At 32.2% G+C, this 57671-nt stretch carries 30 protein-coding genes (2 of these 30 only partly in view); 29 read left to right on the plus strand and 1 reads right to left on the minus strand.

The window, feature by feature from the left end:
• The 26 genes from FHR24_RS06430 to FHR24_RS06555 form a co-directional block, all read left to right on the plus strand.
• Positions 1–919: the 3' portion of a hypothetical protein gene (locus tag FHR24_RS06430; protein WP_167185576.1), read on the plus strand. 275 nt of this gene lie to the left of the window's left edge; the window shows 919 of its 1194 coding nt (coding positions 276–1194); its start codon lies beyond the left edge, outside the window; its stop codon occupies positions 917–919.
• Positions 920–934: 15 nt separating this feature from the next.
• Positions 935–2761, plus strand: coding sequence for an alpha-1,3-galactosidase-related protein (locus FHR24_RS06435; protein WP_167185579.1), 1827 nt, complete (start codon positions 935–937; stop codon positions 2759–2761).
• 153 nt (positions 2762–2914) lie between these two features.
• Positions 2915–5182, plus strand: a complete 2268-nt coding sequence (locus FHR24_RS06440) for an alpha-amylase family protein (RefSeq protein WP_167185581.1) — start codon at positions 2915–2917, stop codon at positions 5180–5182.
• Positions 5183–5333: 151 nt separating this feature from the next.
• Positions 5334–6224: a sialate O-acetylesterase gene (locus tag FHR24_RS06445; protein ID WP_167185584.1), complete on the plus strand. Its 891-nt coding sequence runs from the start codon at positions 5334–5336 to the stop codon at positions 6222–6224.
• A 24-nt stretch (positions 6225–6248) separates the two neighbouring features.
• Positions 6249–8147, plus strand: a complete 1899-nt coding sequence (locus FHR24_RS06450) for a right-handed parallel beta-helix repeat-containing protein (protein ID WP_243846505.1) — start codon at positions 6249–6251, stop codon at positions 8145–8147.
• Between the two features lie 21 nt (positions 8148–8168).
• Positions 8169–9671 (plus strand): sulfatase, encoded by a 1503-nt coding sequence (locus FHR24_RS06455; protein WP_167185586.1) that lies wholly within the window; start codon positions 8169–8171, stop codon positions 9669–9671.
• Between the two features lie 159 nt (positions 9672–9830).
• A complete protein-coding gene (locus FHR24_RS06460) occupies positions 9831–11438 on the plus strand; it encodes a putative Ig domain-containing protein (RefSeq protein WP_167185591.1) in 1608 nt (535 codons plus the stop codon).
• Between the two features lie 176 nt (positions 11439–11614).
• The gene (locus tag FHR24_RS06465; protein WP_167185593.1) at positions 11615–13012 is read left to right on the plus strand and encodes a sulfatase; all 1398 of its coding nucleotides are present in this window, start codon (positions 11615–11617) and stop codon (positions 13010–13012) included.
• A gap of 29 nt (positions 13013–13041) precedes the next feature.
• A complete protein-coding gene (locus tag FHR24_RS06470) occupies positions 13042–14346 on the plus strand; it encodes a glycoside hydrolase family protein (RefSeq protein WP_167185597.1) in 1305 nt (434 codons plus the stop codon).
• A gap of 78 nt (positions 14347–14424) precedes the next feature.
• On the plus strand, positions 14425–15768 hold the full coding sequence (locus FHR24_RS06475) for a sulfatase (protein WP_208412290.1): 1344 nt from the start codon (positions 14425–14427) through the stop codon (positions 15766–15768).
• Positions 15769–15775: 7 nt separating this feature from the next.
• Complete coding sequence (locus FHR24_RS06480) at positions 15776–18406, plus strand: glycoside hydrolase family 2 protein (protein WP_167185603.1); 2631 nt, start codon at positions 15776–15778, stop codon at positions 18404–18406.
• Positions 18407–18416: 10 nt separating this feature from the next.
• Complete coding sequence (locus FHR24_RS06485) at positions 18417–19811, plus strand: arylsulfatase (protein WP_167185606.1); 1395 nt, start codon at positions 18417–18419, stop codon at positions 19809–19811.
• Positions 19812–19818: 7 nt separating this feature from the next.
• On the plus strand, positions 19819–21594 hold the full coding sequence (locus tag FHR24_RS06490; protein WP_243846506.1) for a glycoside hydrolase family 2 protein: 1776 nt from the start codon (positions 19819–19821) through the stop codon (positions 21592–21594).
• 6 nt (positions 21595–21600) lie between these two features.
• On the plus strand, positions 21601–23052 hold the full coding sequence (locus FHR24_RS06495) for an alpha-galactosidase (protein WP_167186954.1): 1452 nt from the start codon (positions 21601–21603) through the stop codon (positions 23050–23052).
• Positions 23053–23108: 56 nt separating this feature from the next.
• On the plus strand, positions 23109–25859 hold the full coding sequence (locus tag FHR24_RS06500) for an outer membrane protein assembly factor BamB family protein (protein WP_167185609.1): 2751 nt from the start codon (positions 23109–23111) through the stop codon (positions 25857–25859).
• Positions 25860–26222: 363 nt separating this feature from the next.
• Positions 26223–27515, plus strand: a complete 1293-nt coding sequence (locus FHR24_RS06505) for a glycoside hydrolase family protein (protein ID WP_167185612.1) — start codon at positions 26223–26225, stop codon at positions 27513–27515.
• 260 nt (positions 27516–27775) lie between these two features.
• Positions 27776–30106, plus strand: coding sequence for an alpha-amylase family protein (locus tag FHR24_RS06510; protein ID WP_167185615.1), 2331 nt, complete (start codon positions 27776–27778; stop codon positions 30104–30106).
• 257 nt (positions 30107–30363) lie between these two features.
• Positions 30364–32916 carry a glycoside hydrolase family 5 protein gene (locus tag FHR24_RS06515; protein WP_167185618.1) on the plus strand — a complete coding sequence of 851 codons (2553 nt, stop codon included), beginning with the start codon at positions 30364–30366 and terminating at the stop codon, positions 32914–32916.
• A gap of 64 nt (positions 32917–32980) precedes the next feature.
• Positions 32981–34513, plus strand: a complete 1533-nt coding sequence (locus FHR24_RS06520; RefSeq protein WP_208412291.1) for a sulfatase family protein — start codon at positions 32981–32983, stop codon at positions 34511–34513.
• 14 nt (positions 34514–34527) lie between these two features.
• A complete protein-coding gene (gene galB, locus FHR24_RS06525; RefSeq protein ID WP_208412292.1) occupies positions 34528–36990 on the plus strand; it encodes a beta-galactosidase GalB in 2463 nt (820 codons plus the stop codon).
• Positions 36990–38498: a sulfatase family protein gene (locus FHR24_RS06530; RefSeq protein ID WP_167185621.1), complete on the plus strand. Its 1509-nt coding sequence runs from the start codon at positions 36990–36992 to the stop codon at positions 38496–38498. Before galB ends, FHR24_RS06530 begins: the two co-directional genes overlap by 1 nt.
• A 94-nt stretch (positions 38499–38592) precedes the next feature.
• The gene (locus FHR24_RS06535) at positions 38593–39423 is read left to right on the plus strand and encodes an SGNH/GDSL hydrolase family protein (RefSeq protein ID WP_167185624.1); all 831 of its coding nucleotides are present in this window, start codon (positions 38593–38595) and stop codon (positions 39421–39423) included.
• Between the two features lie 111 nt (positions 39424–39534).
• Complete coding sequence (locus FHR24_RS06540; protein WP_167185627.1) at positions 39535–42240, plus strand: hypothetical protein; 2706 nt, start codon at positions 39535–39537, stop codon at positions 42238–42240.
• A gap of 11 nt (positions 42241–42251) precedes the next feature.
• On the plus strand, positions 42252–43760 hold the full coding sequence (locus tag FHR24_RS06545) for a sulfatase (protein ID WP_167185631.1): 1509 nt from the start codon (positions 42252–42254) through the stop codon (positions 43758–43760).
• Positions 43761–43922: 162 nt separating this feature from the next.
• A complete protein-coding gene (locus FHR24_RS06550; RefSeq protein WP_167185634.1) occupies positions 43923–45353 on the plus strand; it encodes an arylsulfatase in 1431 nt (476 codons plus the stop codon).
• A 12-nt stretch (positions 45354–45365) separates the two neighbouring features.
• Complete coding sequence (locus FHR24_RS06555; RefSeq protein WP_167185637.1) at positions 45366–48413, plus strand: glycoside hydrolase family 2 TIM barrel-domain containing protein; 3048 nt, start codon at positions 45366–45368, stop codon at positions 48411–48413.
• A 55-nt stretch (positions 48414–48468) separates the two neighbouring features.
• Here FHR24_RS06555 and FHR24_RS06560 read toward each other — a convergent pair whose 3' ends face one another.
• Complete coding sequence (locus FHR24_RS06560; protein WP_167185641.1) at positions 48469–50079, minus strand: helix-turn-helix domain-containing protein; 1611 nt, start codon at positions 50077–50079, stop codon at positions 48469–48471.
• A gap of 282 nt (positions 50080–50361) precedes the next feature.
• Here FHR24_RS06560 and FHR24_RS06565 point away from each other — a divergent pair, with 282 nt between their 5' ends.
• The 3 genes from FHR24_RS06565 to FHR24_RS06575 all read left to right on the plus strand — a co-directional run.
• Positions 50362–52695 carry an agarase gene (locus FHR24_RS06565; protein ID WP_167185644.1) on the plus strand — a complete coding sequence of 778 codons (2334 nt, stop codon included), beginning with the start codon at positions 50362–50364 and terminating at the stop codon, positions 52693–52695.
• A gap of 39 nt (positions 52696–52734) precedes the next feature.
• Positions 52735–55041, plus strand: a complete 2307-nt coding sequence (locus FHR24_RS06570) for an agarase (protein ID WP_167185647.1) — start codon at positions 52735–52737, stop codon at positions 55039–55041.
• Positions 55042–55498: 457 nt separating this feature from the next.
• Positions 55499–57671 carry the 5' portion of an agarase gene (locus FHR24_RS06575; RefSeq protein ID WP_167185650.1) on the plus strand. It continues 137 nt past the right edge of the window, so 2173 of the gene's 2310 nt are visible here — the first part of the coding sequence; its start codon is at positions 55499–55501; the stop codon falls past the right edge of the window.

Below are 57671 nucleotides of genomic sequence, written 5' to 3' on the forward strand. Positions count from 1 at the left end.
AAATATTTGTGAAGTTATTGTAGTTCGAGTTTTTTTTGATGAATTAGGAAGGTATCAAAGAATAGATTTAGAGCCAGGAGATGAGTTGGAAAAAGCCAAAGGAAAACCATTTACTAAAGAAGATTATAGCAAACTAGAAGAAATTTTAAACAATAAAAACTCAGAATTAAAAGTAGTTTTTAAAGAAGACCTAGTAACTAGTGATGTTGTAGAAAGAGGGAATTCTGATATTGATGGAATTTCAGGAGCAACCTCCTCTATCAGTCCATCAGAAACAGTAGAAGGTGCCGTATGGACTTGTTACACTCTGTGGCATTGGGCAAATGGAGATGTGGTAAAAAATATCCGAAAAATTAGAGCACACCAGCTAAAAAACACAGATTTGGTTACTGATTTTTTACAAAGAACAGATTTTGGATATCAACAATTTGCCATAGATTATTTAACAGAAAGAAAAGTGTACGATTCTGTAACTGTTTCCGCGGTAAAACAAGAAGGAATACAAGGGGATTATCCTTTATTTAAAGAAGTGCTTTCTTATGTAGAACAAAGTCCAGATACCACTTATTACAAAGTAATAAAAGATCTTTTTGAAAAAGGAAATTATAAAAAAAGAGTTGCTTGTTTAAACTCAGTGTCCTTTTTACAAAAACAACAAAACGCAAGTTTTTTTGATGAATTAAGTACTCAAATAAATACATTCTCTTATCAAGAAGTAGAAATGTTTTTAACCATCCTTCAACTTAACAGCTATAAGTCTACAGTCTTAAAAACAGAACTGATAAAATTGTTAAACAATTCTAATTTTCTAATTGCCCGAAGAGCCTACTGGTTTATAGGTAATAATCATTTAGAGTTATCGGAAAATCAACAAAAAAAAGTTTCAGGTTTTCAAAAAAAATACGAAAACAGATTATAATAAAATAAAGAAATAATGAAGTCAGAAAATAAAATATTAAAAGTGTTTTTATGCTTGTTAATTGTCTTATCAACACGTGTAAATGCAAAAGAAATCATCAACATAAAACCAACAAATGGTGATGTGACTACTCTTGTTAGAAATGCCATAGAGAACACTAAAGACAAAGATATAAAGTTGGTGTTTGAAAAAGGAACTTATCAGTTTTTGCCTGATTATGCCAAAGAGCAATTCTCTTTTGTTACCAATCACGGAAATGGGTTAAAGAAAATAATTTTCTTATTTCAAGATTTAAATTCTGTAGAAATAGAAGGAAACGGATCGGAGTTTATTTTTCATGGACACACAGCACCGTTTCAGTTTTTAAATTGTAACCATATATCTGTTAAAAATATTACGATAGATTGGGATGTGCCTTTTAGTTTTCAGGGAGATGTAACGGCTACAAATTCAGAAGAAAAGTGGATAGAAATAAAACCTTATACCAAAGGGTATTCTTGGAAATTACAAAGAGGAAGAATTTATTTCCCTAACATAGATAATTTTCATTTTGCATCTTTAGGAAGTACATTAACGTTTGATAAAGACACAAAACAAGTAGCTTACGGAGCTTTAGATTTTAGTTTACGTCCTAGTAAGGTAGAAAAAAGACCCAACGGGATTTTACGTATTTACGATGAGCATATTAGAAAATATCCAGAAGTTGGAGTGGTTATCCATTCTAAAGGACCACATGAAGAAAACAGATATGCACCTGCATTCCAAACCAAAAACTCTAGCAATGCTGTTTTTGACAATGTAACTATTCACCACGCATTAGGAATGGGATTTTTGTTTGAGAGAACTGATGGTATTCAAATCTTGAATTCTGGAATTTACATCAAAGAAGGATCAGATAGAGCTATTTCTACCATTGCAGATGCAACTCATTTTGCCAATTGTAAAGGAGGTGTATTGATAGAAAATTGTCGTTTTGAAGGAATGTTAGATGACGGAACCAATGTACATGGAACGTATGTAGAGGTAAATAAAATCATCAATAAAAATACGGTAAGAGTGTTGTTAAAACATTTTGAACAAACAGGTTTTGAATTTGCAGGTAAAGGAGATGAGGTTTGGTTTATAAAAACTCCAAACCCAGATAGAGGAGAAGTTGCTGTGGTGTCTAATGTGAAATATGTAAATGAGTATTATTCTGATATTACTTTTTCAAAAGAAGTACCATCAGACTTAAAAACGGGAGATATTTTAGAAAATAAAACGTGGAACCCTGTGTTTACCATGAGAGGTTGTACGATTAGAGATCATAGAGCAAGAAATATCATCATTAAAACACCTTTAAAAATAATTATAGAAGACAATGATTTATCCTCTATGATGTCGTCTATTATGTTAAGAGGAGAAAGCTATTTTTGGTATGAATCTGGAAGTGTAGAAGATGTGGTAATTCGTAACAATCGTTTTAAGCATGTAGCTTATGGTGGAGCCTCAGAACACGCAGTATTAAAGGTTTCTCCTAGATTAGGAAAAACATTCAATCAATCTGCTTTGTATGATAGAAACATTGTGTTTGAAAACAATACCATTGAAACTTTTGATAATAGAATTATCTGGGCAGACAGGCTAGATGGATTGATTGTAAAAGGAAACACCATCAAACAAACAACTACAGAAAAACCTCAATTTCCAAATGCTCCGTTATTTGAGTTGATAAACTGTAACAATGTAGAAATTACTAAGAACAGGTACGAAGGAAATGTAACCAATTACTTTAAAGTAGATAAAACATCTGCCAAAACCTTAAAAGTAAAACGCAACAAAGGTTTTAAGTACAAAAAATAAGAGGATATTAACGTTTACAAAAGAAGCACAATCTATTCAGATTGTGCTTCTTAGTTTATATAAGGTGCCCAACTGTTTATAACTAACAAGTGTGTTTTTTATAACTTAAAGGAGCTCATAAATTTGTAGTCGATTAATATAAAGAATTAAAAAATGAAAAAAATATTTTTAGGATGTCTTTTGTTGTTGAGCTTTCAGTTTCAAGCGCAGACTTTAGAAAAGCAAGCAAAGGAAAAAATTAAGGATTTAGAAAAGTTAATAAAAAAAGCAGAGAAAAAAGATATTGATGTTTTAAAAGAAAAAACATCAGTACGAACTGCAGAAGTATTTTTAAAATATGCCAACTGGGACGAGAAAAATATAGAAGCCAATACAAAGGCTTTTAAGTTGGTTAGAAAGTATAAAGATAATGCTGTAAAAATGGCCAAAGAATTAGCAGATTTTGAACGTAAAGACGTGAACAAAATGCTAGACAAAGCTATAGAAGAAATTACGTTGGTTACTAAAGGGAAAATTGAAAGACAAACAAGCCCTAATGTAGATTGGAAAAAAGTTTCTGTAGATGGAGATCAGTTAACTTATAAAAATAAGCCCGTGTTTTTAACAGATTACACTTGGAAACCCAACGTTTCAGAACTGAATGAATACTATGGAAATCAGGATGGTTTTTTTATTACACCTTCTTATGTTGCTAAAGAAGACGGAACTATACATCCCTCTAAAATGAAAGAATTGGAAAACAAACCAGACGGTTCTTTAGGTTTTATTTTTTTAAACCATAAATCGATTCCTAAATGGGCACCTGCCAAGTATGGAGATAACTTTAAAATGAGAGAAGATACCTATACGGCTTATGATATTGATAATCCTGGGGCTAGAGAAATTCAAACAAAATTATTAGGAGCTGTTGTACCGCATATGGCAGGAAAAAAGTTTTCAGAATTAGGATATATGTTGTGTAACGAGCCTCACTTTTTTACGCAAAAAACAGGAAAAAAAGTTGCTTGGGCATCAGGAGGAGTTTCTCAGTTTACCATTGATAAATTTAAAGTTTGGTTAGAGCAAAAACATACAAATATAAAAGCATTAAATACTTTATGGGGAACCAATTTTAAGAATTTTGATGCCGTTACTATTGAGTTACCTATAGACACCAGTTTAAGAGGTACTCCAATGTGGTACGATTGGTCTTTCTTTAATATGTATAGAGTTACAGCATGGTATCAGTTTTTAAAAGAAGAAATTCAGAAACATGATAAAGAAGCCAAAGTACATTTAAAAATTATGCCCAATTTGTGGACAGACAACAAAAGAGTTCACGGAATTGATTTAGAGGCTTTAACAGATATGAGTGGTATTATTGGAAATGATTCTGGAGCCATTAACAACCATATGTGGGGTAAGAAAGAGGAATGGGAAGATCATTATGCTTTTGATTGGAGAGAGTTGTGTATGGGATTTGATTTTATGAAATCTGTAAGTCCAAACAAGGTGAATTATAATACAGAATTACACTATTTGTCTACAGTAAAATCTAGAGATTTATACCAAGATCCAGCATATGCAAGAGCTACCTTTTGGTTGGCACATATTTATGGAATGACAGCAAGTCAAATTTGGTATTGGCCAAGAGAGGCAGATGGTGCTATTTCTAGAAAAGCTCAAAACGACAAAGGATATGCAGGATCTAACAATCAGCAACCAAGAGTAACCAATGAGGTGTCTATGACAATGATTGATTTGAATGCAAATTCAGAAGAAATTATGGCTATGCAAAGACAAAGAAAATCGTTAAGAGTTTTTTATTCTAAAACATCTGCAATTAACAAAAACAAGCACATGGATGATGTGTTTGAATTGTACGAAGGATTGCATTTTAACGGAGTTTCTATAGGTTTTGCAACTAAAGATATTATCAAGAAAAAAGACAACAATTCTTGGGATGCTATTTTAGTCTCTAAAACAGAGTTTGTAAAAGAAGATGAGGTAAAGGCATTACAAACTTATCTAAATAACGGAGGAACTGTTTTTGTTGATAAAATTAGTTTGCAAAAAAACGAATATGGTCAACCTATTCAAACCCAATTAAAAGCCACTAAAGGAAAATTAGTTGTTTTAAATTCTACCAAAGAAATAGAACATAAAGCAATGGAGTTTTTAGAGCATAAAAATTTATTGCCAGAAGTAGTTGTAGAAGAAACAAATAGTTTTGGTACTAAAGGTTGTGTGTGGAGAGTAGTAAAAAACAAAAAAGGAAATCACGTGTTAAGTGTTGTAAATGTTGGTAAGTCTGAAGCAACTTTGAACGTTTCCGTAAAAGGAAAAAAACAGATCAAGTGTAAAGATATCATCAAAGGAATAGAGGTAAGTACCACACCAGTACTAAAACCTTATGAAGTTTATTTTGTAGAAATAGAGTAAAAAGATATAAGTGTACTATAATTAATTAAAAGCCTCTGTGTGAACAGAGGCTTTTTGTGTGTAAATATACGCTAAGCAACTTTTTTTAAATTTTAGCAGACAGATATTTGATGAAATTAAGCGTATTTCACACTCTATCAAAAAAAGGAAAATGCAGACTAAAACTAAATTTATAGGATTCTTTTTATTGTTGTTTATCTTGTTTGGATATGCTCAAAAAAACACTGTTAAAGTAATTCTATTAGCAGGACAGTCTAACATACAAGGACATGGAGATTATGATTTGTTAGAGGATTCTGTAAAACAAAGAATTCAGAAAATAGCCCATAGGGTTTATTTAAGTACCTCAGATAATTCTAAAATTGAACCCAAACCATTGTCTTATTATACGCAAAATGATCGTAGAGGAAAGTATAATTTTCAACATCATTTTGGTCCAGAGATTTTTGTTGGATTAACCATGGCAGAAGCTTACCCAAATCAACAATTTTTATTGATCAAAAAAGCAGTAGGGGGTACTTCTTTACACGGAGCTTGGAGTGCTAATTGGACTCAAGAAAAAGCAAATGTATCAGAAATTGGAGCAGAAAGAAAAGCCCTGCAACTATATAAAGCTCATTTAAAAAATATTGAAAGTAATTTGAATCGTTTAAAACAGGACGGAAAAAGTTATCAAATTATAGGTTTGGCTTGGATGCAAGGAGAGGCTGATACGAACTCCCAACTAAAAGCAAATAACTACCAACAAAATTTAGAAAACCTAATTGCTGCTTACCGAGCAGAATTAGGAAAATTAGATTTTCCTTTTGTAATAGGTCAAATAAATGTGTTACCAAGAAAGTACAAACAAGGTCCAACAATAGTCCGAAAAGCTATGGAAACCGTTGCGAATAAAGATACAAATGTAGCTCTTATAAAAACCTCTACAAATCCATCTTGGTTAGATTATCCAAAACATTCAGATAACATACATTACAATACAGAGGGGCAGAAACGTTTAGGTACTGATTTTGGAAAAAGATTGATAGAATTTATAAAATAATAAAGAATTATATAAAATAAGGAGATGAAGGGATTTAAGAAACAAATTTGGATGCTGTTGTTAGCCGTTGCATTTGTAGGATGTAATCAACACCAAGAAAAAAAGGAACAAAAAGGAGAAGTCGTAAAGTTTGATAACCGTATTGCTGCTGATGCATCTTATGCGGTAATGAATAGAATTTTAAAAGCTAAAGAAACTCCTATTTCTGAAATAAAATTTGAAAAAGGAACTTATCATTTTTATCCCAATAAGGCTTATGAAATGTATCGTAATATTTCCAATCATGATGATCAATTAACCGTGACTCCTTTTCCTATTGTGGGACTGGAAAACATTACTATTGATGGACAAGGTTCTACTTTTGTATTTCATGGAGTTATGATTCCTTTTATTATACATCAGAGTAAAAATGTGAGTGTTAAAAACCTTTCAATAGATTGGGGAATGTCTTTCCATAGTGAAGGTGTGGTTGTGGCAAACGATCAGAAAAATAACACGTATGATTTGCAATATTCTAAAGAGTATCCCTATGAAATTAGAAATGGTCAATTAACATTTTTAAAAGAATATTACAGTCATAATATGGGACAGTCTATTTTATTTGATCCAAAAACAAAAGCCGTTGCTTATGCCACCGAGAATTATTCTAATTGGTTTAGTGTTGTTAAAAAAGTACAAGTGCAACAAAATTTAAAGGAGGTAAAATATCCTTATAAAACAGACAAACAAGATCCAATTCATAGTTATGTTGGAAAAGAATTTAAAGGATATGTAAAAGAAGTGAAACCGGGTGTGGTTAGAGTGTTTAACCATACTAAAAAACTACCTAAAGTAGGCTTGATTTTAGTAAGTAAAGGAGACAAAACTGTAAATAGAACCTCTCCAGGATTTCATATTACAGAAACGTTTGGGTTTAACGGAAACAATGTAAATATCAATCATGCAGGAGGTATGGGGGTTATTGCAGAAAACAGTGCCGATTTAATTTTAGACAATTTTAATGTTGTTCCTTCTAAAGGAAGAATGGTGTCTTCTACGGCAGATGCTACACACTTTGTAGGGTGTAGAGGAAAAATTCAAATAACCAATAGTACATTTAACAATCAGTTAGACGATGCTGCTAATATTCATGGAGCTTATAAAGAAGTTTTTGATGTTATTGATAAGCATACTATAGGAATTCGTTCTGGTCATTTTCAACAAAAAGGATTTTTATTAGGATATAAAGGAGATAAAATAGCTTTGGTTAGAGAAGCAGAATCTTTAAGTCCTTATAAAACAATCACTTTAAAATCATACAAAAAAATAAACGGAAGGTATGCCATTGCTACTTTTGAAGAAGAACTTCCAGAAAGAATTATAGCAGGAGATTTGTTAGAAAATTTAGATGCATATCCAGAAGTTGTCATTAAAAATTGTACCATAAGTAGAAACCGTGCAAGAGGTTTGTTGTTAGGATCTAAAAAAAGTACGTTGGTAGAGAATAATTATTTCCATACAGAAATGTCTGCAATTGTGGGGCCTGCACATGTAGATCATTGGTACGAGGCAAGTGTGTGTGCCAACGTTACTATTAAAAACAATACATTTCAAGATTGTGCGTATGGTGGTCCTAATCAAAGTGTAATTGTTTTAACAGCAGAAAAAGATATTAAGGAATTAACTTTTAAAAATATTGTGATAGAAAACAATACTTTTAATCAGTTTGATAATTTAATTTTAGACATTGATAAAACAGAAAATTTAGTTTTTAAGGGAAATACAATTACCAATTCAGGAACTTTTCCTCAATTACATCCCAAAAATCCTGCTTTTAAAGTTCAAAAATCTAAAGACATTCAATTTGTAGATAACACTTATAAAGGAACTGCAAAGCAAATTTTAAAATCAGACAATAGCGTATCTAACTTAAAGTTTCAATAAGTACTAATAATAGAAATAAAGATGTTAAACTTAAAATCAATTTTCTTTTTTTTCATAAGTTTTTATAGTTGTATACAAGCACAACAAAAACCAAATATCATTTTTGTTTTGGTAGATGATTTAGGCTATGCAGATGTTGGTTTTAATGGCTCTAAATTTTACGAAACTCCCAATCTAGATAAGTTGGCTAAAAACAGTTTGGTCGTTAATAATGCCTATATGTATCCAACGTGTTCACCTTCTAGAACTGGAATTTTTACAGGACAACAATCTTTTAGAACAGGAGTGTATAATGTACCTGTATTGGAGCATGGAACGGCAGAAGAAAATATTTTTTCGAGATGGACGGTAACCAAAGATCATGAAATATATGCTGAGCCTTTGGCTAAAAACGGATATAAATCTATTCATTTAGGAAAATATCATATTGTAGGGCCTTATCCAAATAAAGAATTGTCACTTGCTTATCCTTTTCAAGAAAAATTATCGCAACCAAAGCCAGGAGACTACTCTTGGTTGGCAGAGCATAAAACTAAGGAGGTTTTACAGTTTTACCCACAAGGAAGAGGTTTTATAGAAAATGTTGGAGGAACCTATAAAGGAGATCCTGCTTTTGAAATGGGAGGCTATAAAAGTTACAAAGGAGGATATAGAGCTCCTTTTAGCAATCCGTTTGTAAGTAACAAACCTACTGACGAATGGTTATCGGATCGATTTGCAGATGAAGCGATTCGTTTTATAGGAGAACATAAAAATGAACCCTTTTTTGTGAATTTAGATTTTTATGCAGTACACCAACCTACTAAAAGTAGAAATGATGAATTGTATAAAAAATACAGCAGCAAACCAGGAGATTCTATTACAGGGCAAGGATTAGGAAAACAAAGAGAACAAATGGCAAGTTATGCCACTATGATTGAATCTGTGGATGATAATATTCAGAAAATAATTGACTATTTAGAAAAAGAAAATTTAAGAGAAAATACGTTAATTATAGTAACCTCTGATAATGGATTTAACGGAGGTCAAAGTCATAATAACTTGTTAAGAGGCTATAAAAGGCAAATTTATGAAGGTGGAATTCGTGTCCCTTTATTAATCAATTGGCCAAATAAAATAAAAGCGAGAAGAACCGATGTTGCTGTGAGTTTACTAGATTTTTTCCCTACGTTTTTAGAGGTAGCCAATATTCAATATTCAGCACAAATTTTAGATGGAAACTCTTTGGTTCCGTTATTTAAAAAAGATACAAAAACATTAGAAAAAAGACCTTTGTTTTGGCATTTGGCAAGTAACAATAAAAAACAAAAAGCCTGTTCTGTAATTAGAAAAAACAATTACAAATTAATTCAGTATTTAGCAACGGGTAAGCTAGAATTATACAACCTAAAAAAAGATCCAAAAGAGTCTGATAATTTAGTAGAAAAAGAAACTAAAACAACTCAAAAAATGTTGGCTGAGTTGTTAGAATGGAGAAAAAGTAACAAAGTACCACTACCACCTAATTCAATTTTAAGGAATTAATAACTACTAGTTGTTTACGTTTTTTTGATGATTACAGATGTTAGTAAATACATATGTTGCTTAGTAAATTACGGATAGGTACATCTATTAAACTTAGGTATACGAAATCTTACTACAATTTTAGTTTCTTCGTTTTAGATATCTAAAAATAATAAGACAATGTATTGTGAATTAAAAATTAATAAAACTTTTTTAATAGGATGTATGCTTGGGTTTGCTATATTATTTAGCTCTTGTACTACTCAAAAAACCTACAGTCCTAAAGTAGCATCAGGAAAATATATTTTAACCCCCAAAGAAAAAGAAGAACCACAAATTAATGGAGCTGCTGTTTTTGGAGTTACTCCCAATGCACCGTTTTTATACACCATACCAGCTACAGGAGTTAGACCTATGGAGTTTTCTGTAAAGAATTTACCTAATGGTTTGCAGGTAAATCAAGAGACTGGAGTTATTAGTGGTCAAATTTTAGATAAAAAAATAGGAGATCACAAAGTGGTTTTGATAGCCAAAAATAAGGTAGGTGTAGATCAAAAAGAATTCAATATTAAAGTAGGAAACACCATTTGTTTAACCCCACCTTTAGGATGGAATAGTTGGAATTGTTGGGGACCTTTGGTGACTCAAAAAAATGTAATTGAATCTGCAGAAGCTATGGTTGCTAAGGGGTTGAATAACTACGGATGGTCATACATAAATATAGACGATGCTTGGCAATCTAAAAGAGGAGGAAAGCACCATGCTATTTTAGCAGATGAAACCAAATTTCCTGACATGGAAGGTTTGAGTAATCAAGTTCATAACATGGGATTAAAATTAGGAATCTATTCTTCTCCATGGGTAACTACATATGCTGGTTATATTGGTGGAACTAGTGATTTTGAAGATGGTCATTGGGATCAATCTATGAATGATAAAAACAATCGTAAAAAAGGTGAAAAAAGAACTTTTACGAGAGTAGCTAACTATACTTTTGATGAAAATGATGCCAAACAATGGGCGGATTGGGGAATTGATTATCTAAAATATGATTGGAATCCTAATGAACCTGCTAGTACAATCCGTATGGCAAATGCTCTTAAAAATAGCGGAAGAGATATTATTTATTCATTATCTAACACTGCCCCTTTAGAAAATGCAGCTCTTTTTGGAGAGGTTGTAAATTGTTTTAGAACTTATGGAGATTTAAAAGATAGGTGGGATGGAAAAGGAAGTCATAAAAGTATTAGAGACGAATGGATTGCACATAGAGAGTGGATGGAAAAAGGTTTTTCGGGAGCACCAGGGCATTTTCCTGATCCAGATATGTTAGTGGTGGGAGATGTAAATACCAAAGGAGGTTTACATCCTTCTCGTTTAACTGCCGATGAACAATATGCTCATGTTTCTTTATGGTCTTTGTGGGCAGCACCTATGTTAATAGGTTGTCCTATAGAAACTATGGATGATTTTACGTTAAATTTATTGACTAATGCAGAAGTGTTGGCAATTAATCAAGATGAAATTGCCATTCCAGGAAAAACAATTTATCACGATGCTACTATGGAAATTGTAGTAAAAGAGTTGGTGGATGGTAGTAAAGCTTTAGGATTGTTCAACTTAAAAAAAGAGTCTCAAACAATTACAGTAACATGGGAGGATTTAGGAATTAAAGGAAGCAAAGAATTAAGAGATTTGTGGAGGCAAAAGGATATTGGAAAATATAAAGAAACGTTTTCGGCAACAGTACCATCTCACGGTGTTGTCTTGGTGAAAATTAAAAAATAACATTGTATAAAAAAATACAATCAATTAATAAAGGTCTATTACCGCATGTGGTAATAGACCTTATTTTGTTTGTGTTTTTCTATTGTACGGTCAAACACATTTTTTTAACTAGAAATAACATAACTACTGCTTATTCTCTTTTACTTTATCTTATTAAAATAATTTAATAAGTAATTATGATTAAATATAAAGTAAGCCTGTTTTTTTGTTTGCTAGCTCTAGCTAGCTTTGCACAAAATAAACCCAATGTTTTACTAATTATGGTAGATGATATGAATGATTGGGTAGGTGCTTTTGGAGGACATCCACAGGCTATTACTCCAAACATGGATGCTTTAGCCAAAAAAAGTACAGTGTTTAAACAAGCATATTGTTCAGCAGCATTATGTAATCCATCAAGAACAAGTATGTTAACAGGTTATCAACCTTTTAAAACTGGTGTATATGGAAATGTAGAGGTGTTTAGACAAATGCAAGGGTTTGAAAACACAGTAACATTACCTCAATATTTTGCACAAAATGGATACAAAACGGCTGCTTCTGGAAAAATATTTCACAGTCCAAGAGGAACAGCAAAAGTGCCAAAAGAAGGGAGTGATCCAGGTTCTTTTCAAACAGAAAACAAAGTAGGTTTAGGAACTCCCTACCCAGACGTTCGTTTTACACATGGTATAAATTTTAAAAGAGCAGGTGTAAAAGGAAGTAAAACAAGATCTTTTGATTGGGGACCTGTAGTTATTGCAGATGAAAAAACAAATGATTGGAAAACAGCAGAATATGCTTCTCAGTTTTTACAAAAAGAACACGACAAACCTTTCTTTTTAGCATGTGGAATTTTTAGACCTCACTTGCCATTGTATGCTCCTAAAAAGTACTTTGACATGTTTGATGAAGATAAAATTCAATTGCCTAAAGTTTTACAAAATGATTTAGAAGATACAGGTAAAATAGGTCAAAACTGGGCGAGTAATAAATTGCATGCAGAAATTTTAAGAAATAACAAATGGAAATCTGTAGTAAAAGGCTATTTGGCAAGTTTAGCTTTTGCCGATGCTTGTGTTGGTCATTTGTTAGATAATTTAGAAAAAAGCAAGTATAAAGATAATACCATTATTGTGCTAATGGGAGATCATGGTTGGCATTTGGGAGAAAAGGAGCACTACTCTAAACAAACACTTTGGGAAGAATCTGCCAAAACTCCTTTAATTGTTTTTGATCCTAGCAAAGGAAAACAAGGAGTAAGTATGCGTACTGTTTCTTTAATTGATGTATACCCTACGTTAATTGATTTGTGTGGTTTGCCTAAAAAAACAGATTTAGATGGAAATAGTTTCAGGCATTTAGTAACCAATCCAAATGGAGAATGGAATCATTCAGCCTTAACCACAAAAGGATTGGGGAATCATACCTTACGAAATGAAACGTATAGATACATAGTTTATACGGATGGATTTGAAGAGTTGTACGATCATAGAAACGACCCTATGGAGTGGACTAATATTGCTAAAAACTCTGAAAACAAAGGAATTATAAGAGAGTTTAGAAAAGAACTAAAAATAATAATGGAAAAATAAAGATTAATAAGATGGTTTATAAACAAATAATGACATTAATTTCAATGCTTGTTTTTTTTAATTGTTCTACTAATTTAGATAGAGAAATAGTAGATAATGAAGAAAACATAAAGGAAGAAGAAGTAGAGGAAGAAGGTTTGGTGATTAATGAAGATGATTTTTATATAGCACCCACAAGTTTTGTTGTTTCTAAAAATCTAAAAACAGATTATTCTGTAGATAATGATTTTGATACAAATGATAGTGAAAACTTACAGAATGCAATCGATTTTATTTCGGATAACGGAGGAGGGAAATTAACAATTCCTGCTGGTAATTATTCTTTTGCTGAAGTGTTTTTAAAATCTAATGTTCACCTTGAAATTGATGCAAACGCAATAATTAGACCAGCTGAAATTGAAAGTAAAAGAAACAGAAACTATGCAATATTTAAAGTAACAAATGATGCTAGTAGTACTCTTGTAGAAAATGTAAGTATTTGCGGTGTTAACGGAAATTTTGTAGTAGATCTTAGAGAAACAGCGACTGATTTTTTAAACATCAGAATCATTCAATCCTATAATGTATCTAATTTTAAATATTCAAATATAACTGTACAAGATAATTTTTCTAAATTTTCAACTTTAGAGTTTAATGGAGTTAAAATAGGAGATCGTGTGTATGGACCAAGAAAAGGAGTTATAAAAAATATTGATTTGTACAATTCAGATTATGGTTATGGTGTTGTACAGTTACAGTTGGCTAAAGAGTTATTGTTTAAAAACTTATATGGACAAGGAGGAGCAACGCTAAGAATAGAAACACATAATAAAGTACTAAGAGAACTAGGTACTTATGATCTTGTAGATGAAATTTATGGTAGAGACATCAGATCAGAAAATGGAAACAGCGCAGTAATGCTATCTCCTCACTTTATAGATCAAGGTAAAGTAGATATAAGAGGAATAACTTCTATAGGTAGTGGTTTTGCAGTAAGAATAAATAAAGGTTTTGCTTCACCAGAAGAGGCTGAAGAAGGATTGGGAGCGGGATCATTTAGTAGTAGCTCTATTATAAGAGATGTTTCAGCTAGTTTTTCAATAGACAAAGCACAAATTAAACCTAAACATTATAATTATATGCCTTGTAGTTTAAGAGAGCATATATCATCAGAACCTATTAGTGATTTTCCACATGGAGATAGTTACAACGGACCATCTATTGCAGCCGTTTTATATACACCAAACTATACTATAGATATTAGAGAAAAAGATATTTCTACAGTAGGATTTTCGGATGGTTTAGAAATAGTTACAGATGAAGATCTTAAAAATGACAACGAGTGTAGTTTGTAAAAAATAATAATAAAAAAAATGAATATAAATAATAAAAAAATACTTTTACTGTTAAGTATCTTTTTTACATTCTCAAATGTGAAAATTCAAGGACAAAATGCTAAAAAACAGCCAAATATTCTATTTATTCCAGTTGATGATTTGAACCATTGGGTGGAATATTTAAAGGTAAATCCACAGGTTAAAACACCAAACTTAGATAGATTGGTTAAGCAAGGGGTGTCCTTTACAAATGCATACAGCGCAGGGGCATCATGCAACCCTTCAAGAACCGCATTAATGTCTGGTAAAAGACCTAGTACTTCTGGTTGTTATAAAAATGCTGAGCATTGGCAAGATTATGTAAAAGAAGGAACCGCATTAAACCATGTTTTAAAAAAGAATGGGTACGATACCTATGCTACAGGTAAAATATACCATAACATAACAGGTGATTATAAATCAGGTTGGAATGAAGATATCCGACCAGAAGTTCCAAATCCATCTACTCCAGAAGTAAATTGGAACCCTAAAAAGAAAAAAGATCAAGGATATTACAAACCTGTAGAGATAAGCCTTAAGGATACAGATATACCTGATTGGTATATGGTAGATTATTGTGAAAAAATATTAAATAAAAAACATGATAAACCCTTTTTTTTAGCATGTGGTTTTGTAAAACCACATTTACCATGGATTGTACCACAGAAATATTATGACATGTTTCCTTTAGAGGATATACAGCTTCCACCTCATTTAAAAAATGATTTGGATGATGTGCCTACTATGGGAAGACGTATAGGTTTTGGAGAAAAGGAACACAAGAAAATAGTAGGAAATAATATGTGGGAAACTGCAGTACAATCTTATTTGGCAACAATTGCTTATATGGATATGAATTTAGGTAGGCTTTTAGATGTTGTTGAAAAAAGTGAGTATGCAGATGATTTACAAATCGTTCTTTTTGGAGATCATGGATGGCATTTAGGAGAAAAAGAACATTGGAGAAAGTTTACGTTATGGAATCAAGGAACACATACACCTCTTATTTGGGTAGCTCCAGGGATTTCAAAAAAGAATAAAACCTGTGATGCTCCTGTAGATTTGATGAGTTTATTTCCGACTATTTGCGAATTAACCAACATAGAAAAACCCTCTTATGTAGAAGGTGTTAGTGTAGTTCCTTTGTTAAAAAACCCTAAAAAGAAATGGGAGCACGTAGCAATAAGTACGCATGGTTTTAAAAATCATGCAATTAGAACAAAAGAGTGGAGATATATTAGATATAAGGACGGTAGTGAGGAGTTATATGATGAAATAAACGATCCTAATGAATATAAAAACCTAGCAAGTAACCCTAAAATGCAATCGATAATAAAAAAATTAAAACAACACTTGCCAAAAATTAATAAAGAAGGAATTAAAAGAGGTTCTAAAAAATAAACAAACAATGATTAAGTTATTCTTTAAATTATTATTTGTGATGTTGATCATTACAAAATTTAATAATGTTCATGCTCAACAGACTTTTTCTACAGCAGGTTTTTTTGAAGTAGAAAATAGCCAACGAAAAGTGTTTAATTTTAATGTAGGATGGAGATTTTATAAAGGAGATGTAGCCAATGCCGAAACCATAAATTTTGATGATACAAATTGGGAAGCAGCAAATTTACCTCATGGATTAGAAATTTTACCAGAAAACGCAAGTGGAGGCAGAAATTACCAAGGAAAAGCATGGTATAGAAAAGAATTTACGCTTACAGAAAATACAACGTTAAAAAAAAGAGTATTGTATTTTGAAGCTGTAATGGGAGTGGCAAAGGTTTGGGTAAACGGACAACAAGTTGCAGAACATTACGGTGGTTATTTGCCTTTTGCAGCAGATATTACTGCTGTTTTAAAACCAGGGAAGAATATAGTTGCTGTACTAGCAGACAATAGCGATAGTAAATTGTATCCTCCAGGTAAACAGCAAAATGGACTAGATTTTAGTTATTTGGGAGGAATTTATAGAGATACTTATTTGATAGAAACCAACTCCGTTCACGTTACGTTGCCAGAATTAAGTAAAACTGTTGCTGGCGGTGGTGTGTTTCTAGGAACTATAAATGTTGATGGAAACAATGCAACCATAGGAATTAGAACAGAAGTTGCTAACAATTCTAAAACCAAGAAATCTATTACCATTAAATCTACGTTAGAAGATGCTAATTACAGAGAGATAAAGTCAATAAGCCAATCCATAAAATTATCTGCAGGAAAAAGCAAACAATTGTCTAAAGAATTAAAAGTTAATAATGTTCATTTATGGCATCCAGACGATCCTTATTTACATTTTGTAAGAACAGATGTTTTGATAAATGGAGAAGTGGTAGATCAAATGCGAACACGTTTCGGAATCCGATTGTTTGAGATGAAAGGAGCTGAAGGGGTGTTTGTAAATAAAAAATACATTGGTAAAAAATTAGTAGGAGTCAACCGTCATCAAGATTATGCGTATGTTGGTAATGCGTTGCCCAATTCTAGTCATTACAGAGATGTAAAATTGTTACGAGAAGGAGGAAGTCATGTCATTCGTGTAGGTCATTATCCACAAGATGATGCCTTTTACGATGCTTGTGATGAATTAGGAATGTTAACCACAACAGCAAATCCGGGATGGCATTTTTTTAATTTTAAAGCTAAAATATTTGAAGAACGTTTGTATCAAGATTCTCATAATTTAGTGAGAAAAGATAGAAATAGAGCTTCAATTCTTTTGTGGGAAACCGCTTTAAATGAAACACCTTCTCAGCCAGACCATGCCATGCATAATATGCACAAAGCTGCACATGCAGAATATCCTTTCCCGGGAATGTTTACAGTTACCGATTATGAAGAAGCTAAAAAAGGAGGGTTGGATGTGTATTATCACGGAAATGATAAAAAGATAAATTCATTTAATAGAGAATTTGGTGATGGAAATGAAGTAGATGATTGGTACTCGCAAAACTCTATGGTTCGTGTAAAACGAGAATGGGGAGAACAAGCAATGTTAGAGCAATCATTAAGACAAGCAAAACAACTATCTCAACGATTTAAAACTGATAAAGTTAGAATTGGAGGTGCTATGTGGGCTGGGATAGATCATCAAAGAGGTTATCATCCAGATCCATTTTTAGGAGGACACTTAAATGTGTTGCGTTTACCTAGGTATACTTATTATTTGTACCAAAGTCAATTACCTGTAGATTATAAATTAAAGGAAATTAAAACAGGACCAATGATTTATATTACGAACGAATTAACACAACTATCTGGGAGTGACGTAATTATTTATAGCAATTGCGATGAAATAAACTTGACTTGGATGGGAAAAGATTATGGAACTCAAAAACCATCAACAGATGCTAGTTATAATGGATTACCACATCCACCATTTGTGTTTAAAAATGTTTTCTTTTTAGATAAAATTCGTCATAGAAAAGGAGATCAAAGAGGAGCGGTTAGAAAAATGATTACCGAAGGTTTTGTCAATGGAAAATCAGTGATAAAAGAAGAGAAGGTTTATGCTATGAGATCTGAAAAACTAGAATTAAGCATTGCTGATGAAGGTTTAGATTTAATAGCTGATGGATCTGATTTTATTCCTGTTAGAGCAACAATAGTTGATAGAAACGGTGTGAAAAAAGTATTGGCAGAAGAGTTTGTTTATTTTGAGGTTGAAGGACCTGCAGAAATTATTGGAGGAATTAATAACATGGGGAATCCTGCAAAATCTTCATTTGGAATTGCTACAGCTTTGGTAAAAGCAACAGATAAATCTGGAGTTATTAAAGTTCGTGCCTTTGTAAAAGGACTAAAGTCCTCTGAAATTAGTCTTGAATCAAAACCAATCAAACAAAAAATGTTATTTGATACAGCGTATGAGTCTACTTCAAAAAAAGTGGATAAAAACAAAGTAATTATAGAACAAGTTAAAGAAGAAAATCTTCCTACAGATATTAAAAAATTGCAAGAAGAAGTTAAAATGTTAAAGCTTCAGTTAGTAGGGAAAGATCAAGCTTTAATGGAATTAAGAAGTAATCCAGAAGAAAATTAATTATTAAAAAATGAAAAAAGTGAAAAGAATATCCGTAGTGATAAGTGCTTTAATGTTAACAATGTTGTTTGTAAACAAGTTAAATGCTCAAGAAAAACCAAATGTTATTTATATTCTAGCAGATGATTTAGGGTACGGAGACCTTAGTTGTTACGGACAAAAAATACTGTCGACTCCAAATATTGATAAGTTGGCTAAAAAAGGGATGAAGTTTACAGATCATTATTCTGGTAATGCAGTGTGTAGTCCTTCTAGAGCAGTATTGATGACCGGACAAAACCCTGCACATGTATACATTACAGGAAACTCTAAAGAAGAGCCACCTTTGGAAATGTCTATGACAATTTTACCCGAAATTTTTAAAAACGCAGGATATGCAACGGGAGCTTATGGTAAATGGGGATTAGGAGACACAAGCATGGGAGGAGCAAGAGATCCTTTAAACAATGGTTTTGATGAGTTTTATGGATGGAAAACACAAGTAACCGCTCATACCTATTATCCTACAAAAATGGTACACAACGGTAAAGAAGTTTCAATTAAAAAAGGAACCTATGTGCACGATGAGATTATGGATCATGCGTTTAATTTTATAGAAGAAAACGCAAAAAAGAAACAACCTTTCTTTTGTTACATTCCAACAGCTATACCACATGCAGCCATGCACGCTCCAAAAAAATTACACAACAAATGGAGAAAAAAATTGCCTCAGTTTGACAGTGTAATAGGAGAATACTATGCAGACCCAGAACCAACACCAGATGTAATAAATCCAATAGCGGGGTTTGGTGCTATGGTAGAACATTTAGACAATCAAGTAGGAGCAATAGTAAAAATGTTAAAAAAATACAAGATAGATAAAAACACCTTAATTATTTTTACGAGTGACAATGGTGCACATCATGAAGGAGGACACGATCCTGAATTTTGGAATTCTAACGGACCTTTAAAAGGAGGAAAAAGAGATGTCTACGAAGGTGGAATTAGGGCTCCAATGGTAGCTTATTGGCCATCGGTAATAAAAAAAGGAAGTACGACCAACTTACCAAGTGCTTTTTGGGATGTAATGGCTACCATGGCAGATATAACCAAACAACCTACACCAACCCAATGTGACGGGATTTCTTTTTTACCAACGTTAGAAGGTAAAGTAAAAGAACAGAAAAAAGCAGATTATTTGTATTGGAAATTCACCAATTGGGAAGCTACCAAACAAGCTGTCAGAATAGGGAATTACAAAGGTGTTTTAATTCATCAAAATAAGACAAATAAAACAAAAAAGGGAGACTTACCTTTTGAATTGTATGATTTGTCTAAAGATTTGGGTGAAGAAAAAAACATTGCTACTCAACATCCAGAAGTTGTTGATAAAATGAAGAAAATAATTGCAAAATTAAATAATTAATAAAGGTATGTCAATCATAAGAAATTTTTTAATCCTTTTTTTTACAATTAGCTCATTACATTCACAATCTTTTATGGTGAATGTACCTGCAAGACAGCAAACTAGTTTAAATGGAAAATGGAAGGTAATTATTGATCCTGTTGATGTAGGTATACAAAAATGGAAATCTTTATATAAAGATAAAAAACCTAAAGGAAAATCTAGTTTTGTAGAATATTCTTTTGATGGAGGTCCTGTTTTTGATGTGCCTGGAGATTTTAATTCGCAACTTCCTGAGTTAAAGTTTTATGAATCTACAGTATGGTACAAAAAAGAAATTCAGATAGTTAAGAAAAAGGATAAAAGGTTGTTCTTGTATTTTGATGCTGTGAATTATCATGCTGATGTGTATTTAAATTCAGAATTACTAGGAAGTCATGAAGGTGGGTTCACACCTTTTCAATTTGAAGTTACTGACTTAGTAAAAGAAGGTCTTAACTCCATTATTGTACGTGTAAATAATGAAAGACAGCCTGATGGAGTACCTGCAATGGGTTACGATTGGATTAATTATGGTGGAATTACAAGAGATGTAAGATTGATAGAAACCCCAAAGATTTACATTGATGATTATTTTATTCAGTTAGAAAAATCAAATAAAAAACATGTTTTAGGTTATGTAAAAATAAATGGAGTTAAAAAACCTGAAAAGGTTGAAGTTTTAATTCCAGAAGCAAAAATTAAACACACTGTAATGACCGATAACAAAGGTTATGCTGTTGTAAAATTTAATAACAAACTTAAATTATGGAGTCCTGATGATCCAAAACTTTACAAAGTAATCGTAAAAACTGCAACGGATAAAGTTGAGGAGAATATTGGATTTAGAACCATTGAAACCAAAGGAGAAGATATTTTATTAAACGGAAAATCAGTTTTTTTAAAAGGAATTAATTTTCACGAAGAAAATGCATCAAGAGGAAATCGTGCTTATTCAGAATCAGATGCATTGCAATTGCTAACCAAGGCAAAAGAATTGGGCTGTAATTTTATTAGAACCGCACACTATCCTCAAAATGAACATATTGTTAGATTGGCAGAAAAAATGGGATTTATGTTGTGGGAAGAAATGCCTGTGTTTCAAACAATTCAGTTTAAAAACAAATCAACTTCAAAGCTAATTCATAGCACTTTAAAGGAGATGATTAAAAGAGATAAAAACAGATGTGCTGTTGTTATTTGGAGTATTTCTAACGAAACACACCCAGGTAAACTACGAACAAATTTCTTATCTAACTTGGCAGATACTTGTAGGGGGATTGACAATACACGTTTTGTTTCTTCGGCTTTACATAAATATAAAAAAGGGAAATCAGTAATGACTCTAGATGATGATTTGATTGAAAAATTAGATGTTATTGGGTTGAATCAGTATTTAGGTTGGTATGGTGGATGGCCTGCAGATCCTAAAGATATTCAATGGGAGAGCAAGTATAACAAACCAATGATTATTTCGGAGTATGGAGCAGAGGCTATGTATGGTAGACATGGGGCTAAAGACGTTGCAAGTTCTTGGTCAGAAGAATATCAGGAACAACTGTATAAAGATCAGTTAACAATGCAAAAAAACATTTCCTTTTTAAGAGGTACTTGTGCATGGATTTTATTTGATTTTAGATCAAGTTTAAGATTACATCCTACAAATCAAAATTATTGGAATAGAAAGGGATTGTTATCAGAAAAAGGATATCGTAAAAAAGCATGGTATGTTTTAAATGATTTTTACAAATCAAAAAAAGAATAGATAATCATGAATAACAGAAGAGATTTTTTAAAGAAAGTAGGTTTAGGAAGTGTAGCTATGGCAGGTATGTCTGCAAATGCTATGGGTAAATTAACCGCTGTAGATGGAAGTTTGTTGTTTGATGATAAAGTAATTAAAGGAGAAGGGAAACAAATTACAATAAAAGTAAAAGCACCGTTGTTTTGTCCGTACCATAGTGTTTCTACAGGTCCTGGACAAAAAGGAGGGAATTCCTATTATTTTTTTAAGGAGGCTTTTGAACACAACCCTTTTACAATTCAAGCATCTGGAATGTCTGGTTCTCCAGTAATAAAAGATGTTGAAGGGAAATTTGTGGGTTTTATGACTACCTTAGGGTATCAAAACTCAACCTATTCTTTTGATGGAAAAGAAACCTTAACCATTCATGTTCCAGAAGGGCAAGAGGTTTTTATTGATGAATCTGGAATTGGAGATGAAGCTTGGAAAGCATACAACCGAATTATGATGAAAAGGTTGAATGTAGATCCTTACAAACAAACTCCAAAATTTTGGACAGATGTGGAGTATTGTACTTGGTCAGAACAAAAGATTAGAGCAACTAAAAGACACGAACATTTTCATTTATTAACACATGATTTTGTAGCGGATTATTTAGATAAGATTATTGAGTTTGGCTATCCAAAAGGAAAAATGACCTTAGATCATGGTTGGGGGCAATTTCCTGATGGAAGTATCAATTCTGGTTTTGGTTCTTGGGTTCCCAATCCTGAAAAATTCCCCGATTTTAGAAAAACGATGGACATGATTAACGAAAAAGGTTTTACCCCTGGTTTGTGGATTGGTTTTCCTAAAATTCATAAAAATAGTTTGATTGCTCAGAAGTATCCAGAATTGTTGGGGAATTTTAAACAAGGTTCTACATCAGATAGAAAAGATGACATTCAGTGGTTAAATGCCCAGGCAGATATTTTTGATTATGCGACAGAAGTGATTTCTAGATTCCATGCTATGGGAGTGATGAAATTTAAGATAGATATGTCTTACAACACAAAATCGGATATGTTACCTATTCATAAAGCGTTGTACAAAGCAGCTAAAATGATAGATGAAAACATAGAAATGGAATTTCATGTACCTGATATTTTCTTTGCAAAATATGCAGATGTAGTAAGAACCAACGACGTTTGGTTAAACGACAATTACAATTGGGAAGGACGTGTAAAAACACACTATGAAATTTGTTACAAATCGTCACCAGGTAGAGGAATCAACTTAGACCATATTGGAGGTAATGATACAGGAGCCATTACAGAAAAAAAGTTTTTAAAACATTTAGAAATGTACAAAACGAAAAAAGGATATCCTTTGGTTTCTGTATTGCCACATCACTTTGGAAAAAAATGTATCAAAGAAACAGGAGACTATTTATGGAAGTATGAAAAAGGAGCCAAAAATATTTTATCTGATTTTTATTAGAATTTAAAATCCAAAATAGCAAATAAATCAAACTTAGGTTTTATTCTTAATTATATATGAAAAAAATAGCATGTCTGTTACTTGTTCTTTTTGGGTTGCAAAATACAAATGCAAATTCAGGAATTAAAAGTATTGAAACCGATTATACCATCATGAAAGTTAGAGTGATGCAGTATAAAAATACAACAAAAATTATTGGGACTAGTTATGAAGGTACGGTAGTTTGTTATGATTATAGCGGAAAGTTACAATGGAAAAATAAGCTTTCTGGTTTTATGAATAATGATATATATTGTGCAGATATAGATAAGGATGGAAAAGACGAAGTACTTGCTCCAAATGCCGATGGAAATATATATTGTTTAGATGACGATGGAAAACTATTATGGAAATTTAGACAAAATTCAGCTCCTCTTTTATCTGCAACCGTAGTTTCTGATGGAACAACAAAATATGTAGTTTGTGGTGGTTACGATAAAAATGTTCATTACCTAACTACAACAGGAAAATTAATAAAATCAATTCCTTCTACTTCTTATAGTATAGAAAAGAAATTCAAAAATCACGCAATCAATTATCTTAGAACAGTTCAACAAAACGGACAAGAGGTTTTGGTGGTTTTAAGTGCGTTTAATACCAATTACGATCAAGGAGTTTTGTATTATTTTAAGCCTTTAGAAGATAAACCCTATCAATTTGCAAAAATGAAAGGAAAAGGAGGAGGAGGTTCTTGTCCTGGTACTTTTGCTATAAATGATATTATCCCTGGAAATACAGAAATATTATTAGGAGGAAATGGGTTGAATAAGTTACAGGTATCAGTTGCTTCAGTAGAAAAGTGTTCAGCCGAAAAAATGAATTTTAGATTTAATAATGAAAGAACTGATCTTGGAAAAGTAGGATATCGTTTAGCATCAGCAGAAGCAGTACCTTATAAAAATAGTTTTAAGTATTATGTGCTTTTTGGGAGTAGAATGTTTTTGGTAGCTCCAGAAAAAAATGGAGAGGCAACTGAAATTATTGAAAGTAATTATGCGTTTAATGATATGTGCAAAGATGCTAACAATCAAAAAATACTTTTGGCAAGTGCACAAAGTGGAGGTAGCTGCATTCATGTATTAGATTATACAAATAATGATTGGAAAAAGGATTTTGAAAAATTAAATCCTCCTGGTAAAATTGCCAAAATTTTAATGAATACAAGTGATTTTAGTAAAAAGCTAAGAAAGTTTAAAACTCCAAATTGGGAAAGTCAGAAAGTGACAGTTAAAGTAATGTCTTCAGGTTTAGAGAAAGAAGAAATAAATGCCTTGGCTAGAGAAAACAGTAAAAACCTTGTTATTATAGAAGATGTAAGAAAATTGTATCCTCATGTAGAAAATTGGGATCGTTCAGAAATGGAGAACAAAGTATCTAGAGAAACAAGAGATCATCGTAAAAAATACGATTTAACAAGCAACCAGGCTTTTAGCTCATTTAAAAAAGGATTAGATGCTTCGGGTACAGGAATTCAATATTGGCAAGGACACGGTAGAGATGTTTATTTTTATTCGCTACCAACTATAAAGAGAGTAGTAGATTATGCTGGCGATAAAACGGTAATTCCTGTATTTGCAGAATTAGAACAACACGATGCCGATATAGAATGGATGGTAGAAGATTTTATGTATCCATTAGCAAGTTATTTACAAGGAACCAATAGTTTTATTTCTATGAGAAATAAGCATCTATTCTGGCAATCTGTAGTATATACTCCTGCTTGGAAACGTTTGGTTTCTGGTGAGTTTCCAGATGCTTTTGTTTCTTCTATGGAAGAATCTAACAGTAAAACTATGGACATGAGTATTTCGGGTAGAATGGGCTTGTGGGCAGCAGGATCTATGAATCAGTGGGGAGCACGTTTTACGCGAGACAATCCTTGTTACGATAGGTTAAGACAATTGTCATATCAAAAAGTACCCAATCATGCTTTGCGAATGTTTGTACATCAAATAGCAAGTGGAGCATCAGTAGTACATAATACAAAAGTAAATGCAGCGTATCAAAAAGTATTGTGGGACATGATTGCAAAAGGAATTTTATACGTTCCTACAAGAAATGAAATTGTAAGTTTTAATCCTGTTCATGTAAGTATGTTAACTCCAGATTCTTTGTTTTTAGAAAGAAATCATGTAAAAGATGTAACGATTTACGATGCTGATTTTGAAAAAAATAATCCAATGGTAATTAGTCGTACTACAGGAGTTTTTGCAGGTGCCCCCGTAACAAAGTGGGATTTTTCCAACTATGCTTCAGGAGCCAAAGAGCGAAGGTTAGAGTTTTTGCCATCGTACACTAACGGAATGGTTTTAACAACCCCACCAACTGATAAAAATTCTAAAAGAGGAACTTTAGAAAGTCACTTACATCCTATTTATAAAAACAATACCAAAGAGTTTTTTACAGATGGAAGAAACTATTATAGTGATGTTGCTAAAACCAAAACATACAAAGCAGATGAATATTATACAACAGTTAAAAAAGCAATTGAAGAAGGTGCCCAAAAAATGCCTTTAACTGTTAAAGGACGTGTAGCCTGGGTAACGGCTCAAACAGCCCCCAAACATTTACGTTTGACTTTGGTTGATGGAGGTTATGTAAATCCGGATGATAGGGTTGCTACTGTTACATTTCATACAGCAAAAGTGAAAAAAATCATCAATTTATTAACCAATGAAGAAGTGAAATTTAATTCAGAAAAAGCAACAATAATTGTTCCTTGTGGATTGTTTGTGTTTTTAGATATTGAATTAAAGAAAGCTTTGTAACGTACAATTAGAGAAAATTTATTTTGACTAGTATTAATTATACTGTTTATAGGATGTGTTTGATTTTTTTTAGGAAATAGTATTAAGTTTAATGATTTTTTGAATTCAAAAGGTATAGAAACCGATTATACTATTATAAAATTCAAATAAAAATTAACGGAACTAATTAAGAAAAAAAGATGTTTTAGAGGTGTTAATTATTTGGAGATTTTAATAGTAATGGCTTGATTTTTTGTAGATGATTGTTGATAACAATATTTACCTTTTTTAAAACATATTATAAAATTAAAGTGAACACATCATTAAAAACTCATTATGGTTATTAAATTCAAACTCTGCTTATTTATTTTTTCAATTTTTGTATTGTCAGCTTGCTCAAAATCTAATAGCGAAATAGATAATGCAAACCCTGTAGATCCAGCTGAGGAAGAAAAAGAAGAAGAGGTAGAAGTTGCAGTTGCTAATGAAGAAGATTTTTATGTAGAAACATGGAATATTGGTGTGACTAAAGATTTAGTAGCGGATTATGGTGCGAATGGTAATGATACTAATAATGATTCAAGTATATTACAAACAGCTATTGATGATTTAACAGCTTTAGACAATGGTGGGAAAATTAAGATACCCGCAGGGGTTTATTATTTGGGAAATATAAAGATGAAATCAAAAGTTCATTTGGTTTTTCATAAAGATGCCATTATACGTCCTATAGTACCAGCTACAGGAAATTGGAGAATTTTTTCATTTGGTAAAAATTCAGAAACTATAGAAGACGTTAGTATTAGAGGTGATGGAGGAAAATTCACGATTGATTTTAGAACGCCGGATGTTGCTGTGAATAACAGAGGCCAAGTGTTTTTAGTGCTGAATGTGAACAATTTTTTAATAGATAGTTTTCATTTGCTAGATAATAATACAATTTTTAATGCTGCAAATTTTGGGTTTACAGAATATGAAGGTTCGTATTATGGTCCTCAAAATGGTGTGTTTAAAAATGCAAGTGACGATAGAGCTCATGCAGGGTATGGTGTAGCACAAGTTAGAATAGGAAAACATATTTTGTTTAAAGATGTTGTTGGGAATGGAGGTGTAACATTAAGAATTGAATCAGGTTCAGTGCAAATTGTAGACCTGCATGAAGTAACACATAATTTAGGTGTTTTTGATATTGTTGGGCGAAATATTTCTGGGTCAAATAGTAATTCTGTAATTATGATATCTCCACATACAATGACTAATGGGAAAGTGGATATAGACAATGTGACTTCAACAAATTGTGCTACAGCAGTAAGAGTAGATAAAGGTTTTGAAGAGCACGGTTACCCCGCAGGAACTTTTTCTGATGATTGTAAAGTAACTAATGTAACCGCTAGTTATGGAGAAAGTGCACAGCTTAATTGGTGGAGAGTAAAGTACTTGCCTTGTGATACGGAAATTAGAGATTTAGTTGCTACAACTTTAAATGTCGATGGAGAAAGTTATAATGCACCATCTATAGCAGCAATTATCAACACAGCATCTTCAACAGGAGACGGGATGTTTAATGTTAACTTTTCAAATGTAAAGCAAAATGGGTTTTTGTATCAATCAAAAACAATGTTGACTCAAGATGATATAACAAATACTACAAAAGACTCATGGCCATATTGTGAATAAATTATAGATAACACTTAAATTATTTTTTAAATGTATATGCATTAGTTATTTCATTTAAATTTTAGCAACATAAATAAAATCTATTAGAAGAAAAATAGATTAATGAGTCAAAAAAGTATTGTGATTGGTTTGTATAAGTATTGTATTAAATTTTGTTTTTTGGTTTAAATGTAAGAATACAATTGATAAACAGTAGAGGACATAGTATATGCACATGTTTTTTTCTTTTGAATAATATTCAAAAAACAAATAATTTAATCATGAAAAAGAACTGTTTATTAACTATATCACTACTGGTATTTATTCAGTTTTTCTCGGTAAGTGCTCAAAACTTAACGAAAGAAGCTCATAAAAAAACAGCTACATTAGAGAAACTAATGTCTAAAGCTTCTAAAAAAGGTTTTGATGTAACCAGAGAAGAAACTATAATATGGTTTTCAAAAGAATTTTTAAAAATTGCTAAATGGGACGAAAATAATGTTCCTTTTATTCAAGATGCTTTTGAAAGATTTAAACCTTTAAAAGGAGATAAAGCAGAAATGGCAAAAAATCTCCCTGATTTTGAGCGACAAAAAGTAATAGAAATTTTAGATACAGGAATTAATAACCTTACTATGGTTTTGGATGGAACAATTGTAAGACGTCCGGTAGCTAAAGTAGATTGGGAGAATATTGTTGTTGAAAAAGATCAGTTTACGAGTAATGGAAAACCTGTTTTTCTTTATGATTATTTCTCAAAATCGATGGGAAATCCTACTTCTGATAAAAATTTATACAACGATCATCTAGGAAATATTGATCACATTGGTGGTTTTACACCCAATTTACTTAAAGAAGATCGAACATTTAATCAAAATATTTTAAACAAAGTTAAAAATCACCCTGACACAAAGGCTGGTTATCTATTGCTTTGGAATACTAGTTTTCCTAAATGGATACAAAAAAAAGATCCAGAAGTAACAAAAGGAAGAAATACTTTTATGGGTTTTGATATTGATAATCCACTTATGCATGAAGTTTGGAGTGATGTAATACAGAAAGCAGGAGAGGTAACCAAAGGAAAAAAAGTAGTACAACTTGGTTATATCTTGGCAAATGAACCTCATTGGCTGTCAGAAAAAGGTAACTGGGCTTTTAAGCTTGGTGAAATGAACGAGTTTTCATCATATACATTAACAAAATTTAAAAAATGGTTAGCTGTTAATTATCAGAATAATATCACCGAACTTAATAAAAATTGGAAAACAAGCTTTAGTTCTTTTGATACCGTAAAATTCGAATTCCCATTAAGAAAAGACACGAAAGGTACTCCTTTAAGATATGATTGGGATCGTTTTAATATGGATAGAGTAGTAGAGTGGTTTGCTTTTTTACAAACAGAACTACATAAAACAAATCCCAAAGGAGATACGCATATCAAGCTAATAACTCATTTTTTTACAGATGATGAACGTTCTCACGGAATTGATCTTGAGGCACTAACAGAGTTGACTACAATGATTGGTAATGATGCAAAAACAAGAGAAAGAGACCTTAGAAGTAATAAATTTGAATCTTGGGAAACAAATTATGCTTACAATTGGGAAGAGCTTTGTGTTTCGTATGATTTTATGGAGTCTGTGGCTCCTAACAAAATTCACGTCAATTCAGAAACACACTTTTTATCAAGCGTTGCATGGCGTAAATTAGATACATCACCAGCATATGTTAGAAATAACTTTTGGTTGGCAACGTTACACGGTATGGATGCTGGATTATCTTGGTTTTGGGCAAGAGATCCTGACGGTTCTCCAGAAGATAGATTTGAAAACAATGCAAAATCTAAAGATAATGCCTTAACAAAATCTTTTGCAGCATCTGTAAATATGCAGCCTCAAGTAGCCAATGAGCTTACCCAGGTAATGATGGATTTAAACAGTTTTTCTGAAGAAATTATAGCTTTACGTCGTCAACGAAAACCGATTAGATTATTTCATTCAGAAACTTCTGCTATAAACAAGAAACAGCATATGACAGAACAATTTGATCTTTATGAGTCTTTGTTTTTTGAAGGTTTACCAGTAGGCTACGCTACAGAAAAGATTATAAAGAAACAAGATAACACTAATTGGGATGTTATACTTGTTTATAAAACTGAATATGTTACAGACTCGGAATTTAATGAGTTACAAAATTATCTTAATAATGGTGGAAACATTATTATTGATAATGATGCTAGTTTATCGATGAATGAATATGGAGAAAAAAGAACAAAAAAACTCTTACAAAATAATGGTAGACTACAGGTTTTAAATACCGATAAGTATGAAGATTTAAAACAATTAGCGTTAAAATCTATTCCTAGTAATGATGTTGTTTTGTCTGAATCAAACGGACTTAAAAATAAAGGTTGTAGTTGGCGAGTGGTTCCTAATAAAGACGGAGGTTATTTAATGTCAATTGTTAATTTAGGAAAGAACAAAGCAACATTAAATGTGTCAACAAAAAATGGGGAAAAAGTTACTTGTATAAATATGCTTACAGAACAATCTTTAGGAACAACATTCGAACTTGATGTGAATGGAGTGCTATTGCTTAACATTAAAAAATAAAGTTCTCAATGTAGTTTGTTAATAATTACGTATAGAATGTTGCAAATTGTCTTTAAGCCAAGACTTAAAGGCAATTTGTATTATATAACAGCAATTCTTCTTTTTGAATAAAAATAAATAGTGCAAAGTCTTCGGATTCGTAATCCTGATTTAATTAATTTAAGAATACATTTAAAAAACTCACAAGAACATTTATATTTTACTTAAAGAATAGATTTGATTAAAAATTTATAATAGATGAATTTAAGTAACATAAAATGATCCAAAAACTATTTATACTAGTTTGTTTCTTTACAACAAACTTCATTATTGCACAATCATCTACTTATGTAGCAGATGATGGCATAATTCGTTGGAAAAAAAATAAAGAGGAAGTATGTCTTTTTGGAACTAATTATTCGGTGCCTTTTGCTTATTGGGATTATAGGGCAGAACTTATAGGGAATAATCAAGAAGAAGCTATTGATGAGGATGTGTATCATATTAGCCGTTTGGGATTAGATGGTTTTAGAATTCATGTACAAGAAAATTATATTTCTGATGAGTTTGGAAACTTAACATTTAATAGACATTTACAATTGTTTGATTATTTGTTGTTTAAATTAAAAAAGCGTGGTATCAAATTATACATCACACCCATGTATTTAAATGAAGCTCATCCTAGTTCTTTTAATACAAAATATGGAAAGAGTGTGGGATGTTTGTCTAATGAAGCTGCTTTTACTGTTCAAGAAAACTATTTAAAACAGTTTGTAAATCACGTAAATCCATACACGGGAATTGCTTATAAAAACGATCCTGATATTGTTGCTTTTGAAATTGTAAACGAACCAAAACATTTTAAAGCTCCTAAGTTGGTAAAAGAGTACATTAATACCATGTATGATGCTATTAGAAGCACAGGTTGTGACGTACCATTAATGTATAATATGACTACTTGTGTAGATTTTATAGATGATGTTTTAGCATCTAAAGTAAACGGAGGAAGTTTTCAGTGGTATCCTACAGGTTTAACAGCAAATCAAACACTTAAAGGAAATTTTTTACCCAATGTAGATCAGTATTTAGTGCCTTTTAATCAACAATTAAAAGAACAGAAAAGACCTAAGTTTATTTATGAATTTAGTCCTGCAGATACAGATGCTCCTTATTTATATCCGGCAATGGCAAGAAGTTTTAGAGAAGCTGGTTTTCAGTTTGCAGCACATTTTGCTTATGATCCTTTGCATCAAGCTCATGCCAATATAGAATATAAAACTCACTTTTTAAACTTAGCTTATACACCTGCAAAAGCAATTGGATTAAAAATTGCTTCAGAGGTATTTCATCAAATACCAATGTATAAAACTTATGGTAGATTTCCTAAGAACAATCAATTTGAAGACATTACGCTTAGTCATCAACAAAAGTTGGCTTTTTTAAATACAGATGAAAAATATTTTTATACCAATACAGTAAAACAAACCCCTAAAAACATTAAAAAATTAAAAGAAATTGCAGGAGTTGGAAATTCTCCAATTGTTGAATATTCAGGAAATGGAGCTTACTTTTTAGAGAAAATAGCAAAAGGAGTTTGGAGGTTTGAAGTAATGCCAGATGCTTTTTGGGTAAAAGATCCTTTTTTTGTACCGTATACAAAAGGTGAATCTGCAGTCACGTTATCAAGACAACAAAAAGTAAGAATAAAATTAAAAGATTTAGGAGAGAATTTTATTGTAAAAGGTATTAATAAAGGTAATTTATTGGATGTAAAAGCTGATGTAAATCAGTTTAGAGTTGAGCCAGGAGTATATATAGTATCTAAAAAAGGAATTGAAAACAAGTACAACCCAACAGATACTTTAGGGAATATTCAGTTGGGAGAGTTTTATATGCCAACAAGAAAACCTTATCAAGATTATTTGTTACATAAGTCTCCTGTTGAAGTTTCTCTTACTGAGAATTTAAAGTTATCAGCAAAAATAATTTCAGAAGAAAAACCAGAACAAGTAGAGTTGATTCTGTTATCAAAAGGAAAAGGTGAGGTGGTTGCAATGAATAAAATAGATGAATATTCTTATGAAGCTCAACTCCCAGCAAAGTATACAAATAAGCCTCAAATTATAAGATACTACATAAGTTACAAATTAAAAGGAGTGTATGTAAGTTATCCGGGTAATAACCAGGATGTTTATTTAGGAGATAGAAGAATTTATACAGATGATTTAAAATTAGATGATTCAGAGCCTTATTATATTAGAGTGGTAGAGCCAGATAATCCTGTTTATTTGTTTAATGCCACAACGGATTGGGAGTCTATTATAAAAATGAAAAGGAGTGATGTTATTCCTGTTTCGGCATCTATATTTCCTAGTCAGTCTAAAATTAACTTTAGATTTCCTTCTAAAAAGGTAAACGCAGATGAGTTTGCTTTTCGTTTCTATTGTGGTGATAAAGTTAAAGCTAGAAAAAATGATATCATCAAAAAAAATAAAATAATTATTTACGGACAAGCTAAAGGTTCTAAAGCTCAGGAAATAGAAATTCAGTTGTTAATGGAAGATGGTACGGTTTATTCTTCGGTGGTGTCAGTAGGCAATCAATTAGAGAATTATACGGCTTTGTTGAGTGATTTTAAAAAGAGCTCATCAATTTTAATTCCTAGGCCTTATCCTAAATTTCAAGCATATGATTTAAAATCAGAATCAAAAACAAGACTAAATATACAATCAGTAGCATCAATTCAACTTATCCTAAAAAAAAGTCCAGAATTTAATAGTTTTAGCAAAAATACAGGGGTAAATATCCTTTGGATTGCTTGTTCTAATTAAACTTTAAGGCTTAAAAGGTATCTAAAAATTAGATATTTTATAAAAACCAAAATTAATGTATTATATGAATTTTTATCAAAATTTAAAAATGTTAGTATGTACCACGCTAACATTATTTGTTGTTGGAGAAAACCATTCACAATCTAAAAAAAACAAAAAACCTAATATTTTATTTTGTATTGCCGATGATGCTTCTATGAAAAGCTTTGGAACTTATGGAGATACGTTTATCAATACACCAGCTATAGATAAATTAGCTAAAGAAGGATTAACATTTAACAACGCATACAATTGCAATCCAAAATGTGCACCGGCAAGAGCTTGTTTGGTAACAGGTAAATATAGTTGGCAATTAAAAGCAGCTACCAATCATTGGCCAAACTTTCCTGAGGAATTTAAATTTTATCCACATTTATTAATGGAAAAAGGATACAATGTTGGCTTTACAGGAAAAGGGTGGGGACCAGGACAATATACAGGGAAATACAATCCTGCTGGACCTGAGTATAGTGATATTAAATTAACACCACCGCATAAAGGAATTAGCAATATAGATTATGCTGCTAATTTTGAGAAATTTTTAAAAGATAAAGGAACAGATGCTCCTTTTTGTTTTTGGTTTGGTACCAAAGAACCACATCGTTTTTACGAATTAGATTCATGGAAAAAAGAAGGAAAGAAGTTAGTAGATGCTAAAGTGCCTCCATTTTATCCAGATAACGTAACGGTTAGAGGAGATATTTTAGATTATGCAGTTGAGGTAGAATGGTTTGATACGCATATAGGAAAAGCAATTAAGTCTTTAGAAAAAAGAGGATTGTTAGAAAATACATTGGTTGTAATTAGTTCGGATCACGGAATGCCATTTCCTAGAGTAAAGGGTCAAATTTACGAAGAAGGATTTCACGTGCCGTTGATTGCATATTGGAAAGGAAAAATTCAAGCAGGAAGAACAGTAGAGGATTTTGTAAATTTTCCTGACATAGCACCAACTTTTATGGAGGTTGCAGGTTACAAACCTCACAAACAAATGACAGGTAAAAGTTTTAAAGATATTTTATTTTCAAAAAAATCTGGACAAGTAGATGCTTCTAGAGATCATGTATTGTTAGGTAAAGAAAGACATGATATTGGTAGAGCCAATGAAGATGGAGTTAATTTATCGTATCCTGTAAGAGCCATTCGTAATCAAGATTTTCTATATGTACACAATATTAAACCAGAAAGATGGCCAGCAGGAAATCCAGAATATGGGTTTAGAAATGTAGACAATTCTCCTACCAAAACATTTTTAATGAATATCAAACCAGAATCTTCGGACTATCGTTTTTATACATTGAGTTTTGGGTTAAGAGCAGAAGAGGAATTGTATGATATGAAAAACGATCCTCACTGTATGGTAAACTTAGCACAAAGTCCAATTTATAAAGAGTTGTGTAAAAAAATGAGAGCAGAAATGGAAAAGGAATTAACTGCACAAGGAGATCCTAGAACTTTAGGAAATGGAGATATTTTTGATAAGTATCCGTACACAGGTAGACAGTTTGATTATTTAACGGGTAAAAGTGTTGGATTTAAAAAGAAAATTAAACACTAAAAAACAAACAAATTATGTTTAAAAAGCAATTATTAGTGGCTGTTACAATGTTGTTTGTAATCACAGCTTTTGCGCAAAGAGAAAGGTCATCTTTTAACGAAAACTGGAAATTTGCTCGTTTTGGAGCTATGCCAGATGGTACGACCAAAACAGAACCTAAAGATTTAGACGAAGTTAATTTTGATGATCATGAATGGAGAGCATTAAATTTACCACATGATTGGGGAATAGAAGGACCTTTTAGAGCCGATTTACCCAACCAAACAGGAAAGTTGCCTTGGGCAGGAATCGGTTGGTATCGCAAAGTGTTTACTGCTACCAAATCTGACTTAAGTAAAAAGGTATTTATAGAGTTTGACGGATCGATGTCTAACACATCCGTATATGTAAACGGAGGTTATGTGGGAGACTGGGCTTACGGATATACGTCTTTTCAATTTGAAATTTCTCGTTATTTAAAAGCAGGAAACAATACCATTGCTGTTCGTTTAAACAACAAGCCTGATTCTTCTCGTTGGTATCCAGGTGGTGGAATTTATAGAAATGTATGGTTGACCAAAACAAATAAAACACATATTGCACATTGGGGGACATTTGTAACTACTCCAAAAGTTTCTGAAAATGAAGCAACAGTAAGTATTGAAACAGAAATAGCAGGTGATAAAAAAGGAATTCAACTTTTACACGAGGTTTTTACAATAGAAAATAATCCTGTAAAAGTTGCAGAACAAAAGGTTCCTTATTTCAAACCAAGTAACATTAAAATTAAAAATCCAAAATTGTGGAATTTAGAAACTCCCAATCTATATACGGTAAAAACAACGTTGTCTAAAAATGGAAAAGTAGTAGATGTTTACACTTCTACTTTTGGAATTCGCTCTATAAAATATAATAAGGATGGTTTTTTCTTAAATGGGAAAAAAACAGTCATGAATGGAGTTTGTCAACATCACGATTTAGGGCCTATGGGAGCTGCTGTAAATGTAAGAGGAATGGAACGTCAAATAGAGATTTTAAAATCTTTTGGAGTCAATGCCATTCGTACATCTCACAATCCACCTGCACCAGAGTTTTTAGAGTTGTGTGATAAGATGGGGGTTTTGGTACAAGTTGAATCATTTGATGTTTGGGCTAAAGGAAAAGTTGATAATGATTATTCTACTTTATATGGAGCTTGGCATGAGCGTGATTTAATTGCAATGGTTAAAAGAGATCGCAATCATCCCTCTGTAGTTATGTGGAGTACCGGAAACGAATTGATTGAATTAAGAGAAGGAAACGATGCTCCTATAGCGGCTAAATTGGCAGATATTATTCGCTCTGTAGATACAACCAGACCTACTACTTTTGGAAACAGTAGACCAGAAGCAGCAAGTAATGGTTTTGAAAAAACAGCGGATGTTTTTGGATTTAACTACAAGCCACACATGTATGAGGAGTTTAGAAAAAACAATCCTAATATGCCTTTGTACGGTAGTGAAACAGCATCTACTATTAGTTCTAGAGGAGAGTATTTTTTTCCTGTAAATTATGACAATAAAAAAAGCGGTAACGGAGGTTTCTTTCAAGTAAGTAGTTACGATTTTTCTGCTCCAAACTGGGCATATACTCCCGACGTAGATTTTGAGGCAGAAGATAAATATCCTTGGGTTTTTGGACAGTTTGTATGGACAGGTTTTGATTATATTGGAGAACCAACCCCTTATAATAAAGACAAAACCAATTTGTTAAATTTTTCTGATCCTGCTGAAAAAGCTAGAATGAAAGCCGAATTAGAAAAAATGGGGAAACAAATTCCACCACGTAGTTCGTATTTTGGAATTGTAGATTTATGTGGATTTCCAAAAGATAGATATTATTTGTATCAATCTAAATGGAGACCAGAATTGCCAATGGCACATATTTTACCACATTGGAATTGGGAAGAAAGAATTGGAGAAGTAACTCCTGTTTTTGTCTATACTTCGGGTGATGAAGCAGAATTGTTTTTAAATGGAAAATCTTTAGGAAGAAAAAAGAAAGAACAATATCAATATAGATTGATGTGGAAAGAGGTAAAATACACACCAGGAACTTTAAAAGTAGTGTCTTATAAAAACGGAAAAAAATGGGCTACGGATGAGGTTAAGACAACAGGAAAAGCAACTAAAATTTCTTTAACTGCAGACAGAGCTATTATTGATGCTGACGGACAAGATGTATCGTTTATAACTGTTCAAATTACAGATAGAAAAGGAAATATGGTTCCTAGAACACACAATACCGTAAGTTATAAAATTGAAGGTCCTGGAGAAATTATAGCGGTAGGAAATGGAGATCCAACTAGTCACGAATCTTTTCAAGCTACTACAAGAAAAGTGTTTAATGGGATGGCACTAGTTGTTGTTCGATCTAAGAAAGGAGCAATAGGAAAGATAACAATTACAGCAACTTCAAAAGGCTTGAAAACAGAAAAATTGAACATTAAAACAAAATAATGAAACATTTTTATAAAAATATATTTACGTTACTAGTTCTTTTTCTAGCGACCACAGTTACCAAGTTAAACGCACAAAAACAGCCCAATGTAGTCGTTTTAATGGCAGATGATATTGGTTTGGGAGATTTAAGCTTTTATCAAAAAGAAAGAGGAGAAAAAAAGCTAACAGTACATACACCTAATATTGATAAATTAATTGATCAAGGAATGCGTTTTACCGATGCACATTCCCCTGCTTCCTTATGTGCTCCAACGCGTTTTTCTATGTTAACGGGGAATTATTCTTATAGAAACCAAAGACCGTTTGGAGTTTGGACTCCAGAAGCAAATGCTTTAATTGATGCTAATGGATTTACAACAAGTGCTCGTATTGCTAAAAAAGGAGGATACACTACTGCCTTTTTTGGAAAATGGGGATTAGGTGGTTCTTGGGTTAGAAAAAAAGGAGAAAAGATAAATCATGCTTATTTAAACGGAGGAGCTTTAAGTTATGGGTTTGATTATGCATTGGAATTGCCCGAAGGAATTCAGAACATACCTTTTGCCTTTTATGAAAATAGAGAATGGATGAAATTAGCTTCAAGTTCAGTTTTAAAAGAGTTGGATGCGAATCAAACAGGGTATGCAACTTCTAAAAAACATTTAACACGTGGTGGTTTGGGAGATTCTAATTGGGATCCAAAAGAAGCAGGAAGTATTTTGGCTCACAAAGCTGTAGACTACATCAATAAGCAAAAAAAGAACCAACCCTTTTTTATGTATTACTGTAGCCAGGCAGTACATATTCCGCATGAACCACCTGCAAAATTTGATACTATTAAAGTAGCAGGAGCAACTCCAGGAAAACATGGAGATATGATTTATGAATTGGATTTACAAGTAGGTTTACTAGTAGAGGCTTTAAAGAAAACAGGAGCTTATGAAAACACTTTGTTCATCTTTACATCGGACAACGGTGGTTTGTCTTTTGATAAAGACATGAAAAAAGCAGGACACGATACCAGTAACGGATTATCGGGTAGTAAAGGTTCTATTAATGAAGGAGGTCATAGAGTTCCGTTTGTAGCAGTTTGGCCTGGGGTGATTCAACCAAAATCTATTAGTAATGAACCTATTGTTGGGCAAGATGTTGTAGCTACTTTAGCAGCTTTATCAAATCAAACTTTAGATAAAACCAAAGTGTTAGATTCGGCTGATTTGTTACCATACTTTAGAGGAACAGCAAAAGAAAAGGCACATACTTATTTAATGCATCAATCTGCAGGAGGACCGACTTTTGCGATAAGAGATGGAGATTGGAAATTGATTTTAAAATCAGATATTAAGAAGAAAGTGAATAAATTGGGGAACTTAACCCATGTAGCCTTGTTTAATTTAAAAGATAATTTGTCAGAAGACGAAGCTAAAAACTTAATTAACAATTCTAAATATGCAAAAAGAATTGCCGAAATGAAAACGACCTATATTGAATTAAGAAAAACAGGAAGAAGTACTGTTGTAAATTAAAAATGTATTAGAAATTATTATACAATGGACCAGAAAAAGTTAGACTATTTCTGGTCTTTTTTAATACTTAATAACTTATCATAAATAAAATAAAATGAGATCAAAAAAGACACCTATTATTTTTCTTTTAAGCGTAATGATTACTTTTTTAACCTATGCTCAACAGGTAAATAGAACTAAAATTTTATTAGTAGGAGACAGTACTACTATAGGAACTATGCCTAGAGAAGTAAAACCAGAAGGTCCGCACTTAGAACAAATGATTACACAATTAGCTGCGGTAGAAGGTTTGCCAGCGTTAGAAGTGATAAACGCAGGTAAAGGAGGAGAAACCGCAAAAAGATTGTTGGGAAGTAAGCATTATCAAGAAACGATAGCGAATGTAAAAGATGTGGATTACATCTTTTTAAGAATGGGGATTAACGATTGGTTCAAATGTAAAGATTTCAAGAAAGAGTTTCCTGTTCAAATGAGAGCCTTAATTCGTCAGCTAAAAAAAGACCATCCTAAAGCTGTTTTGTTTTTGGCAACCATTACTAGTTTTATGCCTCCAGAAGAATGTGAAAAAGTAAATGATTTGATTTTTAAAATAGCCAAAGAAGATCATATAGAAGTGTTAGATATTTTTACTCCGTATAACAATTATTTACTAGCCAATGGTAGAAATAGTTTAAATGTACGTCAGTGTTATTTAAAAGACATTCCAAAAAAGTATCACAATTGGCTAAAACCTTATACTTATTTTAGAAAAGGATGGGGAAACAAACCTGATGGATATGTAGTTAAAGTAAATGATATGTCTTTAGATCCTCTTTTTGGAAGCCATGTAAAATCATGGTATTTTGATAGACATCCAAATTCTACAGGATATAACTTAATAGCTTTTGAAACAGTACAGTTTTTAAAAAAGAAGTTAAAAAATTAAGAAATAAATGCATCCACACAATCTATGGACTTGTAGAGACATTCTAACTTAAACCCACAAAACAATAAACTGTCCTATTTAAACTTATTGATTAAATATGAATTTTGATATATGAAAAAAATTAAAAACAGTTTAAAGGTTTTAAAAAAGCAAGGGGTTTTATTGTTGCTAAGTGTTGTTTTTTGCAATGCTGCAAATGCAAAAAATTCAGCATCGGATAATTTTTTCACACAAGAAACAACAGTTAGAAATGCAGTTGTAGCTTCTGTAAAAAATAAAGAAGTTTTGTATGTTTCTAGTTTAAGTGATGGTGTGGGGTGTTATACTTTAGAAGGAAAAAACTTGTGGAGTGCTACCATTGAAACTCCAGCCGTAATTTTTGAAATTGAAGCAGCAGACATAGATGATGATGGGAACGATGATTTGTTAGCGGCATCAGCAAACGGAACCATATACTGTTGGTCTAGTAAAGGAAAATTATTATGGAAATTTACACCAGATCATAAAGTTCGTTTTTCTGAAATTGCAGTGGTTAAAAACAACAACAAACTACAGATTTTTGCAGGAGGAAATGATTATAAATTATACGAGCTAGATGCCAAAGGGAAACAGGTTTCTACTACAAAAATTAGTGGAGTGGTAAGAAAAATAGAAGCTGGAAACTTTACAAGTAAAAACAAGCAAGATATTTTTTTAATGACTTATTCTCATGATAAGTTCCGTTGGGAATTTATGGGGGTTCTAGACTCTCAGTCTAAAAAAGTTTTAAAAGAAGCAAATTACAGAAATCCAAAGCTTAAAAGTTTGAGTAAAGCAATGGTTACTAATATTTCTATATCGGACATTAACAAAGATGAATTAGATGATATTTTATTTTTTGGAGATATTTCTTTTGTACCCTTATTTACAGGGCTTAATTCAAGTTTTGAAGTAATTGCAGAATACAAAGCAACCAGAAAAGACAATCAAAGATATGGACACTCTAAAGGAATTAGTTTATTGCCACTTAGAGATGAAATTATGTTTCAGTTTGGTGGAATTATGTACCAATTAGATTTGTCGGGTAAACTGATAGAAAAATTTGGAACTAGATATGCTAAAAATGATGAAATTGTTTTTAGTGATTTTGCTGTTGCTTCCAAATCTAAAGAATTAATAGCTGCAGGAGAAGTAGATGGAGGAAGTGGAATTTATAAGTATGATTTAACTAAAAATAGTTGGGCTACTATTTCACAAAAACTGCAAGGAACCATGGAACAGGTAGAAGGTAACTTAGAGCTGTTGTACAAACAAATATTAGATTTTAAAATGCCTAGCTACCAACAAAAATCTAATCAAGATTGGGTAATGGTTACCAGTAAAAAAGTAGATGCAAAGGTGAACAAAATCAAAGGGAATAACATTCAATTTGTTATTCAAAAATCACCTAAAGAAGGTACCGATAGGAGTCATATGGTAGCTGTTATGGGAAAAATAGCATTAAAAAAAGACAAAAGAGGAAAATATCAAGATTCTAGAGAAGACATTGTAAATATGGCTAGAACTTATGAAAAACAAGGACAGCCTTTTACGTTTTGGGCAGGACATGGAAATGATCCTTTTTACATTCAGATAGAAACATTAGAGCAAATTTTAGAAGTGGCACCCACTACTTGTAGAGGTTTTGTGTATGCCGAAATGGACAATGTAGATGACCCAAGAGTAGTGCATTTTGTAAAAGAATACATTCCAAGGTTGGCCAAAGCAATCAGAAAGCACAAGAAAGCCAAGTTATATTTTAGATACAAAAATACATTTTGGGCATTGACAAATAAATTGCCTTTATGGCAAGAGCTGTTCTTTTCTAAAAAGTACAATGATATTTTAGCTCCCGCATCAGAAGACACGAGTTCTAGAACTCAAGATATTAATTTAAGTGGGAGAGTAGGAATGTTTGTAGCAGGTTATATAGATGATTTTGCCATGCGTTTGGTAGATGACAACCCAACAAGTTGGAGACCTTTATCACCAGGAGGACAACGTTCTTTTTCGCCGTATTTAAGACAAGGAGTTATGATGGCTGCTTATGGAGCTAAACACGGAGTAATTATAGATAACAACTTTACCAAAGGAGCTGGATTAAATATATTATTTGGGTTGATGAAATCTGGAGCTTTGCCAATGGTTAAAAAAGAAGATATTTTATCTATTGGTTCTTGGCATTTAATTAAAGAAGTAGATGAACATTTGATACATACCATAGACAATCATCACTCTTTAAAACAATACAAGCCTACAGATGATCAAGATTTGTTTTCGGTAACGCAAATGCATTGGGCAGGAACTAATATCCCCGAACACGATTATTCTAAAATTGCTTTAGGAGTAGATTACAGATGGTTAAATTATATGCCATTAATGCCAAACGGAATGGTGCCAATTGCTCCTATTGAATATGCGAAAGAATTAGAAAAAAATAACATTCCTTATAGTGTAAGTAATGGGTCTAAAGGTTTTTCTAACGGAAAATTAATTTCGGCAAAAGAGTATGCAACAGAGTTTAAAGAAATTGTAGCTAAAGGAAAATTAGCGTTGCCAGTTGAGGTAAAAGGTGCTTCTTGGAGTGCTATTCGTATTGATAAAAACCACATTCGTGTAATTCTAGTTGACCCTGGTTATATTGAGCCTAAAGATAGAAATGTTACGATTACATTTAATGGAAAAAAACCTACATCTGCTATTGACATTCTATCCAAAGAAAAGATTGATATTAAAGGAAATACCATCAATACAAAAGTGCTTGCTGGTTCTTTAAAATTTATTGATTTGACATATTAATAAATTAGAAAATGAAAAATTTAGCTTTAACCCTTTTTTTATGTTTGAGTAGCTTATGTGTTAATGCCCAGCAGAAACCCAATGTATTGTTTATAGCCATAGATGATATTAATGATTGGATTGAACCTTTAGGTGGAAACAAACAAGCCATTACTCCTAGTATGGATAAGTTTGCCAAACAAGGAGCGATGGTGTTTAAAAATGCAGTATGTGCGGCTCCTATTTGTGGTCCATCTAGATCTGCTATATTGTCTGGTTTTTTACCTAGTACCTCTGGGGTGTATGGTAATTCACAGGATATGATTTTTTCTGATGTCGTACAAAAAAATGCAACGTTACCAGAATACTTTTCTAAAAACGGGTATCATACACTTTCTAATGGTAAAATGTTTCACAAGCATGGAACTAAAAACGGAAAGACTGATTTTGGTGCTTGGGCTTTTGATGAATTTGCAAGAGCAAGAAGGTATAATAATGACAAAGCAGATAGCAAATATGTAACTTCTTCTAAAGCAGGAGTTATTAACGGAAAGAAAAGTCCTGAGTTTAAGGAGAAAAAAAGCAAATTAAGCTGGGGGCCTACTAAAGATTCTTTTGAAGAAATGGTAGATTATGGAGTGGCAGATTGGGCTACAAAGCAGTTGTCTAGAGATTTTGATAAACCATTTTTTATGTCTGTAGGATTCATAAAACCCCATTTACCTTGGTTTGTTCCTAAGGAGTTTTTTGATATGTATGATGTAAATGAAATAGATGAGATTATTGTTAAAGAAAATGATTTGGATGACATTACCAATGAAAATGGTAAACAATTATTTAAGCCAACGGTAGAATTTAATTGGGTTAAAAAACACAATTTAGGAAAAGAAGCTACCAAAGCTTATTTGGCTAGTATTTCTTTTGCAGATAGATGTTTAGGTATGGTCTTAGATGCGCTAGAAAAGAGTGGGCATGCAGACAATACCATTGTAATGATATGGGGAGATCATGGTTGGCATTTAGGAGAAAAATCACGTTATTTAAAAAATACGCTGTGGTCAGAAGCAGTAAAACCTCCTTTAATGGTGAGATTGCCAGGAATGAAAAAAACAATCTACTGTGAAAGTCCTGTGAGTTTGTTAGATATGTATCCTACATTGGTAAGTTTATGTGATTTGCCTACAAAGAAAAATATAGAAGGGCATGATTTTTCTAAACTATTAAAGAATCCAAAAGCAAAATGGGAGTTTCCTGGGGTAACTATTTCGTCTAGTGGTACCTCTGTGCTAACGGAAGAGTATCATTATATTCAATATGTTTCTGGAGGAGAAGAGTTGTATGACGTACAAAAAGATCCAAGAGAATGGGATAATTTAATTCAACAAACGAAATATAAAAAAGTTGTAAAAGAATTAAAAAAATGGGTTCCAAAAGATAGAGTTAAACCTAAAAAGGAACATTACAAAAAGCCTAAAAATTATGTAGATGCAGATCAAGATCCTACAATAAAAGAAAGTAGAAATTTGAGCGAGTTAGAGTAAAACTATAAAATGTAGAAAAAACACAAACCCTTAGAATTCCTATGGATTTGTGTTTTTTTTGCTTTAGAATATATTAATAACAACAAAATATAAACATATAACGACACTATCTTGATCTTGTTTTAAGAATTTTGTTAGACTTAAGAATAAATTCAATTAAAAATGAACAAATTAAAATTAGTAGCAATTTGTATAGTACTGCTAACAGCATGCAAAGCCAAAACAAATTCAGATAAAAAAGTAGCGACCAAACCAAACATCATTTACATAATGGCAGATGATTTAGGGATTGGAGATTTAGGAACTTATGGTCAACAAAAAATAAGCACTCCAAATATTGATGCTTTGGCTACAAACGGAATTAAATTTACACAACACTATAGTGGATCTGCAGTTTGTGCTCCTTCAAGATCATCTTTAATGACAGGACAGCATACAGGACATACTCCAATTAGAGGAAATAAAGAAGATACTATAAATGGCGGACAAGTTCCATTACCTGCCAATTCTATTACCATTGCCGAATTATTAAAAGGAGCTGGTTATACTACAGGAATGTTTGGTAAATGGGGATTAGGTTTTGGAGAAGGAGATCCTAATAAACAAGGTTTTGATGAGTTTTATGGTTATAACGATCAAAAATTAGCACACCGTTATTACCCAGCTTATTTAAATCACAATCAGGAAATAGATTCTTTAGAAGGAAACGATTGGACAAACACGGTGATTTATGCTCAGGATAAAATTCAAGAAAAAACGTTAGAATTTATTTCAGAAAATAAAGAAAAACCATTCTTTGCATACGTGCCTTTAGTATTGCCACATGCAGAATTGATATCACCTAAAGATTCAATATTACAAAAGTACATTGGTAAGTTTGATGAGGTTCCTTACAAAGACCATCCATACTCGTCTGATTATGGTCCTAATATGATAGAGTACAAATATTGCACACAAGAGATTCCGTATGCAGTTTTTGCTTCTATGGTAGATAGAATGGATACTTATGTTGGGCAAATTGTAGCGAAAGTAAAAGAGTTAGGTTTAGAAGATAATACCCTTATTATGTTTACAAGTGATAACGGAGCACATGATGCAGGAGGGGCAAACCCAAAATATTTTAACAGTACTGCAGGATTAAGAGGTATAAAAAGAGATTTGTATGAAGGTGGGATTAGAGCTCCTTTTGTGGCTACATGGCCAGGAAAAATTAAACCAGGAACTTTAACAAATCATGTTTCTGCTTTTTGGGATGTAATGCCAACTTTGGCTGAGATAGTAGGGGTGGAAACACCTAAACAAAGTGATGGAATTTCTTTTTTACCAACATTGTTAAATCAAAAAGAGCAAAAACAACATGACTATTTGTATTGGGAATTTAATATCAAAGGAGGTCGTAAAGCAGTTCGTTTAGGTAAATGGAAAGGAGTTATTTACAAGACATCAAATAAAAAATCTGAAATTGAATTGTACGATTTAGAAGCTGATGTTGAAGAAACAAATAATGTTGCTAAAGACCATCCAGAAGTAGTGGCTAAAATTGAAAAAATAATGTTAGAAGCTAGAACAGAGAGTAATTTATTTAAATTATAAAAGACTAACTAAATGAAATATTTTAAGCTACTTGTTGCCTTTTGTTTTTCAATTTCTGTTGCTGCACAGCAACACATCAATTTTGATAAGGACTGGAAATTTATTCAGAAAGATGTTTCTGGAGCAGAACAAATAAATTATAAAGATACCGATTGGAGAGAACTAAACTTACCTCATGATTGGAGTATTGAAGGAGAGTATGATGAAACCCATCCTATGGGAGATCAGTGCGGTTATTTACCTGCGGGTTTTGGTTGGTATAGAAAAACGATTACCGTTCCTAAAGAATGGAAAAACAAACATGTAGAAATTGCTTTTGAAGGTGTTTTTATGAACAGCACCGTATGGGCAAATGGACAAAAATTAGGAAACAGACCTTACGGATGGGTTTCTTTTGCCTATGATATTAGTGAAATTGCTCAGAATTCTGAAAGCATTACGTTTGCTGTTCGTGTAGATAATAATTTACAACCATCAGCAAGATGGTATACAGGGAGTGGAATTTATTCACATGTTTGGATGGATGTAAAAAATAAAACTCACATTGCTAGAGATGGAGTTTTTGTAAAAACCAAAGGAGATGCTGTTTCTGTTGCGACAGAGTTTATCAACAAACAAGATAAAAAGCAAAAGGTAACCTTAAAAACTACAGTTGTAGATGCTGATGGAAATAAAATCATTTCTAAATCATCTAAAATTAAAGTGGATAAGAATGCTAAAATAAAAGTAGATACTGATTTACAGATAGAAAACCCAAAATTGTGGTCTACACACAATCCATATTTATATACGTTGGTTTCAGAAGTTGTTGTAAAAGGGAAAACACAAGATGTAGTAAAAACTAAGTTTGGTGTTAGAGATGTGGAGTGGAAACCAGCTTCAGGAATTTGGATTAATGGAGAAAATGTAAAATTACAAGGAGTTTGTAATCATCAAGATGCAGGGCCTTTGGGAGCTGCCGTACCCGATAAAATTATTCGTTACAGAATTCAGCAATTAAAAGACATGGGAGTCAATGCTATTAGAACTTCTCACAATCCGCAAACTCCAATCTTTTATGATATTTGTGACGAGTTAGGAATGTTGGTCATGGATGAGGTTTTTGATGGTTGGTTAAAAAAAGCACCACAAGATTATGGGGCTCGTTTTTTTGACCAATGGTGGAAAAAAGACTTAACAGATTGGATCAAGAGAGATCGCAATCATCCGTCTATTATTATTTACAGTGTAGGAAATGAAACTCATGGAGAAATAGGAGCAGACTTGGTGAAAACTTGTCATGAATTAGACAATACTAGACCCGTAACGTCTGGGCATTCAGGGTCAGAATACATGGATGTAATGGGAGTGAATGGACACAGTGAAAAAAAAGGATTTTTTGATCATTTAGAAGAAGAGCAAGATGGTAAGGTTTTTATAGGAACCGAAAACACACATACGTGGCAAGTAAGAGGTTTTTACAGAACCAAAACGTGGTTTAGAGACGGATACCCTAGCAAAAAACAAAAACCATATGCTTTACCAGATTTAACAGAAAAAGAAGTGTTTACACATGATTGGATTGATGACATTAACAGAACCAATCACAAACAAATATTTAACTCTAGTTACGACAATGCTATGGTGCGAGTTTCGTCTCGTTTAAATATTGCTCAGTTAAGAGATATTCCGGCTTATGCAGGTTCTTTCCGTTGGACAGGTCACGATTATATTGGAGAAGCAGGTTATGTACACGGAGGATGGCCTTTTAAAGCGTTTATGGGAGGTGCTATTGATTTGTCAAATTTTGAAAAAGATTTGTATTACTTGTATCAAAGTCAATGGACTACCAAATCCATGGTCCATATATTGCCACATTGGACACACCCTAAAGTTGCATTGGGGACTGAAATTCCAGTTTGGGTCTATTCCAATTGCGATGAGGTGGAGTTGTTTTTTAACGGACAATCTTTAGGGAAACAAAAACCAGGAAAAGAGTGGTTAAAAATGCAATGTGAATGGAAGGTGAAATGGCAACCAGGAACTTTAAAAGCAATTGGTTATAAAAACGGAAAAAAGATTACGGAAGAAGTTATTAGAACTGCCAATGCTCCTACAAAAATTGAATTGTCTGTAGATGGAGAGACTTTAGAGAATAAAGCAAATGATTTGGTTCAGGTTCGTGTAACCACTACCGATGCTAAAGGAGAGTTTTATCCGTATGGAGAAAATAGAACCTATTTTAAAGTGTTAGGATCCGGAAAAATAAAAGCTTTAGGAAACGGAAGTCCTGTAGATGTAGAGCAGCATGTAGGGCCTAATAACAGAAAAGCTTTTTATGGATTAACAAGAGCGTTTATAGAATCTACAGATACTGATGGAGCTATCAATTTATTGGCGAGCTGTATTTTGGGAGAAAAGAAACAAATTACATCAAACCAAGTAAGTATTGATACTAAAATCATCAATTTAAGAGGAAAAAAAGTACAACCTAATATTAAAGTCTACTACACTACAAACGGAGATATACCTACAGAATCTTCTACTGCATACACACAAAGTTTTGAGGTAGCTTTAGAGACTACCATAAAAGCATTGGTGGTTGTAGATGGTGAAAAAGCCTATGTTTTAGAAGAAAAATTCGGAAAAAAAGAAGGATTTACTTGGAACAAAAATTCAGGTGAATATGTAGTGGCTGGAGAGCAAGCCGAAGATGCCAAAATTACCAATGGTAAAGTTATTTTAAAAGACAAGTTGGTGAGAGGAAAAGGATATGTAAAATTACACAATGTAGTAGGGGCTTCTTTAGAATGGTATCAAGAAAATGATGGAGGAGCAGGAGAAGCTGATTTGTATATTCGCTATAGCGGAAAATACAAAGATGCTCAAGGAACTTACATAAAGGTAATAGTAAACGGAAAAATTGTAGACGATAAATTCTTTTTAAGAAACACCAGAAATACCGGTAATTTTTGGAACAAAGTAAAACTTCCTATTCAGATAGATAGAGGAGCAAATACCATTGTTTTAGAAACGGTAGAAGACAAAGGAATTTTAATTGATGAGATCTTAATCAATTAAAAGCTAGAAAACACAATACAAAACGCTCCTAAATTTAATTTAGGAGCGTTTTGTATTATAATTTGGAAATTAAATTGTGTAAATTATCATCTTTATTCAGTTTCATTTTTTTACGAAGCCTGTACCTAGAGGTGTTTACGCTTTCCATAGAAATTCCTAGTAATTGAGAAATATCTTTGCTAGAAAAATTTAATTTAATCAAAGCACACAAGCGCTGATCTTTACGAGTTAGCTCTGGATAGGTGCTGGTAAGTGTTTGATAAAACTTTTTGTTTACAGAAGTAAAACGAGCATTAAACTCTTCCCAGTCGTGACTTTTATTAATTTTTATAAGGTTTATAATTTGGTTGATAATCTTGTTATCAGCTCCTTCTATAGTCAACAGCTTATCTTTAATTTGTAAAATCAATTCATCTTTCTGAATTAATTGCAATGCTGATGAAGTTAATTCTTTGTTTTTAAGTTCTAAAACTTCAGTGTTTTTTTCGTGACTTAGTTTTTGTTTGTGAATAAAATTATCTTTTTCTGTCTTTCTTTTGTTAAACAAATACCAAACAATAATTCCAGAAATAATAAGAAGTGATCCTATTGAAATAGAGAGAATTAAGTTTCGTAAAAAAAGGTTTTTTTGCTCTTGCTCTAGTTCTATTATTTTACTTTTTTCAATAGCTTTTTTTTGTTGTTCTAATTCAACTCTGTAATTGTCCTTAATTTCTAAAATATTACTGTTATTCATACTTCTGGCTCCAAAAAGTTCTTCATCCATTTTTTTGGAACGTTTTAAGTATTGATAGGCGATGTCTAATTGACCCATAACCAAATACAGTTCACTTAATTTTTCGTAAGTTTTTGGAATGTAATTTTGATGACTTTTGTATTTTTCTGAATAAAATAAAGATTTTAAATAATAGCTTTCACTTAACTTATATTCATGCTTACTTAAATAAATATCTCCTAAAATAGAATATAACATGACTAAATAAGATGAATTTTTGATTATAAAAAAACGTTCTACTTCTTTTAAAATTTTAATAGCTTGGTCTACCTTTCCTTGATAAAAATAAATATAAGCTTGTTCTGCTTGTGTAAAAGGAGTAGTTCCATTTAGAAATTTGTCTTTGCTATAGCTTATACAGCTATCTAAATATTTTTGAGCTTTACCATAATTACCATTTTCTCTATGGTGACTGGATAAAAGATAAAAGTTGTTAACTAATTTACTTTTAGGTTGTTTTTGTTTTCTTAAAATATTTAAAGAAGCATCAAAATATTTTTCTGCCTTTACATCTTTATTAAACATACTATATAAAACCCCTAGTCCTGTATAAATTTCACCCAAATACGTACTGTCTGCTGTTTTGTTTGCTAAAATTAGGGCATCCCAATAACTGTCGTAAGACTGTGCATAATGTCCTTTGTTGGTACTTATTTTTGAAATATTTAATGCTGCATTAATTGCTTTTAAAGTATCATTTTCTTTTAAAAATTGTTGTTTTTGTACCTGGTAAAAAATTAAAAGACTATCTGAATTAATCGTGTTTGGTGTAACTTTTTTTTCTTTAGGGGAAAAAGTGAGGTGTTGTTTGTTTTGTGCATTCAAATTATAAAAAGGATACATTATAATTAGATACAGAATAAAGTAGTAAGGACTTAAATAATTTTTCATGTTAAGCTGGGAAAAACAAAAATCTATAGATTAAAAAGAACTAAAAGTAAAAAGTTATTTATAAATATATGTAATTGCTGCATTCATAAATGGTTTTGTCTATACTATTTCTATAGAATAATTAATTCTGTATAGGTTAAAACGGTATTAAACATTGCAAAATACACTAGTTGATCTCTAATTTTGAAGAATGGACAGATAGAAGTGTTGATATAAAATTAATTTTTTAATTAACGTATTTGTGCTTTTTAAAGTTTATAAAACAAACGATTAATAAGAATTATGATGAGTCTGAAAAGTAATGTTTTGGTAGTTTTTAGTGTTTTATGTTTGGCAGTTTCTATACATGCCCAAAAACATAAAACTATTTGGGATGGGCAAAAACAAATCCAGCTATTGGATTTTGAAAGCAAAAAAGAATTGAAAATTATAAAACCGTTAATAAGTAAAATAACCTTGGTTAATGGCAATGGAGTTACCAGTGGAACCAAAGCTCTAAAAATAAATTTTAAAGCTGATGAAAAAGTTAGTGGTATTGATATTCATCCTACAAGCACATGGAAAACTAGTAAATTAGGCGATTTCTGTTTTGTTTTTGATGCGGCTAACCTCTCCAATGTTTCAGCTAATATTTGGGTAGAGGTTTTTTCTGCCAAAGGAGGTTCTGCAAGAAGAATAGCGTTGTTACCTGCAAACAAAGAACAGACCTATTATTTTGAATTAAAAGGATCTGGAGTAAAAAAAGAAAATGGAATACGTAACAATCCAGCTCCTTGGAAATCAAATTCCATCATGATGATGAATAACAATGCTAGAAATCAAATTGATGTATCACAAATTTCAAGAATCAGAATTAGTGTCAGAAATAATTACGATGATAAAATTATAGTTCTAGATAATATTCGTTTGGTTACATCTCCTAAAAAAGATCCTAATTATTTAATTGGTTTTGTAGATAAGTTTGGTCAAAATGCCAAGGTTGATTTTCCTTTAAAAGTTACATCAGACAAACAGTTAAAAGAAATAGCAGATAAAGAATTAAAGACATTGGCGGTTTCTAAACCGATGTCTGATAGAAGTAAATTTGGAGGGTGGAAAAAAGGTCCTAAATTAAAAGCAACAGGTTATTTTAGAACAGAAAAATACAATGGGAAATGGGGATTGGTAGACCCAGAAGGGTTTTTATATTTTTCTAACGGAATTGCCAATGTTCGTATGGCAAACTCAACCACTTTTACGGGTATGGACTATAAAAATGAGGCTATTCGTCACAGAGATCCAAAAGATATAATCCCAGAAGACTCTAAAGATATTGTAGCCATACCAAATAAAATAAGAAAAACAGCATTTAATGCTTATCCTTGGAGACGAAAAATGTTCTTGGAACTACCGTCTTATGAGGATCCATTGGCAAATCATTATAGTTATCGTCGTGAATCGCATGTGGGAGATATAAAACAAGGAGAAACCTATAGCTTTTATAGAGCAAATTTAGAAAGAAAATACGGTGAACAATTTGCAGGTTCTTACCTAATGAAATGGCGAGATGTTACTATTGACCGTATGTTAGATTGGGGTTTTACTTCTTTTGGAAATTGGGCTGGAGAAGAATTTTATGGTAGTAAACGTATGCCTTATTTTGCAAATACTTGGGTTATTGGAGATTTTAAAACAATTGGAAAAGGAACTTGGCATAATATGGGCGATCCTTTTGATTCTGAATTTGCAAACAGAACAAAATTTGCAATTACTAAGGTTGCAAATCAGGTAAAAAATAGTCCATGGTGTGTAGGTGTATTTGTAGATAATGAAAAAAGTTGGGGAAACCCAGGGAGTTTTAAATCACGTTATATACTAGCTTTAGATGCTCTTGAAATGGCAGATGTTGAACTACCAATCAAGCAAGTTTATATGAGTTTTTTAAAAGAAAAATACAAAACCGCAAGTAAATTAAGTAGTGCTTGGAATGTGAAAATTGATTCGTGGACTACATTGTCAAAAGGAATGTCTTTTCACAAAATTAAGAATCCAAATAAAAAAATAGCTGAAGATTTAGGAGTGATGGTAGAAATTTATGCTACTAAATATTTTCAAATTGTTCACGATGAATTACAAAAACAACTACCCAATCATTTGTATTTAGGGTGTCGTTTAACAGCATGGGGAATGACTCCAGAGGTGCGTAAAGCTGCTGCTAAATATGTAGATGTATTTAGTTTTAACTATTACAGAGAAGCTTTTGGTAAAAAGTTTTGGAGTTTTATGGAAGGTATAGATAAGCCTGCTATGATTGGTGAATTTCATTATGGAGCTTCCTCAGATACGGGTTTCCTTTTTCCAGGAAATATCCAAACAACAGACCAGACTGATAGAGCTCGTTTGTACAAGCAGTATGTAAATCAAGTAATAGACAATCCTTATTTTGTAGGGGTTCACTGGTTTCAATATTTCGATTGTAATATTACTGGACGTGCTCACGATGGAGGTAATGGAAATATAGGTTTTGTAACCGTTACAGATAGACCTTATGTGGAAATGGTAAAAGCAGCCAAAGAAGTAAACGAAAACTTGTATGAAAGAAAATTTGGAAAAATAAAAAAGCAAGACAATAAATAAAGGCTTACAAAGAATTAGTAATAGATAAGAAGAAATAAAATGAAGTATACATTAGTACTAGTAGCTTTAGTTTTCAGTTTTAACTCTTTTTCCCAAGATAAAAAATCAGTATGGGACGGTCAAAAACAAATAGAGTTGTTTGATTTTGAAAATAAAAAAGATATTAAAAGTGTTAAAACTTTAACAAGTAAAATAGAAATTAGCAACAAAAAAGGAGTAACAAAAGGATCAAAAGCCTTAACGCTTTTTTTAAAAGGAGATGAAAAGTTAAGTGGAATTGACATCAAGCCTAAAAAAGTATTGAATTCAAAAGGATTAAAAGATTTTTGTTTTGTTTTTGATGCGACCAATTTAACCAATGTATCTGCCAATGTTGATGTGGAGGTACATTCCTCAAAAGGAGGTGTGTTTAGACGTATGGCTTGTATGCCTGCAAACTCAAGTGAAACTTATTATTTTGAGTTAGAAGGAAAAGATGTAGAAGTAGAAAATGGGTTACGTAATAATCCACCAGCTTGGAAATCTAAATCTTTTATGATGGCAAATAAAGGGGCTAGAAGTAAGGTAGATTTCTCTCAAATTTCAAAAATAAGAATGAGCATTCGTAGTGCTTATGAGGATAAGATAATCGTAATAGATAATATTCGTTTGGTAGAAAGTCCAGAAAGAGACCCTAATTATTTAATTGGTTTTGTAGATAAGTTTGGACAAAATGCAAAAGTAGATTTTCCTTTAAAAATATCGTCAGACAACGAGTTAAAAAAGTTAGCAGACATAGAACTAAAATATTTAGCGACTTCCAAGCCTATGGATAACAGAAGCAAATTTGGAGGTTGGAAAGAAGGGCCACAATTACAAGCAACAGGATATTTTAGAGCTCAAAAATACAAAGGAAAATGGGCTTTGGTAGATCCTGAAGGATACTTATTTTTTTCTAGTGGGATAGCCAATGTTCGTATGGCAAACTCAACTACATTTACAGGAATGGATTATAAAAATGAGGCTATTCGTCATAGAGATCCTGAAGATGTAACACCAGAAGATTCAAAAAATATAGTAGCAATACCTAATGAAATTAGAAAAACAGCCTACAAAGCTTATCCAGGAAGAAGAGATATGTTTGTAGAGTTACCTTCTTATGATGATCCGTTAGCAAATCATTATAGTTATCGTCGTGAGTCTCATAAAGGAAATATACAACATGGAGAAACTTTTAGTTTTTATAGAGCAAACTTAGAAAGACGTTATGGAGAACAGTTTGAGGGTTCTTATTTAATGAAATGGCGAGATGTTACTCTAGACAGAATGTTAGATTGGGGTTTTACCTCTTTTGGAAATTGGGCAGGAGAAGAATTTTATGGTAGTAAACGTTTGCCTTATTTTGCAAACACTTGGGTAATAGGAGATTTTAAAACAATTGGTAAAGGAGAGTGGCATAATATGGGAGATCCATTTGATCCTGAGTTTGCACGCAGAGCTAAATACTCTATAGATATTGTGGCGGATCAGGTAAAAAATAATCCTTGGTGTGTAGGTGTGTTTGTAGATAATGAAAAAAGCTGGGGGAGTGAAGGAAGTTTTAGATCTAAATATATTCTTGCTTTAGATGCTCTTGAAATGGATGAAACATCGTTACCTATTAAAGGTGTTTATATGAGGTTTTTAAAAGATAAATACAAAACAGCAAAAGCGTTAAGCAAAGCATGGAAAGTAAACATTGATTCTTGGAACACATTGTCAAAAGGAATATCATTTCATAATGCAAAAAAACCAAATAAAACAATGGCTGCAGATATGGGAAAAATGGTTGAAATTTATGCCGATAAATATTTTCAAATTGTTCATGATGCGTTAAAAGAGCAGTTGCCTAATCACTTGTATTTAGGTTGCCGTTTTACTTCTTGGGGAATGACAGCAGAAGTACGTAAAGCAGCAAAAAAATATGTAGATGTATTTAGTTTTAACTATTACAGAGAAGCGTTTGGTAAAAAGTTTTGGAGTTTTATGGAAGAGTTTGATATGCCTGCCATGATTGGAGAATTTCATTATGGAGCTACCTCAGATTCGGGAATCCCTTACTCAGGTTTGCAACAAGCATCAGACCAATCTGATAGAGCTCGTTTGTACAAACAATATATGAACGAGGTAATAGACAATCCTTATTTTGTAGGAGCACACTGGTTCCAATATTTTGATTCTAGTATTACAGGTAGAGCCCACGATGGAGAAAATTGTAATATTGGTTTTGTAACCATAACAGATAGACCTTATCTAGAAATGGTAAAAGCGGCTAAAGAAGTACATAAAAATATGTACGAAAGAAAGTATGGAGAAACTAAAAAGTAAAATAAAGTTTTAAAGATGTTTCTGATAAGATCACAAATGGTTTTTAGACTGTTTGTTCGCTAAAACTACATAAATGTAGCCAAGCTTAATTGTTTTAATAGATACTTTTAAAAACTAAATTTTAAGCATTCATAAAAAAGTTCTTGTAATTAATTATAAGAGCTTTTTTATATATAACTATCAATTTATGTTTTTTTAAGAGTTTGTTATAAAGCGGTTTTACTGCTTTTTACCTGGTCTTGTCTAGTTGTTTTCTAGTTCCTGTTTTTAAATGTCTATAGTAAAACTACATACGCAGCTATTTTAAATAGTTGTGTCTTGGCTATTTTTGAAAAACATAACAATGTGTTTATTATTGTTTTCTTTTAATATTAAAAGGGAGTTGTTGTTATCAATAATTTAAATTTTAATGTTTTTAAGTGTGTAATAATAAATAGTAATATTTAATTAAGATATAATGAATTACAAATTACAGTTCGTCTTTTTTTTTAGTTTATACTTTTTAGGAAGCCCTTCCAATGCTCAAATAAAAAGTGTGTGGAATACACAAAAGCAAATCTCATTGTTTGGTTTTGAAAACAAAAAAGAATTAAAAAGTATAAAAGGATTTGATATCGCTTTTGAGCTTACTCAAGACAAAGGAGTTACCAAAGGAACAAAAGCTCTAAAGTTGGTTTTTGCAGAAGATGAGAAAAGCAGTGGTATTGATTTAAAATCTAAAACAGGTTGGGATGCAACTAGTTTAGGAGATTATTGTTTGGTTTTTGATGCCACCAATTTAACGGACATTGCATTACACTTAAATGTGAGTGTACATGGAAAAGGAGGTTGGGTTTCTCGTTTTGCTAACGTACCTGCTGGAGTTACAAAAACTTACTTTTTTGAAGTAAAAGGAGAATATTTAGGAAAAGATCATGGGCTTCGTGATGATCCCTCACCTTTTAAAACCAATGCAACAAGAATGATTGTAAAAGGTCGTAAAAGTGGTCGTGGTTTTAGCAAAATTTCTCAGATTAAATTTTATGTGACAGCAGCAGCCAAAGAAAAAACATTGGTTATAGATAATGTTAGATTGGTAAAAAGTCCTAAAAAAGATCCCAATTACTTAACAGCTATTGTAGATAAATATGGTCAGAATAATAAAGTTGATTTTAATTTGAAAATTAAATCAGACGAGCAGTTAAAGGCATTGGCAGAAAAAGAGTTAAGAGCATTGGCTATTTCTCAGCCTATGGCAGACAGAAGCAAGTTTGGAGGTTGGAAAAATGGTCCTCAATTAAAAGGTACAGGATACTTTAGAACAGAAAAAGTGAGTGGGAAATGGGCTTTGGTGGATCCAGAAGGGTATTTATTCTATTCTACCGGAATTGCAAATGCACGTATGGCAAATACGACTACGTTTACAGGAATGGATTTTAAAGACGACTCTGTTCGTTATAAAGATCCAGAAGATGTTACTCCAGAAGATTCTAAAGGAATGGTTGCATTGTCAAAAGAAGTGACCAAAACAGCATTTAAAGCTTATCCGTGGAGAAACAATATGTTTGTAGGATTACCTAAGTATGATGATCCTTTGGCAAATCATTACAGTTATAGGAGAGAATCTCATATGGGACCTATTGAACATGGAGAAACGTATAGTTTTTATCAAGCTAACTTAGAAAGACGTTACGGAGAGCAATATCCAGGTTCTTATTTGTTAAAATGGAGAGATGTTACTTTGGATAGAATGCTAGACTGGGGATTTACTTCTTTTGGAAATTGGGCTGCAGAAGATTTTTACGGTAGCAAGCGCATGCCTTATTACGCTAACGGATGGATTATTGGAGAATACAAAACGTTGAGTAAAGGATATTGGGGAGCAATGCCAGACCCTTACGATCCTGAGTTTGTAAGAAGAGCCAAACAGTCTATTGGTGTTGTGGCAGATCAGGTAAAAGGAAATCCATGGTGTGTAGGTGTTTTTATAGATAACGAAAAAAGTTGGGGTAGAGAAGGATCACCAGATCAACGCTATATTATTGTTATTGATGCTTTAAAAAAAGATGCTAAAGAATCTCCTACAAAAGCAGAAATTATAAAGTATTTAAAGAAAAAATATACATCTGTAAAGCAAATAAGTAGAGCGTGGAAAAAGAAAATTGATTCTTGGGAAACTTTAGAAAAAGGAATTGCTGTTGATAAAAGCAAAAAATATACAAGTAAGTTGCAAGAAGATTTAGCTCAGATGACCATTATTTATGCATCGGAATATTTTAGAGTGGTGCACAATGCGTTAGAAGAAAAAATGCCCAACCATTTGTATATGGGAGTTCGTTTTACTACTTGGGGAATGACACCAGAGGTTAGAGAGGCTGCTAAAAAATACATAGATGTATTTAGTGTGAATTTTTACAGAGAAACTTTAGGGAAAAATAGCTGGAATTTTTTAGCAAAATTAGACAAACCTTCAATTATTGGTGAGTTTCATTTTGGAGCCACAGACACAGGTTTTTTTCACCCAGGAATTGTATATGCAGCAGATCAAAAAGACAGAGGTAGAATGTGGAAAAAGTACAATGAAGATGTGTTAGAGAATCCTTATTTCGTGGGAGCTCACTGGTTTCAATATATAGACTCCCCCATTACTG

Source organism: Wenyingzhuangia heitensis (assembly GCF_011762155.1).
GTDB lineage: Bacteria > Bacteroidota > Bacteroidia > Flavobacteriales > Flavobacteriaceae > Wenyingzhuangia > Wenyingzhuangia heitensis.

Coding starts and splice junctions, on each gene's coding strand:
- FHR24_RS06435 (WP_167185579.1), top strand. CDS start 935: ATGAAGTCAGAAAATAAAATATTAAAAGTGTTTTTATGCTTGTTAATT.
- FHR24_RS06440 (WP_167185581.1), top strand. CDS start 2,915: ATGAAAAAAATATTTTTAGGATGTCTTTTGTTGTTGAGCTTTCAGTTT.
- FHR24_RS06445 (WP_167185584.1), top strand. CDS start 5,334: ATGCAGACTAAAACTAAATTTATAGGATTCTTTTTATTGTTGTTTATC.
- FHR24_RS06450 (WP_243846505.1), top strand. CDS start 6,249: ATGAAGGGATTTAAGAAACAAATTTGGATGCTGTTGTTAGCCGTTGCA.
- FHR24_RS06455 (WP_167185586.1), top strand. CDS start 8,169: ATGTTAAACTTAAAATCAATTTTCTTTTTTTTCATAAGTTTTTATAGT.
- FHR24_RS06460 (WP_167185591.1), top strand. CDS start 9,831: ATGTATTGTGAATTAAAAATTAATAAAACTTTTTTAATAGGATGTATG.
- FHR24_RS06465 (WP_167185593.1), top strand. CDS start 11,615: ATGATTAAATATAAAGTAAGCCTGTTTTTTTGTTTGCTAGCTCTAGCT.
- FHR24_RS06470 (WP_167185597.1), top strand. CDS start 13,042: ATGACATTAATTTCAATGCTTGTTTTTTTTAATTGTTCTACTAATTTA.
- FHR24_RS06480 (WP_167185603.1), top strand. CDS start 15,776: ATGATTAAGTTATTCTTTAAATTATTATTTGTGATGTTGATCATTACA.
- FHR24_RS06485 (WP_167185606.1), top strand. CDS start 18,417: ATGAAAAAAGTGAAAAGAATATCCGTAGTGATAAGTGCTTTAATGTTA.
- FHR24_RS06490 (WP_243846506.1), top strand. CDS start 19,819: ATGTCAATCATAAGAAATTTTTTAATCCTTTTTTTTACAATTAGCTCA.
- FHR24_RS06495 (WP_167186954.1), top strand. CDS start 21,601: ATGAATAACAGAAGAGATTTTTTAAAGAAAGTAGGTTTAGGAAGTGTA.
- FHR24_RS06500 (WP_167185609.1), top strand. CDS start 23,109: ATGAAAAAAATAGCATGTCTGTTACTTGTTCTTTTTGGGTTGCAAAAT.
- FHR24_RS06510 (WP_167185615.1), top strand. CDS start 27,776: ATGAAAAAGAACTGTTTATTAACTATATCACTACTGGTATTTATTCAG.
- FHR24_RS06515 (WP_167185618.1), top strand. CDS start 30,364: ATGATCCAAAAACTATTTATACTAGTTTGTTTCTTTACAACAAACTTC.
- FHR24_RS06520 (WP_208412291.1), top strand. CDS start 32,981: ATGAATTTTTATCAAAATTTAAAAATGTTAGTATGTACCACGCTAACA.
- galB (WP_208412292.1), top strand. CDS start 34,528: ATGTTTAAAAAGCAATTATTAGTGGCTGTTACAATGTTGTTTGTAATC.
- FHR24_RS06530 (WP_167185621.1), top strand. CDS start 36,990: ATGAAACATTTTTATAAAAATATATTTACGTTACTAGTTCTTTTTCTA.
- FHR24_RS06535 (WP_167185624.1), top strand. CDS start 38,593: ATGAGATCAAAAAAGACACCTATTATTTTTCTTTTAAGCGTAATGATT.
- FHR24_RS06540 (WP_167185627.1), top strand. CDS start 39,535: ATGAAAAAAATTAAAAACAGTTTAAAGGTTTTAAAAAAGCAAGGGGTT.
- FHR24_RS06545 (WP_167185631.1), top strand. CDS start 42,252: ATGAAAAATTTAGCTTTAACCCTTTTTTTATGTTTGAGTAGCTTATGT.
- FHR24_RS06550 (WP_167185634.1), top strand. CDS start 43,923: ATGAACAAATTAAAATTAGTAGCAATTTGTATAGTACTGCTAACAGCA.
- FHR24_RS06555 (WP_167185637.1), top strand. CDS start 45,366: ATGAAATATTTTAAGCTACTTGTTGCCTTTTGTTTTTCAATTTCTGTT.
- FHR24_RS06560 (WP_167185641.1), bottom strand. CDS start 50,079: ATGAAAAATTATTTAAGTCCTTACTACTTTATTCTGTATCTAATTATA.
- FHR24_RS06565 (WP_167185644.1), top strand. CDS start 50,362: ATGATGAGTCTGAAAAGTAATGTTTTGGTAGTTTTTAGTGTTTTATGT.
- FHR24_RS06570 (WP_167185647.1), top strand. CDS start 52,735: ATGAAGTATACATTAGTACTAGTAGCTTTAGTTTTCAGTTTTAACTCT.